The sequence below is a fragment of the Methylophaga sp. UBA2513 genome, from assembly GCF_002341285.1.
GTDB lineage: Bacteria > Pseudomonadota > Gammaproteobacteria > Nitrosococcales > Methylophagaceae > Methylophaga > Methylophaga marina.
On the sequence record NZ_DDNT01000010.1, the window covers coordinates 1 to 57,671 of the forward strand.

A 57,671-nucleotide genomic window follows, 5' to 3' on the forward strand; every position below is an offset into this window, starting at 1 on the left:
CCTGGCTACGAACCAGGCGGTCGCACGTTCGAATCGTGCCGGGCGCGCCATCTGTCTTTATCGTTAAACCTCTACCCCTTCTCCATGCCTCTCCTAATATAAGTTAGTTAAAAACTAGACTCACAAAGCTGATTAACGCGACTTTTATTTTCCAGTTAAGCAATCAACGTCTGCCATATTTCTCAATTGATGCTTTCTTACAGCATCCGTTTTGTCATCCAATTAAGAAGATACGGAAAAATTGTTGGCTGCTCTCATTCTTATATAAATAAGAGCCTATTTATACTGATATGACGCGTTCAGTAAATCGTTGCAGATATTAGGGGCCGAAAGGATGCTTCCTTATATGTACTCATCTTTAAAGCTACTGTCAGCTGTTTACATAAATACTTGAACTAACATACGTAGCCCGGTTATCAACAATACAACTGCAAACACTTTCTTGAGATTTCCAGCATTTAATTTGGCTGCTAAGGTAGCGCCAACCGGAGCAAATAATACCGTCAGCGGCACAATACATACAAAGCCGATGATATTCACCAGACCAAATGTGCCTGCAGGGGCATCTAATGGTGTGCTCCCGATAAACAACATGGTAAGAGCGCCAGGTAAGGAGATAATTAAACCTATGGCTGCCGCAGTACCCACGGCCTTGTGTGCGGGATAGTTATATAAAGTCAGTAATGGCACGGAGAGTGTGCCTCCGCCGATACCCACCATAGAGCTAAAAAAGCCAATAGCCGAGCCCATCACTGATTGACCCAGCTTGGCGGGTAATTGCTGAAATAAGGCAGATTTATTTGTCCTTATCAACATATTCAATGCTGATAAGGTCGCAATAATGCCGAATAATGCTGTCAGCCACACTCCATCAACACGTGTCACCAACCAACTTCCTATTAAATCACCAACAAGAATAAACACAGCCCAACGCTTTAAAAGAGCGAAATCGACATTACCTTTCTTACTGTGTGAATAAATCGAGCTGAGTGATGTTGGCACAATTGTGGCCAAGGATGTGGCTGTTGCAATGACCATGGCAGAATCTGGCGAGACGCCAAAGCCTTGAAACAGAAAAAACAGCACGGGCACAATGACAATGCCGCCCCCTACTCCCAGTAATCCTGCCAGCACGCCAGCAAATATGCCAGTCGCCATCAGGGCCAAAAATGTGGTGATATTTGTTGTTATGAATTCAAGCACACTCGTTTACTTCTCTATGCGATAAAACACTCGTAATCAGACCATGAGACTGGTATGGCCTCATGGGTTTTACATTTACGTTTAAGACGACAGTTCATTTCTGATGATGTCTGCTCCAGCACTCAATGCCTTCAGCTTGCCAAGCGCCAAGTCACGTGGCAAAGGGGCCATACCACAGTTCGTACAAGGGTAAAGGTTTTCGGCATCCACAAATTGAAGTGCTTGTCGCAGGGTATTCGCCACCTCATCTGCCGTCTCTATGCTGCTGCTCGCCACATCGATGGCACCCACCATAATCTTCTTACCTCGAATCAGTTCGATGAGCTCCATCGGCACATGTGAGTTGTGACATTCTAGAGAAATCATATCAAGACTGGACTGTTGTAGCTTGGGAAAGATGGATTCATATTGTCGCCATTCTGAACCTAATGTTTTTTTCCAGTCAGTGTTGGCTTTTATGCCATAGCCATAACAAATATGAACAGCTGTTTCACAAGTGAGTCCTTCTACAGCTCTTTCCAGGGTTGCCATTCCCCAATCATTCACCTCATCAAAAAATACGTTAAAAGCCGGCTCATCAAACTGAATAATATCGACTCCGGCCGCTTCGAGTTCTTTTGCTTCTTGATTCAAAATTTTGGCAAATTCCCAGGCCAGCTTTTCCCGGCTTTTGTAATGACCATCATATAAAGTATCAATCATGGTCATAGGACCAGGCAGTGTCCATTTAATTGGCTGATCTGTTTGTTCACGCAGAAATCTGGCATCTTCGACAAAAACAGGTTTTTGTCGGCTTACCGCTCCTACAACCGATGGGACACTGGCATCATAACGGTCACGGATCTTGACTGTTTCACGCTTATCGAAGTCGACCCCATCAAGATGTTCAATAAATGTGGTCACAAAGTGTTGGCGTGATTGTTCACCATCACTGACGATATCAATACCAGCACGTTGCTGTTCATGCAGTGACAGTTTTAAAGCATCGTGTTTACCATGGGCTAATGCATCACCTTCTAATTTCCAAGGAGACCAAAGCTTTTCAGGTTCTGCCAGCCAAGATGGTTTCGGTAAGCTACCAGCTGTTGATGTGGGTAATAGTTTTTTCATAATCATAATTTCTATATTGTAAGTAGACTAGGAAGCGTAATTCTCAAACCATTTCTGTAGCACGGCCTGATATGGTTTGATGAAATGCTCTTCTGCAAATTTGCCTTGTTTAACAGCTAACTGACTGCGTTCTTCTCGGTCATACACAATTTGTGTAATTGAGTGATCAGCATGTCTCAGATTAGGCTTGTAGAGATTACCCGCCACGGCATTGGCGTTATAAATCTCTGGTCGGTAGATTTTCTGAAATGTTTCCATGGTGCTGATCGTGCCGATAAGCTCAAGGTTGGTGTAATCCGTGAGTAAGTCGCCAAAAAAGTAGAATGCCAATGGTGCCACACTATTTGGAGGCATAAAGTAGCGAACTTTAAAGCCCATTTTTTCGAAATATTGTTCTGTGAGAGACGGTTCATTAGCGTTGTACTCGACTCCTAGGATGGGGTGCTGATTTTCAGTGCGCTCGTAGGTTTTATTATCAGACACGCTCAGGCAAATCACTGGCGGTTTATTAAAATTAGCTTTGTAAGTATCTGAGCACACAAAATCTTTAAACAACTTGCCATGAAGCTCACCAAATCTATCCGGAATGGTGAATTGAGACCGTCCTTTATTATGTTCCAGCAGTAACACACTAAAATCATAATCTCGTACATAGGATGAAAAATTATTACCGATGATGCCATCGATACGCTTGTTTGTTTTTTTATCAACGATATAGGTCTTCAACATTTCAATAGATGGAAAGTGTTGACCATTGCCTTCAATATCAATGTCGACCGAAATGATTTCAAGCTCGACAGCATAACGTTCCCCTTTAGGGTTATCCCAATTCGCTAAGGCATTGAAACGACTGTCTACCATTCTTAAAGCATTACGCAAATTCTCCCGGCGTCTCTCTCCTCTCGCTAAATTAGCGAAGTTGGTCGTGATCCGTGTGTTATCAGAAGGCTGATAATTCTCGTCGAAACGAATGCGCTTAATCGTATACTCAAAGTCTGTATTCATCGTGATTCGTGTCCTGTTAAATGCAATATCATCTTGATTCATTTCACACGCTGATCGCTGCTTATGCCTAATAGTTGTTTCCAGCTTCAATTAGGTCTTACAAAATCACTTGTGCTTTCAGCGGTGAGAGAAGTTATACAGGGACTTACACATGAATAAAATTGATATTATTTCATATATCGATTAATTAAATTCATGACTTAGATAAACAGAACTGATTATCGAGGGTTTATGGATAAAACACAGACCGCAAATGTTGCCGACCAGACATGACATTTATTCTCTCAATTCCATCCATCTGAGTGGAAAACGAATCTAAAGCGCACGTATGAAAGGACAATGTTGTGGACAGTCAGATGGTGGAGACACTAAATAGCGTGCTGAGATAATAAGCCTGCGGCTGTCACGAGGAAGAAAAATCACTATTACAGCCAATAGAGAAGCCAGACTTTTCGATGAGGCTATGACGTTTATTTACCCGTGCTGTTGAGCGTGACAATTTGTGTCTCAATGACAGTCAACCCTGATAGTCTCTCTGTCACCATCAACTTCATAGCATCTATATCAGCAATACAATAAAAGCTGATTATCAACCGGTTTTGACTGGACGCTGTGTCAACCTCAGTGGTTTATCAAGCCCATAGGATGATTATAACTACGCGCTAGCTCTATAAACGCTTTGAGGTAGGCAATATCCTCATCACTATCACGCGTGCCCAAATAGATTTGTTTAGCTATACCAACTTTACTCAAACGCACCACAGCAAGCGGCAGTTTAAGACAGTATTCTTCTGCTAACCAGCGAGGCAAGGCAGCCACACCGCGTCCAGATGCCACCATTTGCAGCATAATTTCAGTTGTCTCACTGGTTTTATGCTGTTTAGGTACGACCTCTGCCGGGTTGAGGAAATGGGTATAAATATCGAGTCTATTCGTGGCCACCGGATAGGTCAGTAATACCTCATCAGATAAATCTTCTGCCCGAGCATAATCACGTTCTGCTAATGCATGCTGCCGAGGTACAACAAGCACTTGCTCATAATCAAAAACAGGCGTGAAATTCAGCCCTTTTTTATATAAGGGATCGGGCGTGACTAATAGATCGATTTCATAATCGAGCAGCGCCCCCACTCCACCAAATTGAAACTTCTGTTTCACATCCACATCAACATCTGGCCAGGTATCTAAAAATGGAGAAACCACTTTCAATAACCATTGATAACATGGATGGCATTCCATCCCTATTCTTAAGGTCCCACGCTCGCCATGAGCAATCTGCTTAAGCTTATCTTCTGCGTAATTAAGTAAAGGCAGCACTCTGTTAGCAATATGGAGTAAATAACGACCTGCTTGTGTTAAACGCAAGCTTCGTCCTTCTCGCAACCAGATTTCAGTACCCATGTTATCTTCCAGTTTTCGCATGGTATGACTGAGCGCTGATTGTGTGACACATAAAGCTTTAGCGGCTGAGGTAAGCGAGCCATGTTCTTCAACAGCATGCACAATTTTTAGGTGGGTACGTTCAATCATAAGCTTCATGAGTAAAATTAATTGGTATGTGAAAATATACCATTTTTATTCATTGTTTAAGTCATTTAGACTATGGATATGATTAAACATGTACTGATGGATTTATTGAATGAATGATGCTGCCCATATTCGCACCTATCCGGTCGTTGAGTACTTTTGCCAAGTTAAAAAGCTAAATGCATTAACGGCAACAACCTTTGAGATTGATTTAGAAGCGCCTGAAGGGACTGAGTTAGAGTACGCAGCAGGTCAGTACTTAGCATTGGAATTAGACGTGAATGGTGACGGTACACCACAATCATTGTCTTACACGATTGCAAACAACATTGATTCCTCTCGTCCACGCCGCTTACAACTTTTTATTCAGAATGGCAGTGAGTTCGCTAATAAGATCTTAAAAACACTGTCATCCTTGTATGAGAATACTGAGAGAGTGAAGGTCACTTTAGCAATGGGAAACGCTTTTCTACAGACTGATCTAGCATTACCTCATCTATTAATTGCAGCGGGCTCAGGCATTGCAAAAGTTAAATCAATTACCGAAGAAATCATTAAGCAACAGCCTGATGCAAACGTGTATATATATTGGTCCAATAGACAAGCGAATGAATTTTACCTGCTGGATACGTTTGAACATTGGTCCAATCAGTACAGAAACCTAAGCTTCACACCAGTATTAGAGGTGGCTGATCCAGACTGGCCGGTTCGCTCTGGTTATCTTTATCAAGTGATTCAAGAAGACTTTGACAAACTGAATGATGTTCAAGCTTATCTCTGTGGTTCGCCGCAAATGGTCTATGGCACAATCGATAGACTTGAACCGAAAGGATTGAAAGAAACGAATTGTTATTCTGACGTTTTTGAATATATGCCAAGAGATAAGTTTACATCGGCTAAAGGTGAAGATTAACAAGCCATGAGGGCTTGTTTTGCTTGAATCATTGAGGATTAGCCTTTTGCCCTTTGGCTGAAGAAAATCCTGTTTAGCCACTTAACTAACATCGGGATGAAATTAGTTATCAGGGTTGATAAGAATTTTTATATCATCAGCTTTGATGGCAGATGACTCATGGATAGCAAACTCGGGATGAATGGCTTTTTTGACTTTGTCTGCAATCAGTTGTGGCTCAGCATTTTCTTCAGGAGAAAAGTGTAATAAAGGTATTTTGGCTGCCCTCAAGGCATTATCGATAAAGGCATTGTGCTGCTTATCAGGCTGAGCATCCGAGCTATTATTCAGTTTAATTGCACATAAAATCTCTGACGTCTCTGTATCACTAAGAACAAAATCCACATACATCAACTGAATATATTGGCTCGCTTTTTGGCTGGCAGACTTAGATTTGGTGTGTTTCACCGTCAATAAATCAGAGAGACGGACTTTGAAAGCAATGTCATATTGCTCATTTACAGCAAGCTGAAGTTTGTGTTTAAACGCTCTCTCTGTGGGCGTATACAAAGATGGGCGCTTCAGATAGGGATAAACCTTCATTTTTTCAAGCTGTTTATTATCATTCTTCATCAACGAAAGAAGCAAAACGGCAACTAATATAACAACAAACAGTGAAATGAAAACAAATGACATTGAGATATCCCAGTTGAAAATCGGATCTTAGAATATGTTGTCATCGCTCAGCAATAGATAAAAGCCTCACTACATGAACATCCAGCAAGAATTTGTTTTATAACAAGATAAAACATCGCTACAGACTATGAGTACTTAAACGAATAGAAGATAGAAACACGTTAGCGAAACAGTCACTCCAATCAGAGATAAGCCAGACTCATCTGTCTGATCATAAGCTTAAGACACTTTAAATTGTCTCACCATATTAGTGAGTCTTTCACTGAGCTGAGCAATTTCCTGACTAGCTTGTGATACCTGCTCTGAGCCTTCTGCCGTATTTTCTGATACCTGTTGTATGTTGAGAACATTGTTATTAATTTCATTCACAACATGACTTTGTTGCTCGGCAGCCGTGGCGATCAGTGTATTCATCTCGGTTATCGAACTCACAGAATTTGTTATCTCATTGAGTGAGTTGGTTGCATTCACGGCCTTAGCAACTAAGCCCTCAATACTGGTCTTATTCAACTCCATTGAGCTCACAGCATTATCTGAACCTTGTTGGAGAGTGAGAATCAGATCTTCAATTTCTTTTGTTGAGTCCTGGGTTTTTTGGGCTAATGAGCGCACTTCATCAGCCACAACAGCAAAACCCCGTCCCTGATCACCGGCCCGGGCCGCTTCGATGGCCGCATTTAACGCCAGTAAGTTGGTTTGTTCAGCAATATTTTTGATTACATCCAGTACAGTCCCAATGTTTTCACTATCAGACTTTAACGTTCTGATGACCGATGTGGATGAGTTAATTTCGTCCGCAAGATTGTTAATCGAAGCGACGATTTCTTCGACAACTTGTCTTCCAGACTCTGAGTCTTTATCGCCTTTGATGGCAGCCGCTGAAGCTTTTTCAGCACTATTGGCCACTTCCTGAACGGTCGCAGTCATTTGTGTAATTGCTGATGCGACATGCGTTGTTTCATTTTTCTGTTGTGCAATATTCTGATTAGTTGAACGACTGACTACCGACGTTTCTTCGGCTGCTGTCGATAATTGTTCAGAAGCGTCAGTTATGCCCATCACCAGTTTTTGTAATTTTTCGACAAAACTATTGAAGGCATTGCCCATCGCACCGACTTCATCTTTACTGGCAAAATTCATGCGTTTTGTTAAATCATTATCCTGAGCCATCGTCGTCAGCACGCTCATGACACCTTTAATGGGGGTAACGATATTGCTGATAATAATTTTGGAAATGAATATACCAAGAACCAACGACACCACCGCCATCGCAATCAGGCTGAGTAAACTCGAACTATGCAGATCCTTGACGTTAGTGACCGAACGATTAGTAATGTTATCAATACTGGCTTGCATGGCTTGTAAGCTTTCAAACAGCTTGGCTTCAATAGCCACTAACTGAGCTTGTTCGTCTTTTGAGAGATAACCACCACCTGACATACTGCCACCGCGCTTAATAATTTGAATCGCGCTATCGACATACTTCTGATAATTAGCCTGCTGCTCAACAACTTTAGCCGTATTTTCTTCCAAACTCGCCACATCAGCCTGGAGGTCAGCATCTAACGCTTTGTCTTTGGATGCATTCAGAATGGCCACAATATCCTGCATAGCCTGATTAGTTTGCAGAGTGATATTGTCGATCTTGGCAAAATGCTCTTTAATGACTTTTCTTCTGGCACCAGATTTGGCATCAATCATTAGTGTTTGTAGTTCAGAGGCCTTCTTTAGCTGGAGCTGGCGGGCTTCAGCCACATTCTTCTCAAGCGGTAACGACATTTGATAGATGACAGAAAATTCGCTTGAAATGTCATTCATTTTAAAAATAGCAAAGGCTGAAATCAGCAGCTGCGTTAGCCCAAGAATAACCACCACACTGAAAATCTTTTTCCCAATAGGAAGATTCTTAATAAACTGCATTTCAACCTCATGTATCTACAAATCGTCTGAATTTAGCCTGATATGAAAATTTCATAGCATTACCAGGAATTATATCGGCCTGATTTCCAAATAATGAAGCACTTTTAGCTCATCGTGTCTTAGTTTCTGCCTAATGAGCAATATCACTCATCATGTATCTGTCTTAAGCATCTGTTAACAAAAACAATTCAGACTGACGTCCTACTTTATATGACTAATCCACTCTCAAGTTAGACTGGATCTATCAATAACGCTCGGATGTTCCATGTCAAAATATAAAAACAACTTATTCTTCGATCTTTATTTTATTTTTAGTTCGGCATTCATTTTAATGCTTTTACAGACGCTACTAAGAGGCGTTCTGTTATGGCGAAACAATGATCTGGCAGCCAGCATTCCCAGCCATGATCTTATTCATGCTTTTCTTACCGGGCTTCGCTTTGATTTGATTGTCACTGTTTATGCGCTGCTGCCATTAATAATTGGCTTACTGTTTAAAAAAGGTTTAAGCAACCGTAAAGCTTATACAGTCTGGCTTACCTTTGTTTCCAGCGTGATGATCTTTCTCGCTATCATTGAGCTCGACTTTTATCATGAGTTTCATACACGGCTGAACAGCCTGGTTTTTGAATATATGAAGGAAGATCCGGCAACAGTATTAAGCATGATTTGGTATGGGTTTCCTGTCGTCACTTACCTAATCATTATCGGTCTAATGATCACGGCATTATTTTTTATCTTTACTGTAAACAGCCGGATTAACCAAGCTAAGTCCACTGATAAAACTCGATACAGCCTTAGAATGACGGCATTTCTCGTCGTATTGTTAATATCAGTCGTGGCCGCACGAGGCACATTACGTCAGGGACCACCACTGCGTTGGGGTGATGCCTTCCAGAGTAATTATCTTTTTGCCAATCATTTGGGCTTAAACGGGGTTTATACATTAGCTAAAGCCGTTATCGGTACCAAAAAAGGTGATAATAAATGGCTCAAGAAAATGCCATTAGCTGATGCCGACAGTACTGTCGAGGAAATGATTCTAACGCCATCTGATCAACTTATAGACCCCGAGTACTCACCAGTATTACGTAGTTATCATGCACGTGTGGGTTTAACCCAAAAACCATTAAATGTTGTGTTCATTCTGATGGAAAGCTTCAGCGGTGAATATGTCGGTGCTTTAGGTCATGATGAAGGCATCACACCAGAATTCGACAAACTCGCCAAACAAGGCCTGTTATTCAATCGCTTTTTCTCAAACGGCACACACACTCACCAAGGTATGTTTACTTCATTAGCGTGCTTTCCTAACTTGCCTCACTATGAGTATTTAATGCAACAGCCTGAAGGCAGTAACCATTTTTCCGGTTTGATACAAATGACAGCCGACAGAGGTTATCAAAGTATGTACATCTATAACGGTGACTTTGCCTGGGATAATCAAAAAGGCTTTTTTGGTGCCCAGGGTATGCAGCATTTTATTGGCAGACATGATTTTGTGAATCCTGTTTTCTCAGATCCTACCTGGGGCGTATCTGATCAGGATATGTTCGACCGAGCTACCGAAGAGTTACAAAAAATGCCTAAAGACAAGCCATTTTTTGCTTTTTTACAAACCTTATCTAATCACACACCTTATGCCTTACCTACCCCACTTCCTGTTGAAAAAGTGACTGGTCACGGTGAGTTGAATGAACATTTAACCGCGATGCGTTATGCCGATTGGGCTTTGGGCCAGTTTTTCAAAAAAGTGATGAAGTCAGATTATGTCGATAATACGCTGTTTGTTTTAGTAGGCGATCACGGCTTTAGTTCCCCTAATCAGGTCACCGATATCGATATGCTTAAATTCCATGTGCCGCTATTAATTATTGGTCCAGATGTTGTCAAAAAATATGGTCACACTAACTCAACGGTCGGCGCTCAAGTCGATATTGCACCGACAGTCGCGGGTTTAATGGGTGGAGATACCACTTATAACTGCTGGGGCCGTGATTTATTAAATATCAATGACGCCGGATTTGCTGTTATTAAACCATCAGGCTCAGATCCAACCACAGCTATCATTGATGATAATAAAGTGCTGGTTAAATCAACAGACAACAATGCAACGTTATATAACTATGAGTTATTACCAAAAGCTTCTGCAAACACGCTTCATGACGCTGTTGGCACAGAGAAACTGGAGCATCGTTTAGATGCCTATATTGTATCTGCCACATCGACTTTATTACGAGGTAAAGCCGGTATAAAAACACCAGATAACCGCGTTGCTGTAAATTGATCAGCCTAGCGAATAATTGCCATCCTTTTTATATTTAGTTATGTTGTGCACTAGTTATTTGTAAAGAGGATGAATAACAATATGAAAATAAAATTCCTGATCATTCCATTGTTGATGACAGCATTTGCTGCTCATGCTGATAGCTCCACAGTCGATGCAGCAGTAGGTGGTGGCATCGGTGGTGCTATAGGCGCTGCTGTGGGTAATGAGGTGGGTGGTCGCGAAGGCGCAATGATTGGTGGTGCTGTAGGTGCAGCCACTGGTGTCGCCGTTAACACTGATGAAGAAGGTCACAGCGAACATCATGACAAACGTCATCATGAAAACCATCAGGGGCATTTCTGCCCGCCTGGCCAAGCAAAAAAAGGCAACTGTTAGTTATCTGAAAAAGCCGTCATCAATGACGGCTTTTTTATATCGCTTATTTATTCAGCAAATACTTACGCCAAGATCTGAAAGATGTAATGTCGGTCGCCTGCTCAAGGCCATAAGACTCACAGATAAACCCTGTAACCCAGCGTCCATCTTTTACTTCAAGCTTGCCCAAACCTAATGGGGCTGCAATGCCTGCCAGAAAAGAGCCTAACGTTGCTGTGGGTAAAGACCAAAGTTCAATTTCAATCTCTGTCCCATTTTCATCACGAACCAGTCCAGGTCTTTTGGGCGAACCACCCGCTAAGGCATAAAGCTTATAGGCATTAGCCGTTACCGTTTTCTCTAAAAAGACACCGCCTCGCTCCGTTAATTGATAATTAAGCGGTTGTCCCTGCAAATGTGCTCCACATACGGCGACAGTGATGCGATCACCACAGCTTGAGATAGCCGCTGATGAATCTGGGCAGGCAACATCCATCGCACCTAAAGGCAATCGTAATGACTGCTGCATCAAATTGGCATAACTTAATAATCGGGCATCACTAAAAGCACGTGAAAACAAAGTCACACCAAACGGTAAACCTGATGAAATAAATCCTGTCGGTACCGCTATCGCACTGCAATCAAGCAGGTTCATAAAGTTAGTGTAATGCCCCAGATTGCTATTAAGTTTTATTGGATCTGCCTGTACCTGCTTAATGCTATAGGTGGTGCCAGCTGTTGGCGTCAGAATAAAATCATAGCTTTCCAGCGCATCTCTTACCTGCTGCCGGCAAGCCTGTAACTTATATTCCGCTTTAAATAAGTCATCTGCTCGGGCATCTTCCTGTGTCGCAAGAATATCCTGAATGACTTGCAGCATAGCTTGTCTGTCGACGCCTTCTGTTGCCACACGACGTTCTGCCACCCAAGGGCCTTCATAAAGCAGTCTGGCCGCAGTAAAGAATGGTTCGAAATCGATAAACTGTTTCTTACCACCCAGACTTTCCAGATGTTTTACCGCTTGTTCAAATTGCTCAGCATATTCTGCATCACCAAAGAAATTCAGCTGTTCAGATTTTGGCACAGCAAAACTAAACGTACTCTCGGCTAACTGACCGTAATTACCTTTATTGGTATCCAGATTGGGTCTGGCAAAGGCATCATTGGTATCAAACTCAGCGGCGACATTAAATACCGTATTGGCATCATCGGTGGTTAAGCTGAAAATAGATACACAATCCAAGCTACGACAGGCTGGTACGACACCATCGGTACTCAATAAACCTCGGGTTGGTTTTAAACCAATCAGATTATTAAAGGCGGCTGGCACACGTCCTGACCCAGCGGTATCTGTACCTAATGAAAAGCTGACTAAACCTAATGCCACAGCAACAGCAGAACCTGAACTGGAGCCACCAGAAATATAGTCTTTGTCAAAACTGTTATGGCATGGCCCCCATTTTTCAGGTGAACGTACGCCTACCAGCCCTGTAGCAAACTGGTCAAGATTGGTTTTACCTAGCGGAATCGCTCCGGCATCAATCAATTGCTGTACAACAAAGGCTGATTTATCGGGCGTGTAAGTATAAGCCTCACAGCCCGCCGTGACAGGGAACCCAGCCAACTCAATATTATCTTTGATGGCAAAGGGAATCCCAAATAACGGTTTTTCTTCAATACTGCTGTTTTCCAAAGCATCCAGATAAGGCTGAAGTTGTTCCATACTGAATAACTCGATCCAGATATTGTGATCAAGGTATTGCTGACAACGCTCTAAGGCATTCTCAATAACTTGTTTTGGCGATAAATCACCAGTTTGATACGCCTGCTGCAATGCCGCAATGGTCATATTTTGTTGTGACATTATTCAACCTCCAACACTAATAAACGGTCACCCATACCTACTTGTGATCCTGCTTTTCTGGAAAGTGAAGTCACTTTACCTGCCTGCGGTGCTGTCACCAGAATTTCCATTTTCATCGCTTCTAAAATCATCAAGGTGTCGCCTTCTTTCACGTCTTGCCCCTCTTCCACTTCGATTTTCCAGATACTGCAATTCAATGGGCTATCCACTGATATCGCATTGTCTGCCAGAGGCAATAAAGCTTCATCCACGTCGGCTTGTTGATCACCACTATCAAAATGCAATAAACCATCACGTTTCCAACGTTCTAATTCTTCATTAAAGGCTTTCTGACGCATGCTGGTGAACGTATCAATTTCATCTTGATGTTGTTCAATAAAGGCGTTGTAGTCTTTTAAATTGAAGCGTGTTTCTTCAATCTTGAGTTCATAGTTACCATGAATAAAGTCACGACGAATCTGCATTAACTCATCATGGCTGACTTCATAAAACTGAATTTGATCAAAGAAACGTAATAACCAGGGCTTGGTAAATTCTTTGGTTGTTTCGTAACGATTCCACATTTGCAGAGTACGTCCGATAAACTGATAACCACCCGGCCCTTCCATGCCATACACACAAAGATACGAGCCACCAATTCCCACTGAGTTTTCTGCGGTCCAGGTTCTGGCTGGATTGTATTTTGTCGTTACCAGACGGTGTCGTGGATCCATTGGCGTCGCTACTGGGGCACCGAGATACACATCGCCCAGTCCCATCACCAGATAGCTGGCATCAAACACGATCTTCTTCACATCATCTACTGAATCAAGACCATTGATACGGCGAATAAACTCAATGTTGTCAGGACACCATGGGGCATTTTCTCTGACCGATTGCATATATTTTTCGCTGGCTAAACGGCAAGCTTCGTCATCCCAGGAAATAGGAATATGCACAATACGCGTGGGTAAATCTAAGTCATCCACATGCTGGATATCTTTCTCTGCCTGTTTTAATACAGTCATTAAGTCATCAAGAGATAACACCATACTGTCATAGTGCACCTGCAGCGAACGGATACCTGGCGTCAGCTCTAAAATGCCCGTCACCGCCTGTTCCTGTAACCACAACATTAAGGCATGTACTTTAAACCGCAGATTGATATCTAAGGTTTGCTCACCAAATTCGACTAAGAGATAGTGATCCCCTGCCAGTCTGTAGGTGATATCCATCCCTGATGAAGCATCTTTGCTAATGGCATGCACAGGCGTATCAATAACGGCAGGCTCTACGGATATTGATTGTTGACTTAAACCATCAATCGCCTGATTTTGTGCACGCTCTAAGGCATTGGCTGTTTCAATCGATACAGGTATAAAGCGAACGGTATCTCCTGCTTTTAACTGGCCCACTTTCCATAAATCAGCGGTAATTACGGTTGCCGGACAAACAAAACCACCCAAAGAGGGTCCATCTGGCCCAAGAATAATCGGCATATCCCCAGTAAAGTCGATAGACCCAACAGCGTAGGCATTATCGTGAATATTAGAAGGATGCAGACCAGCTTCGCCGCCATCGGTTCTTGCCCATTCTGGTCTTGGCCCAATCAAACGCACGCCGGTACGACTGGAGTTGTAATGAATTTTCCAGTCTGTGGAAAAAAACATCTCGATATCATTATCAGTGAAAAAGTCGGGTGCACCATGTGGCCCGTACACCACATGAATATCCCAATGATGCTCAATTTCAGGCTGTAAAGCAGCTGCCATCACCGCATTATCAGCGACTTGCTGTTCAGGCAGAATATGTAATACATCCCCTGTTTTTAAGGTACGACCGACATGTCCACCAAACTGACCTAAAGTGAACGTAGAACGTGAACCTAAATATTCCGGACATTGAATACCACCAGCCACTAATAGATACGCTCTAGCACCCGTGCCTTTTACCTGACCTAATTTCAGCTTATCACCGGCTTGTACTGAAATAACTTGCCATGGTGATTGTTTTTCACCATTTAACTCAATACTCAGTTCAGCGCCAGTCACCACAATACTGGTCGCTACGTTAAAGCTTAGTTCAGGCCCAGACAAAGTGATTTCCAGACCCGCACAGGACTCATCATTACCTAATAAACGATTACCTAAACGGAATGACAGACTGTCAAATGGCCCAGACGGCGGTACACCGATATCCCAATAACCAACACGTGCAGGATAATCCTGAATCGTTGTCATAGTGCCTGGTGACAGGACATTGATCGTCGAAGGCTGATAGACAAAACTATCTAAATAACGCGTGGTGACCGCCGCGTTTAAGAATGCATCATCTTGTAAAATCTGACCGACATAATCGGCATTGGTCTCAATACCGTAAACCTGTAACTCATCCAGGGCTGCCAGTAGTTTTGTATGAGCTGACTCACGGTTATCAGCATGGCTGATAATTTTGGCTAACATCGGGTCATAAAAAGGAGAGACTTCGATACCGGCTTTCACCCAATAATCAACACGAATGGCCTCACTCTTTGGCCAGATGACTTCTGTCAGTAAACCTGAAGACGGCTGAAACTGTTTATGCGGATCTTCAGCATACAATCTCACCTGAATCGCATGGCCTTTAGGTTGAGGTGCTGTAGCAGGTAATTGAGACTCTTTCGCACCGACCTCGACCATCCAGCGAACCAGATCGACGCCGTAGACTTCTTCCGTGACCCCATGCTCAACTTGCAACCGGGTGTTTACTTCCAGGAAGTAAAACTGTTGATTATCGGCGTCGTAGACAAATTCCACGGTACCGGCACTGCGATAATGAATGGCAGACATCAGTCTGACGGCGACTTCCTGCATCTCAGCACGCACATCATCAGGAATATTAGGTGCTGGCGCTTCTTCAATCACTTTCTGGTTACGGCGTTGACTGGAACAGTCTCGATCCCCGAGAGCCAGCACATGCCCTTCCCCGTCACCAATCACCTGCACTTCGATATGACGGGCACGAGTAATAAATTTCTCCAGAAATACCCCATCATTGGAAAAGTTATTAGCACTGAGGTTTTTAACTGAGTTAAACGCCTGACGTAATGAAGCTTCATCATCACAACGGTTCATACCGATACCACCGCCACCAGCAGTAGATTTGAGCATGACGGGATAGCCGACATCATTGGCTTGGGTTACGGCATCTTCTAAAGAGGTTAATAAGCCTGTGCCTGGTAATAAAGGCACATCGTTCTCTTCTGCCAATGCCCGGGCACTGTGCTTCAGGCCAAACGACTCCATCTGTTCTGCAGTGGGGCCGAGAAAAACAATACTATTTTGTTCACATAAACGAGCAAACCCTGGGTTCTCACTGAGGAAACCATAACCGGGGTGAATCGCTTCAGCACCAGACTGTTTGGCAATCTCAATAATGCGTTGTTGATTAAGATAAGTCTCACTGGCACGGCCTTCGCCAAGTGAGTAGCTTTCATCTGCAGCACTGACATGCAATGAGTCTCGATCAGCTTCGGCATATATAGCAACAGCCTGAACATTCATCTCATGCAAAGTGCGAGTAATCCGTGTCGCTATGGCACCACGGTTAGCAATTAGAACTTTCTTAAACATGATGGGTATTCCTAATCTGGGTCGTCCCAGCAATTAAAGCGTTGTTTCAGGTCGTCCCGAAACATAATCCGTATTAGCTCCAGATAACCACTTCTACAGGGGTTGGGTTATAAGCGTTACAAGGGTTGTTCAACTGTGGACAGTTAGATATCAGCACAATCACATCCATCTTCGCTGTCATTTCTACATATTTACCGGCTTCTGAAATACCATCAGCAAAGGTCAGTTGACCGTCTTCTGTTACAGGAACATTCATGAAGAAATTAATGTTATGAGTGATATCACGTTTGCTGACACCAAAATGTTCATTTTCAGCGACCGCCAGCATCCAGCTATCACGGCAGGCATGCATGGTCTTTTTCTCCAGTGAATAACGTACGGTGTTAGATTCTGTGGCACAGGCACCGCCCAGCGTGTCATGTCGGCCACAGGTGTCTGCTGTAATTTCTAACATAGGATTGCCAAGATTTGACAACAGGGTTGTTTCTGCAGTGAGATAAACATTACCTTGTTCACGTAACGTATCAATTGCACTGTATCTTTCACTGGGATCAGCCGCACTGTAAAACAGGGTATCAGCGGCCTGATTACCATGTGAATCAACAATTCGCAGCGTTTCGCCGGCTTTGAGCTCATGCATCCAATAATCGCCTGCTAACACTTCTTCACGATAGCTGGCTAGTTCAGGGTTTAAATTACTTTCTTTAATCACAACAATATCCTTCCCTAATTAATGATGATGACCGCATTGATGGTAGATACGGTTATTCTCAAAACCACGCTGATTCTCTGCACAGTGATTCACGCATTCGTCATCTTCAGTCACCGGTGCAGATTCTCTTAACTGATAGATAACGGGATGTTTGGGGTAGGCTTCAGCGGTATTCATCGGGTGTGGGCAGGTATGGAAGATAACCAGCGTATCCATCTCAAAACGTAAATCGATGAAGTCACCGGCTTTACTATTGTTTTTAACAAACTGCATATTGCCATCAGCATCGGTTTTGACCTGACTGAACAAATTCAGATTGGCCGCCATATCACGACGGTTCATGCCGTATTTGGCTAACTCCACCAAAAATGCATGTTCGCCACTTAAGGTCCAGTCATTTCCCGCTTCCTGATAACTTCTATCAGCCCAACGGTTTTTCATTTTCTCAGTGGAAAGGTTTCCGCCTACAGTATCGTGCCAACCAACGCTGTCATCGATGATAGAGCAAAATACATGTCCCATATCTGAGTACAAACAATGGCCTTTCGTCAGCTTGAATGTATGTTGACATTTCAAGGTGTCTGGCGCGTTGTAACGCTCCAGCTTATTCATCGGGTTGTAGAAGAGCATACCGACATTCGCACCGCCCTCTTTATCAATCAGACGCAGTGTTGTGCCCTTTCTGACTAACATTGACCAATGCGTGCCACCAGGCAATGTATCCTCATAAATCACATCGTTTTGTTTCTCGCTCATACTGTTTCCTGCTTTTGTTTCATTGTGTTTGAGATGTCATCCAAAGTGGATTTCCTTGTGTCACCGACGGGAATATCAAAAGTAATGGATGCCCCATATCGATTTGGGTTATCTGGGTCTTGACGGTGTTTATCGAACACCAATAAGCGAGTGCCCAAATAAAACCCTTCGGTTAAATCATGGGTAATCATGAAAATGGTGATACCGGTTTTTTGCCAGATATCTAAAATCAAGGCATGCATGTCTGAACGAATACCAGGGTCAAGCGCCCCAAATGGTTCATCCAGCAATAACACTTTCGGTTGTTTGATTAAGGCCTGGGCAATCGCTAAGCGTTGCTGCATACCGCCAGATAAAGAAGTGGGATATTGATTGGCGACATGACCAAGCCCGACAAGTTCTAACATTTCCTGAGCTTGGGCACGGACCTGTCGACGCTTGCTGCCAAAACATCTACCCAATAATTTTGATTGACCAAATTCCACACCCAACATGACATTTTCAATTACGTTCAAGTGTGGAAAAACAGAGTAACGCTGGAAGACGATGCCACGGTTAGCATCGGGCTCATCACGAATGGGATCACCATCCAGTAATAATTCTCCTCGAGAGGGGTTCTCTGTGCCCAGCAGCATTTTCAGAAAGGTGGTTTTACCACAGCCTGAAGCGCCCACCAGCGTTATAAACTCCCCTGCTTTCACTGTCAGGTTGATATTTTCGAGCACCACATTATCGCCGTACTCTTTCCATAACTTTTTCAGTTCAATATTCTTCATTTAGCCCCTCCCTCTGTTTGCTGCCAGGGGAAGGCATATAAGGACAAACGACGTAATAGATAATCAGTCAGAAAGGCCAATAAGGTAATCCACAATACATAGGGCAAAATCACATCCATCGCCAGATAACGTCTGACTAAGAAAATACGATAACCAAGCCCTTCTGTTGCCGAGATGGCTTCTGCGGCAATGAGAAACAGCCAAGCCGCACCCAGGCTCAAACGCACAGCATCAATCAACTTTGGTAAGACCTGAGGCAGCACTACCCGCACAATCAATTGCCAGGTTGAGGCGCCTAGGGTTTGTGCCTTGATGATGAGTTCTTCAGGCAGGGCCATAACACGTAGCTGCACATCACGAATCAGAAAAGGCGTGATACCCAGTACGATTAAAGTAATTTTAGCGACTTCACCTAAACCAAAGATAATAAACAGGATAGGTAGAATGGCTAATGGCGGTACCAGTGATATGACGGTAACAACCGGTGCAAAACTGGCACGAAGTAAAGGGATAATGCCAATTAAAATGCCAACGACCAGACTGATAAGTGCACTGATACCCACACCGATCCCAAGCCGTTGCAAACTGGCCAGCGTATCAGCCCACAGAAGATAATCACCGGTACGCTTACTCGGCTCAAACGCCATGGTGTGAATTGCATGACCGAATGCTTCAAATGAAGGCATCAGTTTATCGTTTGGATTCACCGCCAGGCGTTCATTCGATGCGACCAGATAAACCAGTAAAATCAGGATAAAAGGTAAAGCACCTAATAACCATTTACCGGCTTTACTGGGCTGCTGATTGATAAGTCGTTTCATAATGATTCTCGGACTGATGACGGTTACAGAGAACCGTCAGCAGCCATAGACATGAAAGATGAATCAAAACGCAGTTTTACATTAGTCGAATTACCAACCACGTTGCCATCTGGGTAAGCGATACCAATAAAACCAGCATCCATCGCACCTTCACCTAAAAGCCCATGTTCAAATGAAAACTCACTGACATATTTCATGGTTTCAGGTAATTGCTTGCTTTCAGCAAAAGCGACTGCCTCTTTTGCTTCATAAAACATATTGGTCGCCGCCAGCTGTGATTTATATCCTTCCAGATCAGTACCCGATGCTTTTGCCATAAAACTCAAAGCATCAGTATCTTCAGCCGCCATACGCGCCATGATTTCATACCAAGCGCCGGTTAATGCTTTACCGAAAGCGGGGTTATCTTTCAGCGTTTCTGTATTGACAAGCAACATATCAATGATTTCACCCGGAATTTGCGAGGAATCAAACACTTTACTGGTGTTTGGCATAGATGCCACTTCAGATAATAGCGGGTTCCAGGTAACGGTTGACGTCACATCATCCGCGTTAAACACACCGACTAAGTCAGCATCTGATGTATTCACGACTCTGACGTCACGCTCGCTCAGACCAATGGTATCCAGTGCACGTGCTAATAAATAATGTGAAACAGAGAGTTCAACGAGATTAACATTTTGACCTTCAATGTCTTTTAAGCTTTTATCATTGCCTTTAAGAACAATGCCATCATTACCGTTAGAAAAGTCACCCAGGATTAACGCTGTCGAATCGACACCGCCCGCAGCTGGAATAGTCAGGGCATCCATATTCGTCATAGTACAGCCATCAAACTGACCAGCCGTATATTGGTTGATGGATTCTACGTAGTCATTGATTTGCACCACATCAATTTCAATGCCGTATTTATCGGCCCATTTTTTGACGATACCGGTATTTGCCGCATAGTCCCACGGCATCCATCCGGCATAAATTGTCCAGGCAATACTGAATTTATCTTTTTGTTCAGCATTTGCTGAAAAGGGAACGACCAGGAGAGAAAAAGAAAGCAGCAAGAAGCTGATAATACGAAGATTGGAGAACTTCATGAAGTTACCTCACAGTTAAGTTAGAAACACGGTGCAAGAGATGTTTTACAAAAAACAATCTCCCGGGCTTTTATCCCTCCGTGTAACCTTCACTGTGAAGGTCGGTTACTCTCGGTCCAGACATCATCGTTGATCGGAACCCTAGAAACCTTATTTAGTCGACAGTAGTTGGTAAACCACCTCAGCACTTAGCGCTAATAACGCAGATACCATGCCAGTTCTATGACTATCAGAATAATTAATGTGTGATCATCAACTTAGCTATTTATGCTAAGTCTATCTCGACCTCTCAAGTTGCACCATAATGGCACACCCATGATTTCATGCTCACCGTAATGGTGCAATCAAGACTCACCTGAACTTTTTAGCGAGATGAAAACCGGGTAATCATATTCAGTAGATTTTGTGACTCCTGAGCCAGATTTTCAGCATGCACATTCACCTTGTTGGCATTATTCACCACCATTTCAGCATCTGAACTGATTCTGACCACATTCTGATTAATGTCTTCACTCACCGCGCTCTGCTCTTCAACCGCAGTCGCAATCAAGGTGTTGAGTTCATTAAGTTTCTCCACACTTTCTTTAATAGAGCTCACAGAGTCAATAGAACCCTGAATATCCTGACGGCTTGAGGAGGCAGTATCTTTAGTCGTTTCCATACCCTTCACCACTTTGACGACAGAGCCATCCAGTTTAGAAATCAGGTTCGAAATTTCTTGGGTCGATTCCTGGGTTCGGGTCGCCAATGAACGTACCTCATCAGCAACAACAGCAAAGCCTCTACCATGATCACCGGCTCTGGCGGCCTCAATCGCGGCGTTTAACGCCAGCAGATTCGTTTGTTCAGCAATGTTACTAATCACATCTACAATAGGATTAATCGCACTGGAGTCAGATTCCAGTGTTTTAATATAGTCACTGATAGTATCAAAGGCTTTATCTAGGCTGGTTAAGCCTTTTACTGCTGTTTCAGATTTAGCCATACTTTGTTGCGTTAACTCATCAACATGATTCGCAGACTGAGAAGCCAAGCTAGCATTGCGTGCCACCTCTTGAATCGTGGAAGACATTTCTGTCATGGCGGTCGCCACCTGCTCAGTTTGTGAGGCCTGAGAATTAATTGATTCCATAATGGATTGTTGAGACTGATAGGTATCGCCAGCCGACTTATCAATATTCCCAGCCGAATCTTTCATTCTGACTAATATAGTATTCAATCTGGCATGAAGTAGTTTATTGACAAGAACAAGTTGAGCCACCTCATCATCCGCACCAGTGTAGACCATGCCCATCAGTGGGTTGTTGACCTCATTATTGGCTTCTTTAATCGCTCTATCGAGTGATGCAAAAATCCAGTTCTTGAGCAGAAGATACGTCGCCAGTCCACCCAACACAGCGATGAGCACTGGCAGGTAATAGGGCAATTGCTGAATGACACTGACTTGATTCAATACACTGGCGACAAAGGCACTCAGCACTACTGATAAGGTCGTTTTACTTTTTAAAGAAAGTCGGGTGAAGATATTACCGAGTTTAGGTTTTTTACCTTCGTTGATTTGTTTATAAAGCTGTTCTGCCCGCTTCACTTCCTGTTTTTTGGGCTTACTACGAACAGACTCATAACCTATCACTTTATCGCCATCAAAAATCGGCGTGACATAAGCATCCACCCAGTAATAATCGCCCGTCTTTGTGCGGTTTTTAACCATGCCCATCCAGTGTTTACCCGATTTTACAGTAGACCAGAGATCAGCAAACGCGGCTGGAGGCATATCAGGATGACGGATGACGTTATGATTCACATGCATTAATTCATCTGTCTCAAACCCACTGACATATTTAAATTCGCTATTAAAGCTGGTTATGATGCCTTTGAGATCGGTTGTAGAAATCAATGGGTTGTCGAAGGTAATTTCTTTATCCGTTACCGGCAGATTTTTTTTCATTGTACTTCACCCTGATGAAAGTGAATGGTAAATACGTATTGCATTTACTGGTATCGGCAGCTCACGGTTCTAACTTAAATGTTAACAACAAATTAATGCATAAGCTTTTTAGTTCGCAAGGTATTGTTGTTTTTAGACCGTAAAAATATTTAATAGGACACAAGCCATATCAACAAGTTTTAATAAAAATATAGGCTTTATGATAATTGGTAAGTCATATGAAAGCACCTCAAGTTGGTTTTGTTAGTCTTGGTTGTCCAAAAGCCCTCGTTGATAGTGAACGTATCATTACCAAGTTACGTTCAGAGGGTTATAACATTACCCCAAGTTATGATGATGCTGACTTAGTGGTGGTAAATACATGTGGTTTTATAGATTCGGCTGTTGAAGAATCTCTCGGTAGTATTGGTGAAGCCATCGCTAAAAATGGCAAAGTCATTGTAACAGGTTGTCTTGGCAGCTGTGATAACACCATTCGCGAACAACACCCTCAAGTTCTAGAAATTACCGGGGCTCACGCGCTCGAAGAAGTCGTCAGTGCCGTCCATAAACACTTGCCTCCACAACATGATCCTTTCCTTAGCCTGGTTCCACCAGAAGGCATCAAACTCACACCCCGCCATTACGCTTATCTAAAAATATCTGAAGGCTGTAATCACCGTTGTACCTTCTGCATTATCCCTTCTATGCGTGGGGATCTGGTCAGTCGTCCAATTCATCATGTAATGACTGAAGCAAAACGACTCGCTGATGCGGGCGTTAAAGAGCTTCTCGTTATATCTCAAGATACCAGTGCCTATGGTGTGGACGTGAAATATGAAGCACACGACTGGAACGGTCGTGAGCGAGCAACTCGTTTTTATGACCTTGCCGAAGCCCTGGGTGAGCTGGGAATTTGGGTAAGAATGCATTATGTCTACCCCTATCCTCATGTGGATGACGTTGTGCCATTAATGACGGAAGGAAAAATTCTGCCTTATCTGGATATCCCATTTCAGCATGCCAGCCCACGTATTCTTAAACTGATGAAACGACCAGCTTCTTCACAAAATAATCTGGAACGGATTCGTGCCTGGCGAGCAGTTTGTCCAGATATCACATTACGCAGCACATTTATCGTTGGTTTTCCTGGCGAAACCGAAGAAGAATTCCAAGAGTTACTCGATTTTCTTACTGAGGCACAACTTGATCGGGTGGGCGCTTTTGCCTACTCCCCGGTAGAGGGTGCCACAGCCAATGACTTACCAGATCAAATTCCTGAAGCGGTTAAGCAAGAACGTATTGACCGCTTTATGGCGCACCAAGCAGAAATCAGTGCAGCGAGATTACAATTGAAAGTGGGCCGCAAAAGCCGCGTCATCATTGATGAAGTCGTTGAAGAAGGCGCGGTGGGCCGTAGTGAAGCAGATGCGCCTGAAATTGATGGTCAGGTATTCATTGATGGCGCCACGCATCTTAAGGTTGGAGATATCGTCGACGTCGAATTTGAAGAAGCCGATGAATATGATCTTTGGGCGAAACTCATCTAAAATTCCAAATCAAATGCCTGATTGACTGCCTCCACTACCGAGTCAGCAATCATGGCATTGGCAGCATTCGCCTCAGCTTCATCTTCCGGTAGATACTTACCTGTACGCACCAGACACGCTTGAAGCCCGGCATCAACAGCACCAATCACATCTGAGGCCACATCATCACCTATCATCAGAACATCACTGGCAGCCATACCTAATGATGTAAGAGCCTCATGAAAAAACCTGGATGCCGGTTTGCCAATAATCTGAGCTTCCACATGGCTGGCGTATTCCAGAGCTTGAATGAATGGCCCTGCATCCAGTTGCAATTGACCTTCACTTTTAAAAAATCGGTTGCGTCCAATCCCCAGTAACGGTGCGCCATTCATAATTAATGAAAAGGCTTTGTTTAGATTGTCATAACTAAATAAATACGCTGCATCAGTGACAATCACCGCATTAGGTTGAGACTGTTCTAAGTCACTGAACTCTGGTGTTAAGTCGGGATGAATAAGACAAAATGGTCGATACCCCTTCGTCTGGCACAGGCGCTTAATAGCTAGGGGCGCTGTAAAGACTTCATCAGACTTGATATCAAATCCCATCTGTTTGAGTTCGTTCAAGACTGACTGGCAGGTAGCACGTGAGGTATTGGTCACAAAACGCATCGGAATGCCCTGACGCCTCAGTCGCTTAATGAGATCAACCGCGCCACTGATAGGCTGATTGTCAGTATGTAATACCCCACTAATATCAAACAAAATTGCTTTAGTCATAACAATGGCCTCCACTGTATGAGAGCAATGATTTGAGTATGCAATGCTTTTTAGCGGATCTCAATACTCAGACACGATCACTTATTCATCTTTATTTGGCATGATGGGCCAGTCTGCAGCATCAACTGAATCGAGTGGGTACTGATTGGCCTCGCCATGCCATTGGCGAATAAAGTGATGCTCAGGATCGTAGGTCGCCGTTTGTTTTTTCAGATTAAAATGACGTCCCCCACGCGGATCAGCGCCTACTCCAGCGATATATTGCCAATTGCCCCAGTTAGAGGCGACATCATAATCAACTAACTGCTGCTCAAAATAGGCCGCACCAAACCGCCAGTCCAGTTGTAGTTCATTGACCAAACAGCTGGCGACAATCTGACGACCGCGATTAGACATATACCCTGTTTGATTGAGTTGTTTCATGCAGGCATTGACGATGGGATAAGGGGTATTACCATGACACCATTTCTGATAACGCTCAGGATAAAAACAACACGATACGCGTTGTTTATTTATGCCTTCCGGTCTAAACAGTTTGTGCTGATAACGCTGTGCGTACCACTGGAAATATTCACGCCATAACAGCTCATAATAAATCCAATAGGTAGATTCATTGGCGACATTGTCTTTTTCATAACGCTGTAATCTGTCTATCAGCTTGCGAGGTGATAATGCACCACTGGCCAGCCAGGCAGACATTTTCGTGGAATTATCCCAACCATCTAATTCATTTCGAACCGTTTTATAGTGTTGAGGTAACTCAGAGGAAAAGTAGTCGTCTAAATGCTGAAGCGCTGCTTTTTCTCCACCATTGAAACCTTTATGTGAATCCAGCACATTCTCTGCTGTTCGTTTCAACCCTGTCACGGTATCAACAGGGGGTGCTAATTGTTGGGGCATCGCTACCGGTTTATCAATAGCTATGGTTTCACAAGCTTGTTTGAATTCTGTAAATGTCGTCGGCAAATGGTTCAAGCCAAAAGGCAACTGTTCAGGACGAAATAAGGTATGAGTCCAGATAGAATGAAACGCGATGCGTGGGAAATCAGCTCGAAGGTGATGCCACTGTCTTGTTTCAAATACCCCAACATGATGACTACGATAGACGACATCAATCTCATGATTTTTTATCAAAACAGAGATGGCTGAGACTGGATCGGTTGTCATCACAATCAACCGTTGCCCCCTGTTTTTGAGCTCTTTGGCTAAGTCATGCAAACATTGTTCGATAAATTGTCGGCGTATTAAGCCCATGGGCTTGGCATTAAGCCCCGTTTGTTTGAACCAGGCTGAGTCAAAACAAAATAAACAGATCAGTTGTTCACAGTTCAAACTGGCTTCAAGAAGTGCCGTGTTGTCATGAACACGAAGATCATGATTAAACCAATACAAACCTGTTTTATACATGTCTACTCCTAGAAACAGTTTCCATTCCGAAACTAGAGGGTTGAATGTCGATATTATGTGAAGTTAGTAGAACAAAAATGGACAATCAGCTTTCTTGCAACCAATAAAAACTAAAGGCCGGTATGACTAAGGCATTTTTGAATAAATCTGGACGCTGACCACTGAATAAGTCATAAAGTTGGCCATTTTGCGGATTTCCCCAGCTACCCAATTCGCTTAAATTTAAATGCTGAGGCTTATCGTTGAAGTTGGCAACCACCAGAACACGTTGATGTTGCTGCTGAATGCAATAACGCTCGAAGACAAATAGATGCTCATTACCTACATCAATGAGTTCACGATTATTGAAATCGGCGAACACATCAATTTCTTTACGTACTGAGATCATCCGTTTTAAGGCGGTAAATATTTCATATTGAGGATGGCCAGGCTGATTACGTAAATCTGCTTTATTCCAGTCAATAACAGGCCGATGTACCCAGCGTGAATCCCCTTTCTTGTATGGATCCTCAAGGTAAGAAACATCGTTAGTGGTACCCACTTCATCACCGTAATATAGAAGAGGAATCCCACCAAAGGACATAATCAAACTGTGCAAGAGTAAGATGATTTTGATTGAATCTTCGATTGCCTCAGGATCGCCAATTTCCAAGGCGTATTCCAAGCCGACCAGAGAGGCTAAAGAACCAGAAATACGAGCATCACCTGTTTTTTCATTTTCACCAAACGGCAAACCTCTAGCGTGAGAATGGTCAAAACGCCCCATGTAATAATCAATCAGAAACTTCCGATGTTGTGCTGGTTGGTATCCAACCAGTTCAATATCACGATCATCAAAGCCCAAACCTATATCATCATGGCAGCGGATATAATTCAGCCAGGTTGCTCGCTCTAATTTCACAGGCAAGCTCTTGATGCCTTGATTGAGTAACTTGGTATTTTTTGTGGCTACGGCATCCCACATCAAAGCCATATAAGTGGCGTTGTAGGCTATTTCACACTCTTTAGCAATTACCGCATCTTCACCAAAGTACTTGGTGACTTCAACCGGTGCGACAATCGCTTCAGCAATATATAAAACGCCAGGCGCTACCACTTGGCAGCAATCTTTCAGCAATTGCAAAATCAAGTGAGCTTCACGTTCGTTTTGGCAGGTACTGCCAATTTTCTTCCATAAAAAAGCAACCGCATCCAAACGCAGAATATCGGCGCCCTGATTGGCCCAAAACAGGATCACATCAAGCATTTCGATAAAGACAGTAGGATTAGAATAGTTAAGATCCCACTGATAACTATTAAACACCGTCATGACCCAACGCTGCATATCCTCATCCCAGGTAAAATTACCGGGTGACGTCTCTGGAAATACTTCAGGCATGCTCTGCTCGAACATATCTGGGACATTACGATTTTCAAACGTGTAGTAATAATCCTGAAACTTAGGATCACCCTCACGTGCTTTTTGCGCCCACTCATGCTCATCGGAAGTATGATTCAGCACCACATCCATGGTCAGTAAGATATCTCTGTCATGCATGCTGCGTGCGAGTTGATTCAAGTCTTGCAGACTTCCGGCACGCTCATCTATTTTCCGAAAGTCGCTCACGGCATAACCACCATCACTGCTGCCTTTTGGGCACTGCATGATTGGCATGATGTGTACTAAATTGACGCCAAGGTCCTGAAAGTAATTCAGATGGTCTTTCATGCCTTGCAGGTTGCCAGCAAAGCCCTGACTGTATAACGCCATACCTACCCAGTTCTGACTGAGAAACCAGTTATGATCGGCTTCACGCTCAATATCTTTCTGACGAAGATCTTCTGGTCGGCGAATATACTGCCACGCCATTGTTTCAACCAGTTTCTGAGACTGCTCCTTGAAGTCATCTCGATGACCGTATAAGCGCTCAAATAAGGAGTGTATAGCATAAAAATTTGCGCCCAACCGTGTGTAGAAATAGCGTAAATCCTGCTTTGAAATGCCCGCTTCAATTTCATTGAGGATATCGTTTAACAATGTATGGGCTTGCTGTTCGTACATGCTTAACCTTGTTTGAATTATTCTGAATAAGCGTTATTTGTAAAAATCTGGATTTTTACTGATGGCACCGCGTTGCGTCACCACCCGACAAGCGAAAGCTTGTGCTTTTTCTAATGTCGTTTCAATTGACCAGTCCGCTAAAAGACCGTGAATATACATGGCAGTAAATGCATCGCCAGCACCGACGGTATCGATAACCTGTTCATGTTGAGTAGGTGCGACTTCATGAAACTCACCATCTGTATCTCTCACGATAGCGCCTTTTTCTCCACGTGTCACAATCAACTGATCAAGGTGAAAGTGCATATGCATTCGTGTCATGTCCTGATACAAATCAGCAGATTGAAAACCGAGTTCATATAGCTCACTCTCATTGAGTTTTACCCAGCGAGCCTGCTCCAACCAATGATAGACCACCTCTTTCTGCCACCAGGGAGACCGTAAATTCACATCAACAAAAATATCCAGTGATGGGTTTTCCGTCAGTTTTTCCAATGTTTTATACGAGGTCTCATGTCGAGCGACTAATGTGCCATGGTAAAAAAATCCGGATAAAACCTGACTGGCTGACTCACCTAACTCAATAAAGTCCCAGGCACTATCTTCAGCAAATGTGTAGCTTGGCTCATCATCTTTTATGGTGATATCAACGCGCCCTGTCTGGTGCTGGTCGTCAATTTGTATAGCTTGCGTATTCATGCCCCAGCTATCCATCTCCGATAAGATGGTTTTGCCTAAGTCGTCATTACCTACCCGGCTGATAAAAACAGGAGAATCACCTAAGGCGTGCAGATGCCAGGCCACATTAAAGGGAGCACCACCAAGAACATTTTCTCCGGTAGGAAAACAATCAAATAAGGCTTCACCAAAAAGCGTTAGATTTGATGATGATGTCATGATGATGCCTCTTTATTGGTTTGCATAACAAAATGCGGTGCAAAGTGCGCCACGCCCTGTAATACCCCTGCAGCATAATTACCTTCATTATCTCGATGACTTTTCGCCAGGAATAAGGCTTCGGCATGACCATTATGTTTGGATAACTCTACTGCAGCCTGCTTTATTTCCGCGCTGGCATTATCGACCAGAACCGAGGGGATTTGACTGGTTAGAACAGGCAGGTCATTACCACTATCACCAGCAAAAATCACTTCATCCAATTGATAGTCTAGTTTGCGTTGTAAAAACTCAATGGCATGGAGCTTAGTTGCATGCTCAGGTAAGACATCCAACAGGCCGATATTTTTAGGTTCATCGACGCTCCAGAGAATACTGGCAGCGACATTAGCATCTTTCAAAAAGGCTTCAATACGGGCAATAATTGTATCTTTATCTAAATACAGTGGCAGGTAGTAACTCAGTTTATGGGTGTTTTGCTTGCTGCTTTCCTGTAAACGCAATTCTTTAATGGGTCGTAAAATGTGTTTCAGCTGAGCATGGGTTTTGCCATTCCAATCTTTATCAATCTCAGCTTCCCAATCCGCCATTTGTTGCCAACTGCCTTTACCTATTTGGTATATCTTGGTGCCAACATCGGTAATCGCAAAATCAGGAACGGGTAAGGCATAGTTTTTAATCGCCCGTTTCACCAGTGATACATGACGACCTGTGACATATGCTAGCTTGACCTCATCACGTTCACAAAAGTCCGAAAACTGTTTACGTGCATCAGCTGGCTCTGGCTGAAAGCCATTAGGAATGATGGTTCTATCCATATCCGTGCAGAGTAAAACTTTAGCTTGGCTCATGATGATGCTTTCTTCGTTTTGACATGATCAAAGAACTGGTAATGTTCGAGTGATTCCAAAATGCCTGCAGCAAATGGTTTGTCTGCGAAATAAATACGGTCAGTATCAATCAATTGTGATAACTCCTCATTATGTCTGTTTGCCACTACCGCAGCGAGCGTGTTGCCCCGCATCATATCTTCATCGGCACCGGAACCGCCGGCGACAAAAATATGTTCAAGTGGTATTTGCCAATGGTCGGCAACATAGCGCAGAGCCATCCCCTTTGATGCTCTAATCGGTAATATGTCTAAATATTGTCCAAAAGCCAGCTGAACATGAACCGATTGTTCCTCCTGATGTAACAGTCGTTTTATATCTTCAACATCTACCTGTTCAGGATCGATGTAATAACTCAGTTTAAATCGACTCTGTTCTGACTTTGGCTGCTTTTCTAATCCAGGATAGCCATCGAGCAACAGTCGTACTTTATGGGGCGTCCAGTGATAATCAATATGTTGAGCCCAAGACGTATCTGGCGTTAGCTTAGGTGCATAGTAGATCTCAGTGCCAGAACTGGTGATTAAAATATCAGGTTCAGGAATCTGATGTTTTTTCATCATTCTAAGGGCAACGTCCAAACGCCGGCCAGTCGCAATGGCAAATTTTGTGGTTTTGCGGTTTTCCCGAATCAGATTAATCAATTTATGTAACGACACATCGTCGCCGATAAGGTTCAAATCCAAATCGGTGAAAATAGCCTGTTCAGCATACACATGACTGGTTCGCTCAAGCGGCTTACGTTGAAGTAACTCAGCACGTTGAGCAAGTGGTGTCACCAAATCGATATAACGTTTAGCGTGTGCTTGCCATGAATAACACTTCGCTACCCCTTCCAGACCTTTGCTTGAATAGTCATCCCACACATCATTGTCTGTTAATAATTTCAATAATGCGTCTGTGATAGTCGATGATTCGAGTGGATCAATTAAAATCCCATTATGACAGTTACCAATAATATCTCTTGGCCCACCATCTTCCGTCGCCACAATTGGTACGCCCGAGGCTGCGGCCTCGATCAGAGTCAGACCAAAAGGCTCTGTCAGCGCCGGGTTTACAAACACCCCACCTGATGCCGCAGCAATACGATACATCAGAGGGACTTGCTCACGCTTGTGGTGCTTGGGCATGACCACTTTGCCATATAAATCGTATCGATCAATGGCTACAAAAAGCTCATGAAACACTTCTTGAGCCCCTGCTTCCAGATCATCAATATCATCACGATTACCAGCAATGATCACCAAATTTGCTAGTTGTTGCAGCCTTTCTGACTCACCATACGCTTCAATCAGCACGGTGATATTTTTGCGTTTATCAGGGCGGGATAAGGCCAGAATAATCGGTTTATGTGGGTCTGTGAGTTGGTGCGTCAGCTTTTGAAACAACTCACTTTCAAGTTCATTTCCTTCTGGCGGCTTGAACTGTTTGATGTTAGTACCAGGAGGAATAACACGCATTTGATCAGGTTGATAGTGATCATAAATTTCGTATTGTTCTTCGATTTCCTGGTGAGTACTGGTAATGACACGTTCGGCGGTGGCTAAAGTAATTTCCTCTGCTTCTATACGCCGAGTCATATTGTAAAGAGACTCTATTTGTTCAGTGGTTAAACCACTGGCCAATAACCTTCTTCGTTTGACCCGTCCTAAAGAATGGCCTGTATGGACAAGCGGAATGCCTAGCAGATTAGCCACATGAGATCCCACCAGGCCCGCGTCAGCATAATGGCTATGAATCAGATCAGGGACATGGTCTTGTTTTCTGAAAAAATCAGCCAGGTTGTCTGCAAACCCGTCCAGATGCTCCCATAAATGTTCTTTATAGATGTATTCTTCAGGCCCGGCATCTATTCGTACGATCCTGAATTTATCATTTACCTTCTCAATGGGTTCGGCATATTCAGCATCAACATGGCTGTCTATAACGCGACGTGTAACCAGATCTACCTGACAGACATTGGGAAGTTCAGAGAGTGCTTGAGCGAGTTCCAGAACATAGAGCGTTTGCCCTCCTGTATCAGCATCTCTGCCCAGTTCGAGATTATCAGCCCGTATGAGCCCATGCACACTAATTAGTGCGATATAAATCTGCTCAACCCCGTCAGCCATAAAACCTGCTTCTCCCTTTGTTGTGTATGTAAACGCAGATATCGTCTTACCATTGATACTATAGCATCACACTGTGTCAATAAAGATTAGCTTGGGTTAATTGCAGATTCTCTGTGTATTCGACTGAGACAAAACCAATCAAACTTAAATGGATTTTCGACCTGAAATGAGTCGTTTAAGCTTGGCACTTAAACGATGAAAGAAGCGATGTTTATTGCCTGCGGCTGCACTAGTCAGGAAGTTAATCTGTATGGACTGACGCTTGCCCTCAAAGGCCGGATAGCCATGCCAGCAGTTATCGGTCACTTTAAAAGCCACAAGACTACCTGGACCAGGCGTGACTTCATCCACATAGTCATTCATATCGTGACCATTTCGTAAGATTCTCAGTTTACCTGTATCGGCTTGCCAAGCTTCGTTAAGGTAGATAAGGATGGTGGCCACTTTGGTTTTAGAATCGGTATGGATGCGTCCATCTTTTTGTCTGGAATACCCTCTGAGGGTAATCATCATCGGCAAATCCATAACCTGTACATCAAACTTGTCACAAATGATTCGCCGAAATTCCGGGGTATCAATGGAGGTAATTAACGATTTAAAAGGTTCTTGTAAATCAACATCATCGATATTGTAGCTACCGCCATCTGAGATATCAGGAAAGCTTTTGATGATTGCTTGCACCTGTTCAGGATAAATAGATTGTTCTACCTTGAAATAGGGAAATGGAACCGTTTGTACGGGGGCTTTATCAAGAGATTCCAGTTGAATTACATTCGTCATTGTTTTGTCATCAAATCGTCACAAACTGCAAGATTATCACTCTCACCCAATAACATAAACTCCTAAAAATACAGCCTTCAGCGGTTAATCATCTAAAAGTTAGCTGGGTCAAGAACTTCTCCGAGAGACCTGTATCTAAAAAAATCATTTACTCGCTAATCAGCACTAAGGTTTATACTGCGTACGATTCTCATTTAGAACTGCACTCAAGATAAATGATTGATACAACCATCCTCGCTGGAGCCAATAAAAACGTGTTTAGATTTGACCGTCGTATAACCACAGGTCTCATTATCAGTTTGATGATGTTGTCATTTATTCATGCCGCACATGCAAACGATGCACAGAGTGATACGCGACAACTCATGCAGATAGCTGAGTATATCGGAGCAGATTACAGTGCTGCTGTGGCCAATGGTGAGGTGATCAACGAAGCTGAGTACAGCGAGATGACAGAGTTTTCTGAGCTTGCAGTGGAAAAAACCCGACAACTCGAGAACGGCCAACACGCGCTTGAAGCGGCACTTAAATTACAACAAGCCGTTACTAATAAACAAAACCCTGATGTCATTCATGCCATCACAGTGGATCTTCGGAATATCTTGATTAAGCTCTCACCGGACGTCTCTTTGCCCAGCGAATTACTGCCCATTCAACAAGTAAAACAGCTTTATCAGCAAAACTGCAGTGCCTGTCATGGTGCAATGGGTCAGGGAGATGGCACATTAGCGGCCTCTTTGGACCCCACACCGACAAACTTCACCGATAAAGATCGTGCCATGAACCGTTCAGTTATCGGTTTGTATGATGTCATCACCAATGGTATTGAGGGCACGGCTATGGTGGCGCTGTCTCACCTTGATGAGAAACAGCGTTGGTCACTGGCCTTTTATGCAGGTAGCTTGGCCTTTCAGGATCACACTGGCATGGCAACAGTACCCACAGCCATGACTATTCAGGATTTTGTCAGTAATAGCCCCCAGACATTACTCAATAAATACCCCACGCTTGACGATGACACAGTAGCTCAGCTTCGCTCACATCCTGAGCCGTTATTTGCATCAAATGATCCACTTGCCATGGCCAAACAACAACTGAAAGCGGCACATACAAGTTATCTATCAGGTGACTATAAAGCGGCACAAGCGCTAGCTGTCAGTGCCTACCTTGATGGCTTTGAACTGGCAGAAAATGCCTTGGATGCCTACGACCCACAACTGCGTAAAGACATCGAAAAATCAATGATGGCATTCAGACAATTAACGGCTCAGTCTGAAAAACAAGACGACATTACCGCACTGCTTGAACAAACCAATCATCAGCTTAGTCAGGCACAAGATTTGTTGTCTGCCGACACCTTATCGGACTCGACATTGTTTACCGCCAGCTTGGTGATTTTATTACGTGAAGGCCTGGAAGCTATGCTGGTTGTGTTGGCACTGGTCACTGTTCTAGTCAAAACGGAGCGTCGTGACGCGGTGAAATATGTGCATGCTGGCTGGGTTTTTGCCCTGATTGCGGGTGTCGCCACGTGGTGGGCAGCCCAAAATCTGATTAGCATCAGTGGTGCAAGCCGTGAAATCATGGAAGGTGTGGGCGCCTTGATGGCCGCTGTGATTCTATTCTATGTCGGTTTCTGGATGCATAGTAAAACAAACGCGGTGGCTTGGCAGGCTTATATTAATCAACACATTCATCGACACTTGAGTACAGGTACGCTGTGGGGATTAGCAGGCCTGTCGTTCATTGCGGTGTATCGTGAAGTGTTTGAAACAGTCCTCTTTTATCAAGCACTACTTACCCAATCAGCTTCATCACAATCCATGTCTATCGCCACAGGTTTTGTTACGGCTGTAGTGATTTTAGGCCTGTTATTCTGGCTGTTTGTTAAATACTCATTACGCTTACCTATCAGAACATTCTTCACTTTCAGTACCTATCTGATGCTGGCTTTATCATTTGTATTGATAGGTAAAGCGGTGGCCGCCCTGCAGGAAGCTGATTTGATCAGCATTTCTTCATTACCCGTTGATTTTGCCTTGTCCTGGCTTGGTATTTATTCAACATGGGAGGGATTGTCAGCCCAGCTGGTAATCGTGATGTTGTCTTTGCTTATTCTGATGGGCATCAGACCTTTCGGTAACAAAGAAACCGCTTAAACATCAACATAAAAAAAGCCCGCTTTCGCGGGCTTTTTTTTGCACGCTGTCTAGATTAACTCAATCTGACTTCAACCAAATTGTCAGTAAATGTTGGGGCATGGCCCATATCCACAAACTCAGCTGAACTGACACAGTTCACCGTGCCTTTGTTCAATTGTCGCCAATATCCCAGTGTCGCCACGACGATTCCGGGACTGACATCATCTGTAATTTGAGCAAGTGCTTCAAATTTACCCCGGTCATTAAATACGGATACCACATCACCACTTTGAATATTTCGCAGGTCGGCATCCACTGGACTTATCATGACAAACTGTTCACCTTGGCCTTTTATTTTGTTGTCCATATTGGCGTAACAAGAATTCAGAAAGCCGTGGCTTTTGGGCGAAATGATGTTCAATGGGTACTTTTCAGCCAATGCCGGATTGCTCTCGTGCGTCTCTCTTGATGGCACATAATCTGGCAAGCTATCTAATGACTCACCTGGCTGGAAGCCTTCGTACATCTGCCGGAACGGACCAGCCACAAAGTTGGTAGCCCCTTTCACTTCCAGTTCACACTTTCCACTCGGTGTGGGGAAATTCCCATGGCGATGTGGGGCACGATCATCTTTGGTACCTACTTTTAATTTAGCAAAGCCATGTTGGCGTAAATAAGCCAAATCAATGCCTTCACATGCCGGTGAGTCCCAATCAACATAGTTCTCAAGACACTCACTATCCGACCAGCTAAAGTTGGCTTCTTGATAACCCATTCTGGCTGCCAATCGTCTGAAAATCTCATTATTTGGTATCGCTTCACCCGGCGAGTCCACACACTTTTCATTATAGGTTAGATATAAGTGGCCCCATGACAGCACCATATCTTCCATCTCTGCGCCCATAGAGGCAGGTAGCACGATATCAGCATAAGATGCGGTATCAGAAAGGAAATGTTCAGCCGACACCAGAAATAGATCTTCACGCATCAAACCTTCAACAATTTTGTCAGTTTCGGCCGCTTGCGTGACGGGATTGGCATTCCAGCACATCATCGATTTAATCGGTGTATCGAGCCCCAATTCTCCTGTTAGTGCGCGCCCCAGTTGTATCGCATTTACGACCGGCGTGCCTTCCGGAATCAGATCCGGACGCGAAATAACATCAAACTTATAAGGATGCTCCCAGACAGGAAACTGTAATGCACCACCACCAACATGACGCCACGCGCCGGTTAATGCAGGTAAACAGGTGATGGCACGAATTGCTTGACCACCACCATAGTTACGTTCTACAGCCACACCCAAGCGAATAGCTGCTGGTTGGGTAGAGGCAAACTCGCGCGCCAACTGACGAATATCTTCCGCAGCCACACCCGTTATCGAGGCAGCCCATTCTGGTGTTCTGGTTTTGGCTCTTTCAGATAAGGCCTCAAACCCCACTGTGTAGTTGTCGATATAGTCTTGATCCTGAAGTCCTTCTTCAATAATCACATGTATCATAGCCATGGCTAAAGCACCATCAGTGCCGGGTTTAGGCGCAATGTGCCAATCCGCTTCTTTCGCTGTTTTGGATTTATAGGGATCGATAACGACGACTTTGGCGCCCTGCTTCTGGGCATCTTTGACAATGTGCCAATGGTGGACATTGGTACTCACCGAATTACATCCCCAGAGGATGATGTATTTAGAATGGATAAAACTCTCAGGGTCGACCCCAGCTGTTGGCCCCACTGTCAGCAACCAGGCTGTACAAGAACCTTCGCCGCAAAAAGTCCGCTCACAAACGGTTGCGCCCATTTTGTTAAAAAAAGCATCGCCGCCATTTAAGCCATGCACCAGCCCCTGATTACCCAGATAGCTATAAGGCAAAATGGCATGAGGACCATACTCGTCGATAATCGCTTTCCAGCGGCTGGTGATCTCATCAAGTGCTTCATCCCAACTAATGCGTTCAAACTGCCCACTTCCCTTGGGCCCGGTTCGGCGCATGGGGTGAAGCAGACGATCCGGATGATAGTGACGCTTTTCATAATCTTTGAGTTTGACGCACAACCCACCTCGCGTCATTGGATGTTCTTTATTGCCTTTAACTGAGGTCAGTTGACCATTTTCAACCTCATACACCATGGAACAGGTATCAGGACAATCATGTGGACAGCCACCATGATGCGTCGTTTTTAATACGCTTGCCATTTTGCTCTCTCCTTCTCTGATGTGTTTTTATTTTTTTATTATTCATCTGACTATACACCAGTTGAGAACGGGAAATATGCCCGCCGTATCATCAAGTTAGGTCATCATTTGTATATTCATCTGTTTTCGATTCTGACATTTTCCTGTAACAGTGCTTATCTACACTATAGCTGGATGAACAATTCACCATTTAGCGGGGCCTTACTGTGTTGGATTTTTTTCATCAGTTGTTAATCAAAGCCAAACTCGTCGTGAGGCGGGGTCGGAAAGCCACAGGTCTTCCAAGTGAAGATGGCTGGGTTGCATTGCTTGTTTTTTCAATCTAAACATAAGGGAATTTTTATGAAAAAAGCGATGCTATTTGTCGTAGCTTTATTTTTCTCAATCAGTGTGAATGCTGCAACGTTGTCACTTAGTGCAGTCGATGCAGACGGTGCTAGTCAAAACGTTTATTTATCAGACAACGCTGTTGTGCTTGCTGGTGGTACTGTTTCAAATGCGGGTGATTGGAATTCAGCATTCACTCTTTCTACTGATGTAGATACACCTGTTGTCATAGGGTGGTCTTTCAACCCTGCTATCACAGCAGCAACATTAGTGTTTGGTGCTGTCGGTAGCACTGTCTCATATGCCATCACTGAAGACTTCAGTTTTACTGCTGTTTTAGTAACAGGTGTTGATTACGTATTAAGTATTGTTGATGCCACTTCAGGTGCTGTTCAGTATGACGTGTCTGTTTCAGCCGTCCCACTGCCAGCCGCTTTATTTTTATTTGCACCAGCATTATTAGGTTTCTTAAGCCTACGCAAAAAAAGTTTAGCCACTGCCTAAGGTATCTCATACAGTCGTTCAATTAGGGAGCTTCGGCTCCCTTTTTTTATGGTAAATGATGTTGATTAACTCATGCAGTATCACGGCAACATAATGAAAGCTATAGTTTTACAAGCTCGTGCCGATACATAATTATGTGAACTATTTATCGTTGGAAATGACGAAGGTCATGTAAGATGGCACAAAAAGTAGGAGGTAAGAAATGAGTATTTCAGCAACACAAGGCAGCCCAAAGATCAGTATTGATGACTATCTTATGGTGAAGAGTGCTCAAATGAGTAACAACAAAGCCAAACTCGATGGTGCCAATGCACTCAAACTTATCGATTCGGCACTACCCGCACCTACTGCCACTCAAGGTAATAACCTAAATGTAAAAGCCTGATTTTCTCAGGCTTTTTTTTTGCCTGTTATCTCAGAATGGCAACTCAATCTCAGAATAAAAATCTTTGTAAACCAGTTCTGCTCTTAATCGACTTCCCGTCATAAGCAAGGCTTCGGGTTGGCTTACCTCTTTCATCCACTGCTCTGCCTGTTCCTGTTTCACCAGGTTACACACATCCCCTATTGGCCAATGAAAATACACCTCATGTTGTTTCTTTAAGGCCAAAATGTCTTTATCTGTTGTCTCAGGTATCGGCAGATAAGAGCTGAATAGTTCTAGTCCACCCTGTTGTTCAGGATCATCAGCAAAGTACTCCACGCTGACATCCCATCCTCGAACCAATCCTTGTTCTTCATCACCCGTTTCAATACTCACACCCAACATCGCTAGCGTGCCATCATTGATTTTCGGTAATTTTTTCAGAACATCCTGTATAGCTATCACTGCTTTTTTATCATCTGCAGATAACACATCAAAATTTAATAACCAATTGCCCAAACCAATGGCTGATTGAATCAGTTGTTTATGTGTTTTATCGAGAAGAATATTTGCCATTATTCACTTTTACCCTGTTGAGCTTTTTCATAATTTTTTATCCAGTCGCACACCTCTTCTGCAGGCATAGGTTTAGCGATAGCGTAGCCTTGGGCCATGTCACATCCCATATCAAGCAGGTACTGAAAATGCTCCGTTGATTCCACACCTTCAGCAATGATGTCACGTTTAAAAACCTGTGCGAGTTCAATAATGCCTTTAACGATAGCCATATCTTCATCATTTCTCAGCATATCTCTTACAAAGCTCTGATCGATTTTTAATGTCTTCACCGGTAACTTTCTCAGATAAGTCAATGAAGAGTAGCCAGTTCCAAAGTCATCTAATGCAAACGGCACGCCGAGATAATTACTCGCAGCGGCCACAACCTGAGATGTCTGCACGGTTTCCAATGCCGATGTTTCCAATATCTCCAGCTCAATCGATTCGGGGGATATGCTTTCATATTGATTCAGTGATGCTTCCAGCTTCTTCAGAAAATCAGTGTGTTGAATTTGCTTGGCAGACACATTAATACTGACCTGAATATTGAGCCCTTGCTCTTGCCACGCATTCAGCTGTTTCAACGCCGTTTTTAATACCCAATCCCCCATTTCAACGCTGAACTCATGCCCTTCGACGATAGGCAAAAACTCCATGGCACCTAATAAACCTTTTTCAGGGTGTTGCCAACGGATCAGTGCTTCTACCCCGATCACGCGCCCATGACGGAGATCGACTTTGGGCTGATAATACAGACGGAATTCTTCGCCAATTAAAGCCAAGTGTAAGCGCTCCAATTGTGTGTGGTATTCGTGCATTTGCTGATCGAGCTTGGCATCAAATATATGATAGCCATCTCGACCAGCTTGTTTGGCTTCATACATAGCCAAATCGGCATGGCGGATCAGTGTGTCGCCATCGACATTATCAATAGGGTAAATCGCGACACCAATACTGGCCGTCACATGATGTTTTCGGCGATTAAGTTTGATGGGTTCTGCTATTTTCTGGCTCAACCTGGTCAAGATGGGGTCAAGCTCATCAATACTATTGATATTGCTGATGAGTACGACAAATTCATCACCGCCCATCCTGGCAGCAGTATCACCAGAGCGCGTCACTTGCCTTAGCCTTTCTGCCACAGCAACTAAAAGCTTATCGCCCGTTTCATGACCAAACTCATCATTAACCGGTTTGAAGCCATCTAAATCGAGGAAACACACCGCCAAAATTTTCTCGTTGCGTTTAGCAACGGAAAGAGCCTGCTCCAACCGATCTGAGAGTAATGTACGATTTGCTAGCTGGGTCAACGCATCGTAATGCGCCATATTCACTAATAAATGTTCTGTTTTTTTAATTTCGGTAATATCGACAAATAACCCAAGGTAACTGATAATTTCACCTTGAGAATTTTTGATCGCACTAACCGTCAGGATTTCAGCGAAAAATTCCCCATTCTTTTTACGATTCCATATTTCTCCACGCCAGCGCCCTTCTGTTTCGATGCAATCCCACATTTCCTTGTAAAATTCTGAGCTCTGCCTCCCTGAAGCCAGGATTTTTGGATCCTTTCCGATTAACTCGTCCTTTGTATACCCCGTAATTTCTGTAAAGGCCTTATTGACACTGATAATCCGGTTTTCTTTGTCCGTAATAAGAATTCCTTCCCAGGCATCGTTGAACACGCTGGCATGTAATCGAAGCGCTTCTTCGTTTTTCAAGCGATCAGTAATATCGTAAAACCAACCAATATTGCAGTCTTCGCCACCATATTGAATGGGTAAGTATGAAGCCAATGTCCACTTTATTTCCTGGCCTGTTATTTTCAGCTCAGTCAGCTGGTTATAGATTGTCTTACCTTCAATGATTTGGTTTAAGTAGCTTTTTACTACAGAGGGATCAACATAAAATGCAAATGGATTGAGATGGTGTAACTTATCTCTACTTTGATTAACCAGTTCTGCATAACGTTTATTAGCAAAAACAATTTTCTTACGGTTATTGGTGACAATACGAACCGCAATTGGGCTATATTCAAGCAGTTCTCTGAGTTTGGCTGTATTGCTACGCAGCTCATCCTGAATTTTCTTGAAGTAAGAAATATCGGTACTGGTGCCTATCATGCGTTGTGGTTTTAAATTTTTATCACGCTTGATAATCATGCCCCGCGCCATAATCCATTTCCACGAACCATCACCACAAAGTAAACGAAACTCATCTTGATAATTGGCATATTCGCCTGAAATATACCCTCTGAAACGCAGTCTGGCTTGCTCTCTATCCTCTGGGTGAATGTATTCTGATGTCTCGGTTAGTGTGTCTGGGAAACTATCATCCATATAGCCCAACATTTTCTTCCAACGCTCAGAATACGTTGCCTTGCCAGCTTCGAGATCGATATCCCATACACCATCACCGGTCGATTCCAGTGCCAGTTTCCAGCGACTTTCACTTTCAGCTAATGACTTTTTACTCTCAGCAAGTCGGCTGAGATAGGAATCGATACGCTCAGCCATCGAATCAAACGCACTTGCAGCAAGGGTGATTTCATCGTTACCTTTCAGTTCAGCAGCCAAGGCCACCTTCTGACCCGACTCGAAGCGCGTCATTTCACGAGTCAGACGTGTAATACGTGAAATCACATTCTTATTCACAGCCATGGTAATTAACCAACCGGAGATAATCGTCACGGCAAACAACACAGCCATCAAAATCGCTAACAACTGATTAACAGGTTCTACCAAATCATCGACAGGGATGAGCTTAAAGTAATGCCAGTCAATCGGCTTCACTAACATGGAGATAGCAATGTAGTTTTTACCATCAACACTAATATCTCTGGCAGCAAGTTTTGGTGTATGGTCAGTAATCTGTGTTAGCAGCTCTTTAAGCTCGCTTTCAGTATCAAGAAAAGCAGTTACCTGAGCTTCATCAGCTGACTCGAGCTGTTTCTGCCACTGACCGGCGAGGATAAAATGTCCTTGCTCATCAACAAGAAAATGCTGTGTGTCTGGATAAAATTGCTGTGAGTTAAAGGTAAAACCAAGCACATTACTCAGCTGCATATCCTCACCCAGTGATCCAATCCATTGACCATTGACATAGAGCGGATATAAAGCACTGACCATCCATTTTTGATTAACCGGATCAAATAACGGCGGTGTAAATATGTACTGCTTTTCTGGATTTTGAGACGGTGACGTCAACCCTACCCAAGGGGTTTGTGTGTAATCATTGGCAGCATCTTGATCAAACACGAATTGAGGATAGTGAAAATCAAAAATAACCTCACTGCGTAAATCAGGAGATAAGTACCAGACATTTTCGAATGAACGATTAGCCGATGAGCCGAATACTTCCATGACTCGCTTGATACGAAGATGTTTTACTTTTTGCTCATCTGTTAAGGCTGCTGAGTCGGGTAAGAAAATACCAGCATGAACCTGACCGTCATATTGGTCTTCTTTATTTCGCCAAATACCATCATCGTTGAGCTGCATCGTTTCAGAAAAGGTGTCGATTTCCTCATCCGTGACAGGTTTGCTCAGTTCTTGCTGTAATAAACGAGCTAAGCCTTTCAACTTGGGCTCGGCATAACTCAATTTCTGAGTGGTAATATCAACCTGACTTTGTGTAACGGCTAATAGATTGTTTATTTCACGATTAAGAAGCTTTTCTTTGGAATAGGCGCTGACCCATATAGCAGCGGGTATGGATGTCAGCAGAATACTGACAATCACGATTAAACTGAGTTTTTCTCTAATCTGCATCGAGCATTATCTTTTTGAATCCCCTTTTGCGTTCACTCTGGGGTGTTAATTTTTATAAAGTCAGTCTACACAACCTTATAAAAGATGTTTAGTTTTGCTTATTCATAACTGTGATTGAAATCTAGATAAAATACCAAAGAACAAAGACCATATCTTTTGTGCAAGTATTTACACTTACAAATAATATGTTTTCTATAGTAAACACCACTTATAAGTCAATGAAAATAAAAAAGTAATTACCTATATAACAATCGCTTGCATGAATAAGCGACATCCCATGCTATCAAATACAATCCAGTGAAAAAACCGACATGCATCGGCGCAAATCAATCCGAAGTCCGTCAAGAAAAACAATCAGATGCGCAGTAAAGGCAGACCGATAGTGATTATTCAGGCTCGTTTATACACTCATTTTCAATCATCTCGGCAAAATGCTCGATAACCCTCTGCTTTTCACCCTCTTCTGCCACGGCTTCGTTATAGGCTCGCAACATCAAGCCACGAGAAAAGTTGCCCACCGTCATCTTCATCGCTTCATGAATAGGCGTGTTGTTCTGCCGAACCTTCATAAACTGCTTGGCCTTATTTACCCACCCATCACAAGTTTCTTCCTTACTGACACTATCAGCATCAACCATCATGCTAAATAACATAAAGCAAACTAGCGTGATTTTTTTCATGGGGATCACCTCAGACAGGTATGGAGATAAACAAACTATAAACGCTTGGAGGGAATATCTTGGAGAAAGTTGGATGGAACTTGTTCTTTTCAATTATGAGACAATACCGAAAATAATAAAGCCCGCATAAATGCAGGCATTTGTGTACATAATAGATGTCGTTAGACAATGTAATGGTGGGGCTGCGTCAATCAAATAGTAAGCATATATATGATTTAACTGGGTTTAGTTGAAAAGTGTAATTAGAAATACCCCATAAGATACCCCACATTAATCTTCTTATGTTTCTCTTTGCAGCAGCAAGCTCAAGCTAGTTGTTTTACGATGGCCCATATTATTTTGATATCAATGAGTTCATTGGATTGTTCAATTTCTCACCTACATGGTTGCAGTTAGCCTTTAGCATTGATACTCAATGACGTCGTTCAGACATGGATATTACATGCTTGAGGTCCTTTGAAAGCATACCCAATCGCAAACCTTACCCGGTCTCCTTCTCTGATCGCATCCCACATATCATCTTGAACATTTTCTGCGGGAAAAAATATATCGTAACCAGTTCCATCAATTATTAAAAAGCCAAAGCCACTCCTCTTTACTCTGACTACTCCTGAATGCTGAACTTTTTCACCCCCTCTCGTATCGTAGGCACGAATATCGATTTTACTATTGTGCGGTAACCGCGCTTTTCTGAGGTTTTCAAAGATTTCAAGCGCCTCTTTATGCTTGTTCTCATCGTGTGAAAAAAAGGCATATCTGGCATACCAGAATTGAGCTTGGAAATTACTATCGCCTGGGGTGAATCCCCTTCTATAGTGGTAAAGCAACGAGTCAATATCCTCAGGGAAATGGTTTCTGAGTAGTTCAGCATAATGATAATTAAGGCGATGATCAGAGCGTTTACGTTCCAATGCTGATTGCAAGACTTCTTTTGCTCCCTCCGGTTGTTTCCTTTCAACATAACTGTCAGATAGCCTGATTGCTATATATGGTTCTCTATCACTTTCTTCAAATGCTTTTTTGAGAGCCTTAAAGGCTGCCTCATTATCATTGACTAAATTCGCAAATCTTTCTTCAAGTTCCAGAAGGTGACTGTCGGAGGGATATTGTCTTTTATTTTCTGTAATCTCATGCTGAACTCTTCTTATAGCTTCCCTGATAGTATAGGAGGTGGATGATTCTTCATTGATGATGTCTTCAAGCTGGGAAATTGATAGCTCGACATAACTACTTGAAATATAGCTTGTACTTCCCCATTTTTTTGCAATTGTTTCAAGGTATGATCGTGACTCAAGCCTAAATTTCTTTTTTAGCTCTAGGTCATCAGTTAAATAGCTTTTGTCTCTCCATACAACACTTAAACTATGAAGAATACTTTGATCGTAAGGGGCCTGTTCACTGGCCTCAATTAGCAAATCTTTAGCTCTGTCTAGGCTACCGTTTGGTCTCAACCGTTCATAATTTGCTATTTGCTGGAGTAAGTATGGCTCATCACCAATAGATGCCCGTGCCTGTGAATATATTGAAACCACATCTTCATGATCAGGAAATAATTCAATCAATGATTTAGCACGGATCAGAGATCTGAATGATGACTTATCTGAGCTAAAAGATATATTAAGTTTATTGACTATTCTGATGTATTCTTGATATCGGTCGTCGTTATTTGAAAGAGCTCTTCGAAAAACAATCTCGGCAATTTCTGAGTGGCGTGCATAGTAATGGATGTCGTCAACGTTACCTCCTTTGGCTATGACTACTTTTTCTAGAGGCTTATAAAACCTTCTATTAAAGTCCTCAAAAGAAATTTCGTGAATCCTTGACATCAGACCAGCCCTAACAGGAACTTTGAGCCTGTTGAGTGTGCAAACGGTCAGATAAATTCTTTTAGCACTCTCTGGATATATATTGTTGTATTCATTGAATATTATATCTTCAAAGGGTTCCCCCATTGTTGCCTCATGAAGGGCTACTAGGAGTTGTCTTCCGTGAATTTCTTTAAATTCTAAACACCGCTGCTGATGATTCTTATCTCTGAGATTAGGTCCTAGCGAGTCATGTTCTTCAAGTTTTCTAACTAATGAATCAATTTCTTCTTCAGAAAGATATTTCAGCTCAAACTTATCAGTTACTAATTCATCCAGTTCTTCACAACGAGTATTCCATTCGTTGTATCTTTCACTACTGACCAAAGTAACATTCAAGTTTTTTTCATCGGCTTTTGTAATAAAGCGATTTATTGCCTGAGCATTTATCGCAGCATCATCCCAAAACAGAAAAACACGCTCTGCAGACTTTGAAATAAGCTCCTCAATAAGGTAGGGATCAGGACTCGCATTATCGTTTACCCAGAAAATTATCCCCAAAGATGAATCAGCTGCTTTCGTGGCGAGCTTTCTTAGAAGCACGCTCTTTCCGGCTCCTGCCTCACCTTTAACCAGAAAAAAATCTACAGCACCTTGCCTTCCTATCTCAGGGAGAGATAAAGCATATTCAAAGATAGCATCTTCCAGCTTCCTGCTGATTGCCAAGTCATCAAGTATAGGGGACCACCCTTGGTTAATGCCTTTAAAAAAATCTTTTGGGTTAGCTTTTGCTGCAGAAAGCTGCGGTGTGATCCACTGTACTTGAACTTCAAGAAAATCAATCAACTCTTCAGAAGGCTGCACATGAGAATTAAAAACGCTTTGAATAGGGTGTGTTTTGGCAGGACGAATTAATGATAAAGCTCGCTCATTGTCTGGAATAGAACTTTCTATTTGATTCAAAAAATCCTCGAATCCAAGATCCAAAGCGGTAATTTTTTTCTCTGCCCAAAATTCTCGTTCTATTTGCTCAACCCCCGGTTTCAGGAGGTAATGTCTTTGACCATGAGGAGATTCTTTTTCCAACATATGCATTACGAATCTGATGTTATGGTCTTGCAGGCTGTGACCTACAAATACAATGGTGTTTTCATACGCTAACTCATAAAGATGGGTAAAAAGTCTTTTTCTAGATGCAAATGAGTCGTTGTACTGATCTGTAGTTAATATCAAAGGCAGCTTCTGGTCATGTGTTCGTGTTACACAGCCATGAAGCTTCAGATAAGGTAACTTTTCATTGGATGTCCGAGTATCATCAAAATTATCCTCATTACTCATTATCACATTCAGCTTTTGTACCGGGCTTTGGTGATCTTCGTAACACTTCTCGATTAATAGATCATAATTAGTCGTGAAGATTGCTCTCCACCTCAAGGATGGCAACAAGTTATGGAATTCTGCTTGTTGGATTCCACTAAGATAATCCTTGATAAAATCTTGAACATCAATTAATGACGCATGAGAAATTGCCATCGCAGACACATGTGCCAAGTCCGAGTCTCTGAATTTTTCGTTTAAAAATTTAGAACAAAGAACATCTCGAAGATCATTGCCGAGAGGTATTGGATTCGAAGGTAACGTCGCTCCGACCAATGCCCCCGAACCAAGGAAAAGTACTACTCTCCCCTCCCTAATCCTGTCTACTAAAAGATTTAAATCTGTCATTCTTTACCACTTATTCGAGCATCCTAAATCGGAATTGAATGATTACACTCGAAGCTCGTTAGGTCAAATTGTAGTGGTTCACTGATCCCGGACACCATTTAAGGAGGTAATACAAAAAAATCAAGGGGTCAGCAAACTTGATTTTTGTTCAGCCTGTAGTCAATACAGATTGTCCTAAGAATATTAACTTCATGGCCCAGCCCAACCAAGAATCGCTTACATGATTTATTTAGTTGGATTTTTAGCTGGAAGGATATTCAATACATTTTCCTCAAATTGCTTACGGGCATCTAGCAATTCTTTACTGTATTTGCCATTACGTGGTGTGACATTTAGGTAATGTTGCAGAATATACTGTGCGCGATGTCTCTTATAAGTTTGAAGGTATGGGGTTATTTGTTTTAATAAACTCAGTGCCTGACGATTATAGATAGCATACGTAAGACTTGGTGTATGGTGGCTTTGGGCAGTTTTCTTTTTTAGTGATTTTCCCAGCCACTACTCTAGCAAGGACATAATCCAATAGCTCTCGTTCAGTATTACTGATTGTTACAGCCAATTGCCTATTTTCATTTTTATGTTTTCGACAAAGGGTTACTGTGCCTTCACCATCTATAAGTCCTGCAATATATGCAGCATCAATAGCCGAGAGTTCAGCTGTAACCTTGTAGAGAGACATTCCATTACCTCGTCTTTTGGGCTAACTAACATTTAATAAATAGATTTTAGGTTGAGTTTAAGCATAAAACCTAACAAAACATAATTATACAATGTCTCAACTGTTGGGTTTCGCTATGGCTCTACCCAACCTACGTCACAGATCATCAGGCACAAAAAAACCACCCGAAGGTGGTTGTTTTGTATTTGGTGGAGGCGGCGGGACAGTGATTCCTGAATTTTCATTCAGGCCTGGACTATTCCTTCATCTGATAAATCAGATGGAGAGCGTTTGTGAGTATCTGTTTTACTATCAACCCACCCTAGTATTCCATGAAGACAAGTCTCGTTAGGAACCTATGAGTCTCTAGCCGGCTTACTGGTTTCCCATTCACCGGACGGCGTTGGCATAGGACCCTTGTCCCGTAGCGTTCACCGTATGAGCTCTCTTTTTCCAATAGGGATCACTCCCTATGGCGACCATTTTACTAATCGAACCCGCGTCCGCAGATCCTCCGCCTTCGGATCTACATGCTTATTTCATCTATTAATTTAACTACCTGCTACCCGATGAACAGGGAAAACAAGTAGCGATCTTGTAAAGTTTTAATCTCTTAGTACCAAGCATACCTTGAGACGATCTTGTGAGAGTCGACGCCCGATACCAGACGCACAAGCACGGATCTGGTCGGACGGCATTCACTGGTTATTAAGCAGCTAGTGCGTAGTTGTTATCGTTAGCAACTAATTTAATTCCAGTCTTTTTTACGAGAGAACTGAAGTACTCGGCATGCACCTTAGGTTTTGTAATCCCCGTCGAAGCCAGGTCGCCCCCAAAGTGTTGAACTCTTATATTGTAACGGATGTGACGTTTTTCAACCAGTGAAAACTTATCTTGCTTTCAGAATTCTGGCTTTATCACGATTCCAGTCGCGATCTTTTTCGGTTGCGCGTTTATCGTGTAGTTGTTTACCTTTAGCCAGCGCAATTTCAATCTTGGCCATGCCCTTTTTCCAGTACATATTCAAAGGAATAAGTGTGTAACCTTTGCGCTCTACCGCACCAATCAGTTTGTGTAATTCAGCACGATGCAGCAGTAATTTACGGTCACGTTGCGGCTCTGGTTTGATATGCGTTGATGCTGTTTTTAACGCGGTAATGAGTGCGTTAGCTAACCAGGCTTCACCATTGCGAACGTGCACATAGCTCTCGTTGAGCTGAGCTTTTCCATCACGCAGGCTTTTCACTTCCCATCCTTCGAGAACGAGTCCTGCTTCAAATCTATCTTCGATGAAAAATTCATGCCGTGCCTTGCGGTTCACTGCGATGGTATTTTCGCCTACTTTCTTTTTATTCTTTTTCGCTGCCATGTGGATATTATAGAGTGTTTAAACGGCGGCTTCATTATTTATCATTCATAACAACAAAATGAGTGCAGTTTGTTGAAAGCCAAATATTTTGGGTACAATCGAATGAATTTACTATTTTGAGGCGACCGAATGGCTAGACCAACCAAGTCGATTCATGGCGAGTGGACATCTCGCTGGGCATTTATTCTTGCAGCAACAGGATCGGCTGTTGGCCTGGGAAACATATGGAAATTTCCTTACATCGCTGGTGAAAACGGTGGCGGTGCTTTTGTTTTAGTTTATCTCTTATGTATTGCTATTATCGGTGTGCCACTGATGATGGCTGAAATTCTGATTGGTCGACGTGGTCGACAAAACCCCATGAATACCCTGAAATCCATTGCCGAAGAAGAAGGCAAGAGCAAACACTGGCAGTGGCTTGGTGGCATGGGGGTATTAACCGGCTTTTTTATTCTTTCGTATTACAGTGTGATTGCTGGACAGGCGATGGCCTATATTCCCCGCGCATTTGCGGGGGTGTTTGAAGGGGTCACTGCTGACGGTGCCATTAGTATCCATAAAGCCTTAGTCAATGATCCAGAACGCTTATTGGCCTGGCACACCATCTTTATGCTGATGACGGTAGCTATCGTTATTCGTGGTGTTCAGCATGGCTTAGAAAAGTCTGTTCGCATTATCATGCCCGCCCTATTTATTATCATTTTGATGTTAGTGGGATATGGCTATAACACTGGCGAATACTTTCATCAAAGTATGGACTTTTTATTCGCGACTGATTTTTCTAAGCTGACACATACAGGCGTGCTGACCGCAATGGGGCACGCCTTTTTTACATTGAGCTTGGGGATGGGGGCCATAATGGTTTATGGGTCATACCTGCCTCAAAAAGCCTCTATATTCAAAGTCTCTCTGACTATTTCTGTGATGGATACAGGCGTGGCATTACTTGCTGGCTTGGCGATCTTCCCTCTCGTATTTGCCAATGGTTTAGAACCAGGACAAGGACCCAGTTTAATTTTTGATACGCTACCAATTGCCTTTGGTCATATGCCGGGCGGTGAGTTCTTTGGCGGTATCTTTTTTGTCTTATTATTATTTGCTGCCTGGAGTTCTGGCATTTCACTGGTTGAGCCAATTGTTGTATGGTTAGTAGAAAATAAGAATATGACAAGACTCCGAGCCAGCGTGTACTCAGGTGCCATAATCTGGTTATTAGGTCTGCTGACAATCTTCTCATTTAACATCGGCCGGGAATGGACATTATTCGGATTAACGATGTTTGAGTTGCTTGACTACCTTACAGCGAATATTATGTTGCCTTTGGGCGGATTACTGATAGCCTTCTTTGCAGGCTGGGTAATGAAGCGACAAAGCTCGATGGATGAGCTGGGATTGGGCAATGGAGTGCTGTATTCGACTTGGCGAGTACTTGTACGTTTTATTACACCGATTGCAATTATGATTGTCTTTGCCAATCTTATCGGTCTTCTGAATTAATTAATGACGTAACCGGATTTCAATGACTACCATCACACGAAGCTCTCTGGTCATGTACACACCTGATCAAATGTTTGATTTGGTTAATGATGTTGAAGCCTATCCACGGTTTTTGCCTTGGTGTCGCGACAGCAGAATTATCAGTAAAAATGAAGATGTTATTTGCGCCTCACTGGATATAGCCAAAGGCGGCATTCATCATGAATTTTCCACCAGGAACGTGCTCGATCATGGCAATGCCATTCGGATCGAGTTAATTGACGGCCCCTTTCGTCACTTAGAAGGCCATTGGCAATTTAAGCCTATTGGCGATAATCAGGGATGTCGTGTCCAGCTTGATATGGACTTCGAGTTTTCTACCCGCTTATTAGACTTAGCATTAGGCCCTGTTTTTACTCAAATCTCAGGCTCATTGGTAGAAGCTTTTTGTAAACGTGCACAGGAAATCTATGGAAAACGCTGATTTAATGCTAATTGAGGTAGCTTACGCGCTACCGAATGAACAAGTCATTATTCCTATCGAAGTCCCTAAAGATTGCGTCGTAGAAGAAGCAATCAAACGCTCTGGCATCTTAGAGCGTTTCCCACAAATCGATTTAAAAACAGATAAAGTCGGTATTTTTGGCAAGATGTGTAAGCTGAATGCCGAGTTGAATGATAAAGACCGTATCGAGATATATCGTCCATTAATTGCTGATCCGAAAGAATCACGTCGCCAGAAAGCAGAAATGGAGAAAAAGAAAAAAGCAGCGGCTGAATAATCAGCCCTGCTTTTTGTATACGGCCTGTGATTCGAGCAAATCCATTTCCTGCTGTGTAAATCCTGCATCTAATCTGGCCTCCGTATGAAACGGGCCACGAATCTCACCATTGAAGTAGGTATGAAGTAAGGTTTTAAACGTCTCGAAAGGGTCCACGCCCCGTTGCTCGCACAGAAAATTAAACCAGCGAGTACCGATGGTCACATGACCAATCTCTTCTTCCAAAATCAGTGTCAAAATATCAAACGCTTTATGATCACCTGAGTTTTTTAACTTCTTCATCATCGAAGGTGTGACGTCTAATCCCCTCGCCTCTAACACGCGAGGCACTAATGCCATCCTTGTCAGTGGATCATGGTGTGTCTTCTGAGCCATTTCCCACATACCGTCATGGGCGGGAAAATCACCATAATGAAATCCCATGCTTTGCAAATGTTCATCTAATAATAAAAAATGATGTGCTTCTTCATAGGCGACTTGCATCCAGTCCAGGTAAAAAGCCTCGGGCATATCAGCAAACCGGGCTGTCGCGTCCAGTGCCAGATTAATCGCGTTAAACTCAATATGACATATGGCGTGAATCAGTGTGGCATGGCCTGTTTGTTGATTATTACGTCGACGCGGTAATGCTTTGGGTGGGACTAAGTCTGGTTTATCTGGTCTGCCCGGTATCGTCGGTACATCAAGTGATTGTCGATTAAGATAAAAACCTTCTTTATTTATTTGCTCGAAGAGCGTTCTTGTGTGCTGTGCTTTCTGCCATGGGTCATTCATCAACAAACACCTTAAGGCTTGTTGACGCACATCAATATTATCAACCATCTAATCTTACTCTTGGGTCAACTAATGTATAGGAAATATCTGTCAGTACCAGCCCCACAATGTACAAAACCGATCCTAGAAAGACCATTGAACGCACGATAGCAAAGTCTTGGGCCTGAATAGCATCAATGGTGTAACTGCCTAAGCCGGGAATACCAAAGAAGGATTCAAGGATTAAACTTCCCATAAACAAGGTAGGTAAAACCACTACCGCCCCAGTTAAGATGGGTATCATGGCATTTTTCAGAACATGTACAAATAACACTCTGATTTCAGATAAGCCTTTCGCTCTGGCAGTGCGAACATAATCCTTTGAGACTTCTTCCAGAAATAGAGTGCGGTACCAGCGTGAGCCTGAGCCAATACCAGAAACGATACCAATAAAGACAGGCAAAATAACAAATTTAAAGGCATCTAACCCTTGTGCGTAGCCTGATAACGGAACAAGCTGCATGATCTTTCCCACCAAAAACTGGCCACCGATGATGTAGAACAGCCCAGAAATAGACATCAGCACAACACAGAGAATGACCCCACTCAGATCGAGATAACTGGCTCTGAAAAAAACCATCAGCATGGCAAAGGTGATATTGGCCAGCATACCAATAATGAAAACGGGAACCGCTATCGCCAGGCTGGGCCACATACGTGTTTGAATATCTTCGCCAATATCGCGGCCATCATCTGCCTGACCAAACTCAAAGGCGAACAGACTCAACGATTTATCAAAGAATATCGTATCGGTGAGTTTATCCATGCCCTGCTGCTCATGGTTCCAGAGCAACGCCTTGTTATATCCCCTCTCTTCTTTCCAGACATTTACCGCTTCTTGAGTGACGTGCTTTTCACCCAGATGCATTCGCGCCATATCATCCGGCGTATTAACCATAAAAAACAGAGCAAAGGTGAGCGCATTGACCCCGATTAAAATCGGAAACGCATAGAGAATCCTTCGGACAATATAAGCAAACATAGATTAACCAGGTTATTTCATCAGTTTTGACTGATGCATCTTAAGCATCAATATGTATCTGTTTCACATTATGACGCTATGAAACGTAATGAGAAAGGACTATTACATATTTGCAGACTCACTGTTATGCGTTTTATTAATTCTGCCCTTAGTTTCCCTGATTTAATGCATGTCAATTATTTAGAAAATTAGCATTTACTAATACACAGAATTTGTTATCGTGTGTTTCATCATCTGTAAACAATAACGAGGTTGTTATGAACCTAACTGCAATGGATTTGGTGAAGCGAGCCAAAAGTGAAATTAATGAAATCAGCTGTGAAGAAGCAACATCCATGTTGGATAGTGCCACGGTCATTGATGTCAGAGAACCAACAGAATATGAGGCAGGCCATATAGCCAATGCGCTGCCTATTCCCAGAGGTATGCTGGAGTTTTCACTGAATTCTCACCCATCACTGACTAACCTTGAGCAAGCTATTATTGTTTACTGCAAATCAGGCGGAAGATCCGCATTGGCTGCCCAAACGTTACAAACGATGGGCTATCAACATGTTTACTCTATCGCGGGTGGATTTGATGCTTGGCTACAGACGAATAACTGAGGAATATATCATGCGTAGATTTTCTTACATCTCATTTTTGTTGCTGACACTCTCGTTTTTACCCCTGGTTGCCCAGGCAGAATCCACGCAAGTAATGATTAGAGCAATGGCTGTTGATGCTAAATTTATCGGCACGAGTGTGGGCGGCGTTCGGGTAACTATCAAAGATGCCGAGACAGATGAATTACTCGACGAAGGTTGGATTCATGGTGGCACCGGTGATACTGATCGTTTAATCAAAAATCCAGTTCAACGTGGCGATATGCTTGCAGATAATAATACTGCTGGCTATCTGGCAACGGTAGATATCGATACGCCACGTCTGGTCAAAATTACCTTGTTCGGCCCCTATGCATACCGCCAGTCTCTACAAGAGGCCAGTGTCACTACCTGGTTGATCCCCGGCAAAGATTTATTAGGTGACGGCATCACAATCAAAATGCCTGGCTTTATTGCTGACGGCTGGACACAGGTCTTACAGGACGGTGTTGTTGAGTTCTATCTGAATGCTTCATTAATGTGTGGCTGTCCTATTAAGAAAAATGGTCTGTGGAATCCAGATGATTATGAAGCTAAAGCCATTGTGATGCAGGATGAGAAAAAGATAGATGAAATTCCATTAAGCTTTACAGGGCCCATCGGCATCTTCTCAGCAAAAACCCAATTGAATAAGAATGGTCACTACAAAGCTATTCTTTATGTTGTAGACACAAAAACAGGCAATGTCGGTGTTGACCGGACCATGTTTGAAATTAATTTAGACTGATAGTTGTAACAATCGCAGCATGAATTCGTCTTATCAAGACAGCATTCTGCAGGAGAAGAAAATGGCGCACCCATCATGTCCGGTCTCAGGAACAGGCCTTGGACTACGCCGACAATTTATTGAAGAACTCTTAGAATTGGGCAATCCTGATATCGACTTTATGGAAGTCGCGCCAGAGAACTGGATGGGACTCGGTGGCAAATATGCCAAGCAATTCACGGCTGCTTGTGAACGCTTTTCGATGATGTGTCACGGTTTATCACTGTCTATAGGTAGCCCAGCACCACTAGATGTCGCTTTTCTCAAACAGTTGAAACATTTTTTCGACAAGCATCAAATCGTTAGTTATAGCGAGCATTTAAGCTTTTGCAGTGATGATGGCCACCTTTATGACTTAATGCCAATTCCGTTTACTGCTGAGTCTGTTCGTTATGTGTCAGAGCGTATTAAGCAGGTTCAGGATATTCTGGAAAGACAACTTATTATAGAAAATGTGTCGTATTACGCCGCCCCAGGCCAAGAAATGACTGAAGTTGATTTCACACGAGAGGTACTAGAAGAAGCAAATTGTGGTCTGTTATTAGATGTAAATAATGTTTATGTGAACAGTATCAATCATGGTTATGACGCCAAGCACTTTATCGATGCGATGCCGACGGATCGAATTGCGTATCTCCATATTGCCGGACATTACAATGAAGCAGAGGATTTGATTGTCGATACTCATGGTGCTGATATTGTCGACCCTGTCTGGCAGCTCCTCAGTCATACTTACGACCGGCATGGCATTATCCCTACCCTGCTCGAGCGTGACTTTAATATTCCTTCTCTGTCACATTTGTTTGATGAGATGACGATCATCAGAAAATATCAACAACAGCCATATGATATGCAGGCTCGACATGGCTAATCAGTTTCAAGAAACACAATATCAGTTTGCCGCCTATATCCGAGATCCTGAACATCAGCCTATTCCAGACCAGCTGGAAAGCCGTCGAATGGCGATTTACCGCGATTTATTTTTTAATAATATTGACAGCACCTTATCCAGTGCTTTTCCCGTTATACGGCAACTGATGAACGAAAATGACTGGCTGGCACTGGTCAGATCCTTTATGAAAAATCATTTTTGCCAATCACCTCGGTTTGTTGATGTCTCAAAAGAGTTTATTGAATATTTGAATCAACAGCATGACGTAAATGAAACCATGCCTTTTTTGCAGGAGCTGGCTCATTATGAGTGGGTTGAATTGGCATTAAGTATTGCCGAGGAAGAATGGGAATGTAGTGAGATTGATAAAATAACCAATATGTTGGCCATGTCTTATCAAGGCTCTCCCCTGGCCTGGCTATTAAGTTTCCAATTTCCTGTACATCAGATTTGTGATGATTTTCAGCCGACCACGCCATCTGAACAGCCTCATTATCTGCTGGTATATCGCAATAAAACGGATGACGTAAAGTTCATCGAACTCAATGGTTTAAGCGCACATCTCTTCGAGCAAATCAGCCAGGGAGAAGACGTTGAGTCGGTTATTGATGCGATTGCCGAAGCCATGCCACAACTTGATTATCGGCTGATAAAAAATGGCGCCAAAGAGTTAATAACAGACTGGTTATCAAAAGGCATTTTACTGGTAAGACAGGCATAAAAAAGGCCGGGATAATCCCAGCCTTTTTTATTCTTATTAGATTCGCGCTTAGGCAGTCGCTAATTCAATCGCTTCAGCAGAAAGACGGGTAATTTCATCCCAGTTTTCCGCATCAACTAAGCTTGCAGCACACATCCATGAGCCACCAACACAACCTACATTAGGAAGACTGTAATAGTCCTTCACATTTTTCTGGTTGACACCACCCGTTGGGCAGAAGGTGATTTGTGGAATCGGCGCACCGATTGATTTCAACATTGGCACACCACCCGCGGCTTCAGCAGGGAAGAATTTCATTGCTGTGATGCCTTTTTCAAGCAGCGCCATTGCCTGGCTTGGATCGGCCACACCAGGTAATAAAGGCACGCCGGTTTTTAATGCTGCATCAATCAATTTTTCTGTGGTACCAGGGCTGACGATAAACTCAGCGCCTGCATCAATCGCTGCATTGAGTGTTTCGATGTTGATGATAGTACCAGCACCAACGATAGCATCAGGCACTTCAGCTTTGATGCGACGGATAGATTCAAGTGCTGCATCTGTTCTTAAAGTAATTTCCAGAACCTTCAAACCACCTTTAACCAAAGCTTTAGCTAAGGGCACAGCATGTTCAACATTATTGATAACCATCACCGGTACAATCGGCGATACTTTCATGATCTCTTGAATTGTTTTAGACATTGATTAACTTATTCCAAATAATTATTCGACATTAAACATGTTGATGGCACCTGTTTCAGCTGATGAAACGCCTTGGCGGAAACTATCAAACAGTTCACGGCCCATGCCATAGTGATGTTCAGTATTAGCCAGTACACAAGCCATACGTGAGTTCAGTTCTTCTTCGTCGACCAACACATTCAACTCACCACGTTGTGTATCAAGACGGATCATATCGCCATCACGTACTTTGGTGAGGATGCTACCATCAGCACATTCAGGACATAAGTGAATAGCAGAAGGCACTTTACCCGATGCACCAGACATACGGCCATCAGTCACAAGCGCGACTTTAAAGCCTTTATCCTGTAATACACCTAATGGTGGTGTCAGTTTATGCAGCTCAGGCATACCGTTTGATTTTGGTCCTTGGAAACGCAGGACAACAATCACGTCTTTATTCATTTCACCACGTTTGAATGCTTCAACGACATGGTCTTGATTATCAAAGACCATCGCAGGTGCTTCAACAACCTGATGTTTAGGATCAACGGCAGATATCTTAGACATACCACGACCAAGATTACCTTTGATAAGGTGTAAACCACCACTTGTAGCAAACGGTGCAGGAACACTACCGATAACATCAGTATCAAGTGAGGCTTCAGGACCTTCTTCCCATGTCAAAGTACCGTCTTTCAGTGTCGGTTCTTTAGTGTATTGCTCCATGCCTTTCTCATCACCGATGGTGATGATGTCAGTATGCATTAAGCCGTGTTTAGATAATTCACGAATCAATACACCCATACCACCAGCAGCCTGGAAGTGATTCACATCGGCAGTACCGTTCGGGTAAATACGTGTCACTA

Annotated in this window: 46 protein-coding genes, 1 other RNA gene and 2 riboswitches (1 of these 49 running past the window's edge); of the genes, 14 read left to right on the top strand and 33 right to left on the bottom strand. The window is 43.1% G+C overall.

Annotated features, from left to right (window positions below):
* Nucleotides 1-378: 378 nt before the first annotated feature.
* The 4 genes from B3V56_RS05890 to B3V56_RS05905 form a co-directional block, all read right to left on the bottom strand.
* On the bottom strand, nt 379-1,203 hold the full coding sequence (locus B3V56_RS05890; protein ID WP_289282167.1) for a sulfite exporter TauE/SafE family protein: 825 nt from the start codon (nt 1,201-1,203) through the stop codon (nt 379-381).
* 81 nt (nt 1,204-1,284) lie between these two features.
* Complete coding sequence (locus B3V56_RS05895; RefSeq protein ID WP_289282168.1) at nt 1,285-2,313, bottom strand: methionine synthase; 1,029 nt, start codon at nt 2,311-2,313, stop codon at nt 1,285-1,287.
* Nucleotides 2,314-2,340: 27 nt separating this feature from the next.
* Nucleotides 2,341-3,318, bottom strand: a complete 978-nt coding sequence (locus tag B3V56_RS05900; protein WP_289284052.1) for a DUF1852 domain-containing protein — start codon at nt 3,316-3,318, stop codon at nt 2,341-2,343.
* Between the two features lie 621 nt (nt 3,319-3,939).
* Nucleotides 3,940-4,848, bottom strand: coding sequence for a LysR family transcriptional regulator (locus B3V56_RS05905; RefSeq protein WP_289282170.1), 909 nt, complete (start codon nt 4,846-4,848; stop codon nt 3,940-3,942).
* A 109-nt stretch (nt 4,849-4,957) separates the two neighbouring features.
* On the opposite strand from B3V56_RS05905, the gene B3V56_RS05910 reads away from it, so the two are divergent.
* Nucleotides 4,958-5,758 carry an NAD(P)H-flavin reductase gene (locus B3V56_RS05910; protein ID WP_289282171.1) on the top strand — a complete coding sequence of 267 codons (801 nt, stop codon included), beginning with the start codon at nt 4,958-4,960 and terminating at the stop codon, nt 5,756-5,758.
* 102 nt (nt 5,759-5,860) lie between these two features.
* Here B3V56_RS05910 and B3V56_RS05915 read toward each other — a convergent pair whose 3' ends face one another.
* Complete coding sequence (locus tag B3V56_RS05915; RefSeq protein ID WP_289282172.1) at nt 5,861-6,433, bottom strand: DUF2726 domain-containing protein; 573 nt, start codon at nt 6,431-6,433, stop codon at nt 5,861-5,863.
* Nucleotides 6,434-6,652: 219 nt separating this feature from the next.
* On the bottom strand, nt 6,653-8,353 hold the full coding sequence (locus B3V56_RS05920) for a methyl-accepting chemotaxis protein (RefSeq protein ID WP_289284053.1): 1,701 nt from the start codon (nt 8,351-8,353) through the stop codon (nt 6,653-6,655).
* Between the two features lie 265 nt (nt 8,354-8,618).
* On the opposite strand from B3V56_RS05920, the gene B3V56_RS05925 reads away from it, so the two are divergent.
* Both B3V56_RS05925 and B3V56_RS05930 read left to right on the top strand, forming a co-directional pair.
* A complete protein-coding gene (locus B3V56_RS05925) occupies nt 8,619-10,640 on the top strand; it encodes an LTA synthase family protein (protein WP_289284054.1) in 2,022 nt (673 codons plus the stop codon).
* 81 nt (nt 10,641-10,721) lie between these two features.
* Nucleotides 10,722-11,018, top strand: coding sequence for a YMGG-like glycine zipper-containing protein (locus B3V56_RS05930; RefSeq protein ID WP_289245007.1), 297 nt, complete (start codon nt 10,722-10,724; stop codon nt 11,016-11,018).
* A gap of 43 nt (nt 11,019-11,061) precedes the next feature.
* On the opposite strand, the gene atzF is transcribed toward B3V56_RS05930, so the two are convergent.
* The 8 genes from atzF to B3V56_RS05970 all read right to left on the bottom strand — a co-directional run bounded on the left by atzF (nt 11,062) and on the right by B3V56_RS05970 (nt 22,555).
* Entirely contained in the window at nt 11,062-12,861 is a 1,800-nt protein-coding gene (gene atzF / locus B3V56_RS05935) for an allophanate hydrolase (protein WP_289284055.1), read from the bottom strand.
* A complete protein-coding gene (gene uca, locus B3V56_RS05940) occupies nt 12,861-16,451 on the bottom strand; it encodes an urea carboxylase (RefSeq protein ID WP_289282178.1) in 3,591 nt (1,196 codons plus the stop codon). Before uca ends, atzF begins: the two co-directional genes overlap by 1 nt.
* Nucleotides 16,452-16,524: 73 nt before the next feature.
* Complete coding sequence (locus tag B3V56_RS05945; RefSeq protein ID WP_289284056.1) at nt 16,525-17,163, bottom strand: urea amidolyase associated protein UAAP2; 639 nt, start codon at nt 17,161-17,163, stop codon at nt 16,525-16,527.
* A gap of 18 nt (nt 17,164-17,181) precedes the next feature.
* Nucleotides 17,182-17,919 (bottom strand): urea amidolyase associated protein UAAP1, encoded by a 738-nt coding sequence (locus B3V56_RS05950; RefSeq protein ID WP_289282181.1) that lies wholly within the window; start codon nt 17,917-17,919, stop codon nt 17,182-17,184.
* Nucleotides 17,916-18,695 (bottom strand): ABC transporter ATP-binding protein, encoded by a 780-nt coding sequence (locus tag B3V56_RS05955; protein ID WP_289284057.1) that lies wholly within the window; start codon nt 18,693-18,695, stop codon nt 17,916-17,918. The genes B3V56_RS05950 and B3V56_RS05955 overlap by 4 nt, the downstream gene beginning before the upstream one ends.
* Nucleotides 18,692-19,516 (bottom strand): ABC transporter permease, encoded by an 825-nt coding sequence (locus B3V56_RS05960; RefSeq protein ID WP_286304944.1) that lies wholly within the window; start codon nt 19,514-19,516, stop codon nt 18,692-18,694. The genes B3V56_RS05955 and B3V56_RS05960 overlap by 4 nt, the downstream gene beginning before the upstream one ends.
* 23 nt (nt 19,517-19,539) lie before the next feature.
* On the bottom strand, nt 19,540-20,607 hold the full coding sequence (locus B3V56_RS05965; RefSeq protein ID WP_289281465.1) for a putative urea ABC transporter substrate-binding protein: 1,068 nt from the start codon (nt 20,605-20,607) through the stop codon (nt 19,540-19,542).
* A 57-nt stretch (nt 20,608-20,664) separates the two neighbouring features.
* Nucleotides 20,665-20,763, bottom strand: a riboswitch (guanidine-I (ykkC/yxkD leader).
* A gap of 208 nt (nt 20,764-20,971) precedes the next feature.
* Nucleotides 20,972-22,555 (bottom strand): methyl-accepting chemotaxis protein, encoded by a 1,584-nt coding sequence (locus B3V56_RS05970; protein ID WP_289284058.1) that lies wholly within the window; start codon nt 22,553-22,555, stop codon nt 20,972-20,974.
* A gap of 218 nt (nt 22,556-22,773) precedes the next feature.
* Here B3V56_RS05970 and rimO point away from each other — a divergent pair, with 218 nt between their 5' ends.
* Nucleotides 22,774-24,084, top strand: a complete 1,311-nt coding sequence (gene rimO / locus B3V56_RS05975) for a 30S ribosomal protein S12 methylthiotransferase RimO (protein ID WP_289281462.1) — start codon at nt 22,774-22,776, stop codon at nt 24,082-24,084.
* On the opposite strand, the gene B3V56_RS05980 is transcribed toward rimO, so the two are convergent.
* The 7 genes from B3V56_RS05980 to B3V56_RS06010 all read right to left on the bottom strand — a co-directional run bounded on the left by B3V56_RS05980 (nt 24,081) and on the right by B3V56_RS06010 (nt 32,971).
* Nucleotides 24,081-24,845 (bottom strand): TIGR01458 family HAD-type hydrolase, encoded by a 765-nt coding sequence (locus B3V56_RS05980; protein ID WP_289284059.1) that lies wholly within the window; start codon nt 24,843-24,845, stop codon nt 24,081-24,083. The genes rimO and B3V56_RS05980 overlap by 4 nt on opposite strands.
* An 81-nt stretch (nt 24,846-24,926) precedes the next feature.
* Nucleotides 24,927-26,252 (bottom strand): DASH family cryptochrome, encoded by a 1,326-nt coding sequence (locus B3V56_RS05985; RefSeq protein WP_289281460.1) that lies wholly within the window; start codon nt 26,250-26,252, stop codon nt 24,927-24,929.
* An 85-nt stretch (nt 26,253-26,337) separates the two neighbouring features.
* Nucleotides 26,338-28,293: an alpha-amylase family glycosyl hydrolase gene (locus tag B3V56_RS05990; protein ID WP_289281459.1), complete on the bottom strand. Its 1,956-nt coding sequence runs from the start codon at nt 28,291-28,293 to the stop codon at nt 26,338-26,340.
* 33 nt (nt 28,294-28,326) lie between these two features.
* Nucleotides 28,327-29,190 (bottom strand): carbohydrate kinase family protein, encoded by an 864-nt coding sequence (locus tag B3V56_RS05995; RefSeq protein WP_289281458.1) that lies wholly within the window; start codon nt 29,188-29,190, stop codon nt 28,327-28,329.
* Complete coding sequence (locus B3V56_RS06000) at nt 29,187-30,041, bottom strand: HAD-IIB family hydrolase (RefSeq protein WP_289284060.1); 855 nt, start codon at nt 30,039-30,041, stop codon at nt 29,187-29,189. Before B3V56_RS06000 ends, B3V56_RS05995 begins: the two co-directional genes overlap by 4 nt.
* Nucleotides 30,038-32,191: an HAD family hydrolase gene (locus B3V56_RS06005; RefSeq protein WP_289281455.1), complete on the bottom strand. Its 2,154-nt coding sequence runs from the start codon at nt 32,189-32,191 to the stop codon at nt 30,038-30,040. The genes B3V56_RS06000 and B3V56_RS06005 overlap by 4 nt, the downstream gene beginning before the upstream one ends.
* A gap of 144 nt (nt 32,192-32,335) precedes the next feature.
* On the bottom strand, nt 32,336-32,971 hold the full coding sequence (locus B3V56_RS06010) for a 2OG-Fe(II) oxygenase (protein WP_289281454.1): 636 nt from the start codon (nt 32,969-32,971) through the stop codon (nt 32,336-32,338).
* Nucleotides 32,972-33,186: 215 nt separating this feature from the next.
* On the opposite strand from B3V56_RS06010, the gene B3V56_RS06015 reads away from it, so the two are divergent.
* Nucleotides 33,187-35,130 (top strand): cytochrome c/FTR1 family iron permease, encoded by a 1,944-nt coding sequence (locus B3V56_RS06015; protein ID WP_289284061.1) that lies wholly within the window; start codon nt 33,187-33,189, stop codon nt 35,128-35,130.
* Between the two features lie 55 nt (nt 35,131-35,185).
* Here the strand turns inward: B3V56_RS06015 and B3V56_RS06020 are convergent, their stop codons facing one another.
* Nucleotides 35,186-37,306: a molybdopterin-containing oxidoreductase family protein gene (locus B3V56_RS06020; RefSeq protein ID WP_289281471.1), complete on the bottom strand. Its 2,121-nt coding sequence runs from the start codon at nt 37,304-37,306 to the stop codon at nt 35,186-35,188.
* A gap of 229 nt (nt 37,307-37,535) precedes the next feature.
* Nucleotides 37,536-37,614, top strand: a riboswitch (cyclic di-GMP riboswitch).
* A gap of 34 nt (nt 37,615-37,648) precedes the next feature.
* On the opposite strand from B3V56_RS06020, the gene B3V56_RS06025 reads away from it, so the two are divergent.
* Nucleotides 37,649-38,137, top strand: coding sequence for a hypothetical protein (locus tag B3V56_RS06025; protein ID WP_289284062.1), 489 nt, complete (start codon nt 37,649-37,651; stop codon nt 38,135-38,137).
* Between the two features lie 202 nt (nt 38,138-38,339).
* Nucleotides 38,340-38,522: a hypothetical protein gene (locus B3V56_RS06030; protein WP_289245040.1), complete on the top strand. Its 183-nt coding sequence runs from the start codon at nt 38,340-38,342 to the stop codon at nt 38,520-38,522.
* Between the two features lie 30 nt (nt 38,523-38,552).
* Here B3V56_RS06030 and B3V56_RS06035 read toward each other — a convergent pair whose 3' ends face one another.
* The 7 genes from B3V56_RS06035 to smpB form a co-directional block, all read right to left on the bottom strand.
* Nucleotides 38,553-39,077: a hypothetical protein gene (locus B3V56_RS06035; RefSeq protein ID WP_289281814.1), complete on the bottom strand. Its 525-nt coding sequence runs from the start codon at nt 39,075-39,077 to the stop codon at nt 38,553-38,555.
* Nucleotides 39,077-42,829, bottom strand: a complete 3,753-nt coding sequence (locus tag B3V56_RS06040; protein WP_289281813.1) for an EAL domain-containing protein — start codon at nt 42,827-42,829, stop codon at nt 39,077-39,079. The genes B3V56_RS06035 and B3V56_RS06040 overlap by 1 nt, the downstream gene beginning before the upstream one ends.
* Before the next feature lie 386 nt (nt 42,830-43,215).
* Nucleotides 43,216-43,509: a hypothetical protein gene (locus tag B3V56_RS06045; protein ID WP_289281812.1), complete on the bottom strand. Its 294-nt coding sequence runs from the start codon at nt 43,507-43,509 to the stop codon at nt 43,216-43,218.
* A 425-nt stretch (nt 43,510-43,934) separates the two neighbouring features.
* Nucleotides 43,935-47,039 (bottom strand): SIR2 family protein, encoded by a 3,105-nt coding sequence (locus B3V56_RS06050; protein ID WP_289284063.1) that lies wholly within the window; start codon nt 47,037-47,039, stop codon nt 43,935-43,937.
* A 424-nt stretch (nt 47,040-47,463) separates the two neighbouring features.
* On the bottom strand, nt 47,464-47,718 hold the full coding sequence (locus tag B3V56_RS06055; protein WP_289281809.1) for an LAGLIDADG family homing endonuclease: 255 nt from the start codon (nt 47,716-47,718) through the stop codon (nt 47,464-47,466).
* A gap of 467 nt (nt 47,719-48,185) precedes the next feature.
* Nucleotides 48,186-48,523: a transfer-messenger RNA gene (gene ssrA, locus B3V56_RS06060) on the bottom strand.
* A 63-nt stretch (nt 48,524-48,586) separates the two neighbouring features.
* Complete coding sequence (gene smpB, locus B3V56_RS06065) at nt 48,587-49,066, bottom strand: SsrA-binding protein SmpB (RefSeq protein ID WP_286304966.1); 480 nt, start codon at nt 49,064-49,066, stop codon at nt 48,587-48,589.
* 129 nt (nt 49,067-49,195) lie between these two features.
* On the opposite strand from smpB, the gene B3V56_RS06070 reads away from it, so the two are divergent.
* The 3 genes from B3V56_RS06070 to B3V56_RS06080 are packed head-to-tail and all read left to right on the top strand — an operon-like array spanning nt 49,196 to nt 51,324.
* Entirely contained in the window at nt 49,196-50,563 is a 1,368-nt protein-coding gene (locus tag B3V56_RS06070) for a sodium-dependent transporter (protein WP_289281807.1), read from the top strand.
* Between the two features lie 22 nt (nt 50,564-50,585).
* A complete protein-coding gene (locus B3V56_RS06075; RefSeq protein WP_007145456.1) occupies nt 50,586-51,026 on the top strand; it encodes a type II toxin-antitoxin system RatA family toxin in 441 nt (146 codons plus the stop codon).
* Nucleotides 51,013-51,324: an RnfH family protein gene (locus B3V56_RS06080; protein WP_284722449.1), complete on the top strand. Its 312-nt coding sequence runs from the start codon at nt 51,013-51,015 to the stop codon at nt 51,322-51,324. The genes B3V56_RS06075 and B3V56_RS06080 overlap by 14 nt, the downstream gene beginning before the upstream one ends.
* Here B3V56_RS06080 and B3V56_RS06085 read toward each other — a convergent pair whose 3' ends face one another.
* Together B3V56_RS06085 and B3V56_RS06090 are read right to left on the bottom strand one after the other, a co-directional pair.
* Complete coding sequence (locus tag B3V56_RS06085) at nt 51,325-52,146, bottom strand: ferritin-like domain-containing protein (protein ID WP_289281806.1); 822 nt, start codon at nt 52,144-52,146, stop codon at nt 51,325-51,327.
* Complete coding sequence (locus tag B3V56_RS06090; RefSeq protein WP_289245051.1) at nt 52,139-53,119, bottom strand: ABC transporter permease; 981 nt, start codon at nt 53,117-53,119, stop codon at nt 52,139-52,141. The genes B3V56_RS06085 and B3V56_RS06090 overlap by 8 nt, the downstream gene beginning before the upstream one ends.
* Nucleotides 53,120-53,376: 257 nt before the next feature.
* Here B3V56_RS06090 and B3V56_RS06095 point away from each other — a divergent pair, with 257 nt between their 5' ends.
* The 4 genes from B3V56_RS06095 to B3V56_RS06110 all read left to right on the top strand — a co-directional run bounded on the left by B3V56_RS06095 (nt 53,377) and on the right by B3V56_RS06110 (nt 56,142).
* Entirely contained in the window at nt 53,377-53,724 is a 348-nt protein-coding gene (locus B3V56_RS06095) for a rhodanese-like domain-containing protein (RefSeq protein ID WP_289281805.1), read from the top strand.
* A gap of 10 nt (nt 53,725-53,734) precedes the next feature.
* Complete coding sequence (locus B3V56_RS06100) at nt 53,735-54,490, top strand: hypothetical protein (protein WP_289281804.1); 756 nt, start codon at nt 53,735-53,737, stop codon at nt 54,488-54,490.
* 61 nt (nt 54,491-54,551) lie between these two features.
* A complete protein-coding gene (locus tag B3V56_RS06105; protein WP_289281803.1) occupies nt 54,552-55,400 on the top strand; it encodes a DUF692 domain-containing protein in 849 nt (282 codons plus the stop codon).
* Entirely contained in the window at nt 55,393-56,142 is a 750-nt protein-coding gene (locus B3V56_RS06110) for a DNA-binding domain-containing protein (RefSeq protein WP_289281802.1), read from the top strand. The genes B3V56_RS06105 and B3V56_RS06110 overlap by 8 nt, the downstream gene beginning before the upstream one ends.
* A 48-nt stretch (nt 56,143-56,190) precedes the next feature.
* Here B3V56_RS06110 and B3V56_RS06115 read toward each other — a convergent pair whose 3' ends face one another.
* Both B3V56_RS06115 and edd read right to left on the bottom strand, forming a co-directional pair.
* The gene (locus B3V56_RS06115; protein WP_286304973.1) at nt 56,191-56,823 is read right to left on the bottom strand and encodes a bifunctional 4-hydroxy-2-oxoglutarate aldolase/2-dehydro-3-deoxy-phosphogluconate aldolase; all 633 of its coding nucleotides are present in this window, start codon (nt 56,821-56,823) and stop codon (nt 56,191-56,193) included.
* Nucleotides 56,824-56,844: 21 nt separating this feature from the next.
* On the bottom strand, nt 56,845-57,671 hold the end of the coding sequence (edd, locus tag B3V56_RS06120) for a phosphogluconate dehydratase (RefSeq protein ID WP_286304974.1). It continues 997 nt past the right edge of the window; 827 of the gene's 1,824 nt are visible here — the last part of the coding sequence; the start codon falls outside the window, past its right edge — the gene reads right to left on this strand; its stop codon occupies nt 56,845-56,847.

What these genes read in the sequence shown, in the direction of transcription:
- B3V56_RS05895 (WP_289282168.1), bottom strand. Translation starts at nt 2,313, where the DNA reads ATGAAAAAACTATTACCCACATCAACAGCTGGTAGCTTACCGAAACCA.
- B3V56_RS05900 (WP_289284052.1), bottom strand. Translation starts at nt 3,318, where the DNA reads ATGAATACAGACTTTGAGTATACGATTAAGCGCATTCGTTTCGACGAG.
- B3V56_RS05905 (WP_289282170.1), bottom strand. Translation starts at nt 4,848, where the DNA reads ATGATTGAACGTACCCACCTAAAAATTGTGCATGCTGTTGAAGAACAT.
- B3V56_RS05910 (WP_289282171.1), top strand. Translation starts at nt 4,958, where the DNA reads ATGAATGATGCTGCCCATATTCGCACCTATCCGGTCGTTGAGTACTTT.
- B3V56_RS05915 (WP_289282172.1), bottom strand. Translation starts at nt 6,433, where the DNA reads ATGTCATTTGTTTTCATTTCACTGTTTGTTGTTATATTAGTTGCCGTT.
- B3V56_RS05920 (WP_289284053.1), bottom strand. Translation starts at nt 8,353, where the DNA reads ATGCAGTTTATTAAGAATCTTCCTATTGGGAAAAAGATTTTCAGTGTG.
- B3V56_RS05925 (WP_289284054.1), top strand. Translation starts at nt 8,619, where the DNA reads ATGTCAAAATATAAAAACAACTTATTCTTCGATCTTTATTTTATTTTT.
- B3V56_RS05930 (WP_289245007.1), top strand. Translation starts at nt 10,722, where the DNA reads ATGAAAATAAAATTCCTGATCATTCCATTGTTGATGACAGCATTTGCT.
- atzF (WP_289284055.1), bottom strand. Translation starts at nt 12,861, where the DNA reads ATGTCACAACAAAATATGACCATTGCGGCATTGCAGCAGGCGTATCAA.
- uca (WP_289282178.1), bottom strand. Translation starts at nt 16,451, where the DNA reads ATGTTTAAGAAAGTTCTAATTGCTAACCGTGGTGCCATAGCGACACGG.
- B3V56_RS05950 (WP_289282181.1), bottom strand. Translation starts at nt 17,919, where the DNA reads ATGAGCGAGAAACAAAACGATGTGATTTATGAGGATACATTGCCTGGT.
- B3V56_RS05955 (WP_289284057.1), bottom strand. Translation starts at nt 18,695, where the DNA reads ATGAAGAATATTGAACTGAAAAAGTTATGGAAAGAGTACGGCGATAAT.
- B3V56_RS05960 (WP_286304944.1), bottom strand. Translation starts at nt 19,516, where the DNA reads ATGAAACGACTTATCAATCAGCAGCCCAGTAAAGCCGGTAAATGGTTA.
- B3V56_RS05965 (WP_289281465.1), bottom strand. Translation starts at nt 20,607, where the DNA reads ATGAAGTTCTCCAATCTTCGTATTATCAGCTTCTTGCTGCTTTCTTTT.
- B3V56_RS05970 (WP_289284058.1), bottom strand. Translation starts at nt 22,555, where the DNA reads ATGAAAAAAAATCTGCCGGTAACGGATAAAGAAATTACCTTCGACAAC.
- rimO (WP_289281462.1), top strand. Translation starts at nt 22,774, where the DNA reads ATGAAAGCACCTCAAGTTGGTTTTGTTAGTCTTGGTTGTCCAAAAGCC.
- B3V56_RS05980 (WP_289284059.1), bottom strand. Translation starts at nt 24,845, where the DNA reads ATGACTAAAGCAATTTTGTTTGATATTAGTGGGGTATTACATACTGAC.
- B3V56_RS05985 (WP_289281460.1), bottom strand. Translation starts at nt 26,252, where the DNA reads ATGTATAAAACAGGTTTGTATTGGTTTAATCATGATCTTCGTGTTCAT.
- B3V56_RS05990 (WP_289281459.1), bottom strand. Translation starts at nt 28,293, where the DNA reads ATGTACGAACAGCAAGCCCATACATTGTTAAACGATATCCTCAATGAA.
- B3V56_RS05995 (WP_289281458.1), bottom strand. Translation starts at nt 29,190, where the DNA reads ATGACATCATCATCAAATCTAACGCTTTTTGGTGAAGCCTTATTTGAT.
- B3V56_RS06000 (WP_289284060.1), bottom strand. Translation starts at nt 30,041, where the DNA reads ATGAGCCAAGCTAAAGTTTTACTCTGCACGGATATGGATAGAACCATC.
- B3V56_RS06005 (WP_289281455.1), bottom strand. Translation starts at nt 32,191, where the DNA reads ATGGCTGACGGGGTTGAGCAGATTTATATCGCACTAATTAGTGTGCAT.
- B3V56_RS06010 (WP_289281454.1), bottom strand. Translation starts at nt 32,971, where the DNA reads ATGACGAATGTAATTCAACTGGAATCTCTTGATAAAGCCCCCGTACAA.
- B3V56_RS06015 (WP_289284061.1), top strand. Translation starts at nt 33,187, where the DNA reads ATGATTGATACAACCATCCTCGCTGGAGCCAATAAAAACGTGTTTAGA.
- B3V56_RS06020 (WP_289281471.1), bottom strand. Translation starts at nt 37,306, where the DNA reads ATGGCAAGCGTATTAAAAACGACGCATCATGGTGGCTGTCCACATGAT.
- B3V56_RS06025 (WP_289284062.1), top strand. Translation starts at nt 37,649, where the DNA reads ATGAAAAAAGCGATGCTATTTGTCGTAGCTTTATTTTTCTCAATCAGT.
- B3V56_RS06030 (WP_289245040.1), top strand. Translation starts at nt 38,340, where the DNA reads ATGAGTATTTCAGCAACACAAGGCAGCCCAAAGATCAGTATTGATGAC.
- B3V56_RS06035 (WP_289281814.1), bottom strand. Translation starts at nt 39,077, where the DNA reads ATGGCAAATATTCTTCTCGATAAAACACATAAACAACTGATTCAATCA.
- B3V56_RS06040 (WP_289281813.1), bottom strand. Translation starts at nt 42,829, where the DNA reads ATGCAGATTAGAGAAAAACTCAGTTTAATCGTGATTGTCAGTATTCTG.
- B3V56_RS06045 (WP_289281812.1), bottom strand. Translation starts at nt 43,509, where the DNA reads ATGAAAAAAATCACGCTAGTTTGCTTTATGTTATTTAGCATGATGGTT.
- B3V56_RS06050 (WP_289284063.1), bottom strand. Translation starts at nt 47,039, where the DNA reads ATGACAGATTTAAATCTTTTAGTAGACAGGATTAGGGAGGGGAGAGTA.
- B3V56_RS06055 (WP_289281809.1), bottom strand. Translation starts at nt 47,718, where the DNA reads ATGTCTCTCTACAAGGTTACAGCTGAACTCTCGGCTATTGATGCTGCA.
- smpB (WP_286304966.1), bottom strand. Translation starts at nt 49,066, where the DNA reads ATGGCAGCGAAAAAGAATAAAAAGAAAGTAGGCGAAAATACCATCGCA.
- B3V56_RS06070 (WP_289281807.1), top strand. Translation starts at nt 49,196, where the DNA reads ATGGCTAGACCAACCAAGTCGATTCATGGCGAGTGGACATCTCGCTGG.
- B3V56_RS06075 (WP_007145456.1), top strand. Translation starts at nt 50,586, where the DNA reads ATGACTACCATCACACGAAGCTCTCTGGTCATGTACACACCTGATCAA.
- B3V56_RS06080 (WP_284722449.1), top strand. Translation starts at nt 51,013, where the DNA reads ATGGAAAACGCTGATTTAATGCTAATTGAGGTAGCTTACGCGCTACCG.
- B3V56_RS06085 (WP_289281806.1), bottom strand. Translation starts at nt 52,146, where the DNA reads ATGGTTGATAATATTGATGTGCGTCAACAAGCCTTAAGGTGTTTGTTG.
- B3V56_RS06090 (WP_289245051.1), bottom strand. Translation starts at nt 53,119, where the DNA reads ATGTTTGCTTATATTGTCCGAAGGATTCTCTATGCGTTTCCGATTTTA.
- B3V56_RS06095 (WP_289281805.1), top strand. Translation starts at nt 53,377, where the DNA reads ATGAACCTAACTGCAATGGATTTGGTGAAGCGAGCCAAAAGTGAAATT.
- B3V56_RS06100 (WP_289281804.1), top strand. Translation starts at nt 53,735, where the DNA reads ATGCGTAGATTTTCTTACATCTCATTTTTGTTGCTGACACTCTCGTTT.
- B3V56_RS06105 (WP_289281803.1), top strand. Translation starts at nt 54,552, where the DNA reads ATGGCGCACCCATCATGTCCGGTCTCAGGAACAGGCCTTGGACTACGC.
- B3V56_RS06110 (WP_289281802.1), top strand. Translation starts at nt 55,393, where the DNA reads ATGGCTAATCAGTTTCAAGAAACACAATATCAGTTTGCCGCCTATATC.
- B3V56_RS06115 (WP_286304973.1), bottom strand. Translation starts at nt 56,823, where the DNA reads ATGTCTAAAACAATTCAAGAGATCATGAAAGTATCGCCGATTGTACCG.